Origin of the sequence: Weizmannia sp. CD-2023 (genome assembly GCF_036225245.1) — a bacterium.
Lineage (GTDB): Bacteria > Bacillota > Bacilli > Bacillales > Bacillaceae_C > Weizmannia > Weizmannia faecalis.
Map to the genome: position 1 here is coordinate 1 of NZ_JARTJQ010000081.1, position 42,367 is coordinate 42,367.

Genomic DNA, 42,367 nt, shown 5'->3' on the forward strand with positions numbered 1-42,367 from the left:
TGCGAAATGTGGGTTAAAAATTATAGAACAAAATATTCAAATGAAAAAAGAAGGAACCGGCATAAGATATGCAGCTTATTTAAAAGCTACAGACGATTTTGTCGGAATCATCACGCTCAAAAGATACAATGCAAGAAATATGCGAGCTGAAATTGATTATATTGTAGCGCCTGAGCATCAGAGAAAAGGGTTGGCTACTGAAATGCTAGGGCTGTTTCTGAATGAAATATTTAACAAGTGGAATCTGGAACGAATCTCGACATATGTTTTTTTGGAGAATACTGCATCATGTAAGCTACTGGAAAAGTTCAACTTCACAAGAGAAGGAATATTGCGCCATTGGACTTGTGTAAATGGTAAATTTTACGATTCTTACTCTTATAGTTTACTTTCTTCTGACCGGACACAAAAATAGTAAAAAAGAGTTGGGCGGTAACATGGAACTAAATTGGGGACTTCTGTCATGCATGGAACCGGGAAACGCGAAAGCCCTGAAGTATTCATTTGTTTTTTACTCCAAAACGAAAGAATTTCCGCAATTTGTCAGAGCAAATTCGCACTAGAAAATGCTTATGATTTTTTTAGGAGAGAAAAAGCAATTTCGTTTGACAAGTGATGATTTATTCAAGGTTCGATGGGAATATGAGGCATACGTCATGCTGCAACCGGGCGGTTCAGTTTTTTAGAAAGCCCGGCCGGTTTAATAACTGTATATTGTGAGGTTTTTACAATGGAAGAAATTCATTTAGAAAAGTTCGGATCTGATGATTTTGATGATTATTTAAAACTTTACTCTAACCCGGATGTAATGGCAATGATAACGGAACGGGCGTTGTCAATAGAGGAAGCAATGCAAAAATATCAAAAAGTATTAGCTCGAAACCAAAAGTTTAAACAGTTTGGGACATTTAAAGTTTATGTCGGCTTAAAAAAATTCATCGGGCTCGGAAGCCTGGTTTTAAATGAAGAAGTGCCGAGTGAGGCTGAAATTGGATATATGTTACTCCCTGAATATTGGGGAAAAGGTTACGGCGGTCAAATTGCCAGTAAATTAATCAACGCAGCCAATCATGCCGGTCTGCATAAGCTTACTGCAATCATAGATCCAAATAACACTGCTTCAAAAAAGATTCTGTTAAAAAATGGTTTCTGTACTGTAAAGATTTGTGAGATGGATGGGCTTCCGGGAGAGATATTAGAAAAGCAGCTTAGTCAATAACAGGTAGTATTAACGGCCTTTCTCCCTTTTCTTTTTTTAATGCTTCAACAGGGTCACCCGGTATAAGACGAAGCCGGTCTGAATCTCCAAGACCTTGCACGTAAACAGGCCCATTTGTGTTATTAAGAATGGGCCTAAAACTATTTTAACTCACTGATGGTGCAGGCTCTCCAGCTTTTATTGTATTGGGGTGGGGGCTTTGTCCAACCTCATTTTTGTAGATCTCGATTGTTTTCGTCTGGTCACTTCTATTTCAAATCCTTGGGCTACAAGGAGCCTGTAACATCGTAAATACTCTCATATAAAATCGAAAACAGCATGCTGACAAACCGGATACAATCCAAAATTAGATTCGTTTAGCAAGCCCAAATTATAAGGGTTTGCTGACTATCCTTTTTTTTCGTAAACCAATTTTGCCGCCGCTGTTATTGAATGCCTGTATCCTTCTGGTATAAGTTCGTTTTCTAAATGGTTTATTTTAATCCATTTGTATTCTATATGTTCCTCGCTTATCTGAATATGTGACAAATTGTCGCATACACAGAAATATGTTACAATAAACACAAATTTATTTGGAAGGACCTCATATACCCACGAATCAATAATATTTTCAACGCTGCACTTTAAATTCAGTTCTTCTTTGATTTCACGTTTCACGCATGTTTCTGGACTTTCGTTTTTCTCGAGTCTTCCTCCCGGCAACTCCCATTCATTGCGTTCGTTTTTTAGCAGTAATACGTGACCGTTATGTATGATAATGCCTTTAACGGAAACAGGCAAAACAAAACTCATGTTATACCTCCAGTGGCAGTCATCTGTTTTTTATGCTCATTTTACTGCCAGGATTTTCACGTTCTTATTGTCTTTCCTGCTGCAAAAATAACACTGTTGTGGATGTAAATCAAGATTTGGAAAAACCAATAAGGAAAAAGTAGTTACGAGCCTGATAAGCGGTTTTCATTGCCTTTAAGCCAGTTCGGCCGTCATATGGCGGTCAAAAGCGTCATCTACAAAAATCAAGCAGGCAAGTCCATTGTGTAAGCCGGTATGCACCAGACATGATCAAACGAGTTTTATTTGCTAAAGATCTTTTTGACTGGTGTTTCAGCTTACCACCATTAAGTTTTTTTCTTTCGCCTTCGTTTTCCATATCGCAATCCTTCGTTCCACAGCCAATATACAATACTTTTCATTCTTCTATTCCTTGTCGAGGGAACAAGATTTAAGTTGAAAAATTTCTTAATAATATTTAGAATATATGATAAAATGAATACAAAAAACAGGATTTAATGAATAATCCGGTCATAGTGTTTAACGAAAAAGGGGACTGTTTTGCAGAATCTTTTACCAAAGGAGTTCTTGGTTCATTTAAGCGTACCGGGAAATACATACAAATCCAGCCTGCCCTGCCAGCTCAGTGTTAGAATCTGTACTTGATTTTAGAGTAATTTGGGAAAACTTGAGGAGGGTTCATATGCTGCTATTCCATTATCATTTTTGGACACCTCATTTAGAGGAAACAGAAAAATTCTATGTAGAGAATGGTTTTCGAACTTCACTTCGGACGGGGAAATACCAAGGAGAATATCAAACTTTCAATCCTCCTTTGGAATGGGATGATTTCCGGAACAAACCTATTACTTTCAGGATAATTGAAGTCAGGAGAGGTGCAATGAACATCACTTTTGGATTTGGGAAAAAGGTTATGTTTGATCACATTGGATTTTTAGTAACAAAAAAAGAACTCGATAAAATTTGTCACAATGCCCGGAGCATGAACTGGCCAGTTAACACGAATGATAGAAGAACTTTTATAGGAACGCCCTATGGTTTTAGAATTGAGCTTCAAAGTAATGCCGACTCAATAGATGGAACACGATCCAGTGAAAAAATGGAGGGATTGGAGTTAATTTTAAAAAAAGAGGGATTCGAAAGAGATTTATCTAAATTATTAAACAGTCCAGTTCATTTTATTCGCTCAAAAATAGGAGAAACCCCTACAATAAGTAAAGCAGTGATGAGTGGTATCCTTATTTCAAATCAAAAAGATCCCAATGGTGTAAATGTGATTGGGAAGGTTGGAGAAACGAATTAACAATAGCAGTACCCTGAAATGCAGCACAAAGCATTTAAAACAAAGCTATTAAAGAATAAGTGGGGAAGAAAAAGCGGAGGCCAAACTGATTATACGCTGTACCATCCCGGATGTGCACGATGTGATGCTGGTTGAAGACATATGAATCATTCGCTTAGGAATCATTTATAAACTTACCGAATCAGATTTTATGGCCTTGAGAGGATCAAATTATGAAATTTAGAGATTTTCACGTTAATATAAAAGTAAGAATTTTCGAATTATTTGCCAGCAGGTTAGTGGGTAACATGGTACTTCCCTTTATGTCTATATACTTGGCTGATCATTTTGGAACGAAAATTACCGGCTTACTGATCCTCATCAATGTATTTACCGGTATTACAATGTCACTTTTAAGTGGGTATATTGCGGATCAGTATGGCCGAAGAAATGTAATGATCACAGCTGAGTCTTTAAGACTTTGTTCATTTTTTATAATGACAGTGAGTAATTCCCCTTGGTTTGAATCTTATGGATTAACATTTATCGCAATGTGTATGAATAGTGTTTGCTGGGGACTTGCCGGACCTGCAAATCAGGCCATGCTTATTGATGTCAGTACGCCTGATCAGCGCAAGACGATTTATTCTATTATGTACTGGGCAAATAATATCTCTATGTCTATAGGCGGGATTATCGGAGCCTTTTTCTTCAAACGGTATCTGTTTCAGCTATTTTTAATTCTTACACTTATGACAGCGATCATCCTTATCGTCATTTTCTTGTTTATAAAAGAGACCCACAAACCTAGCAAATCGATAGCAACACCAAAAATGACGCCTAGAAAACATATTTTAGAAGTCTACTACACCTACAAGAAAGTAGTCCAGGACAGACTTTTTATAAGTTTTTTAACTGCAGCTGTCCTTTTGTTATCATTAGAAAACCAATTGACCAATTACATTGGAATAAAGCTGGATAAACATATGCCTATACAAGATTTTTTATTGTGGAAGATTGATGGATCCACCATGATGGGGCTATTAAGAAGTGAAAACACGATATTAGTAGCATTAATCGCTTTGTTTTCGGCCAAATTAACACAAAAATATAAAGATAAGAATATATTAGTAGTCAATTGTTTTATATATACAATTGGATTTTCCGGGATTGCGTTTTCAAATAATATTTGGGTTTTATTTATCATGATGGCGCTTCATACTTTAGGAGAAGTACTATTGGCTCCTGTTCAAGAATCTTACATGGCAACCATTCCTCCTGAAAACGCCAGAGGTGCATATTTAGCATTTTATAATTTACAATACGACTTATGTATGATCATAGTCGGAATAACTGTCTCGTTAAGTGGATTCCTGTCACCCTTCGTTATGGCTTGGATATTAACTGTAATCGGACTTTTAGGGACCTTTATTTTCTATTTCATCACGCCTAAGTTAGATATTTTAAAAGATAAAGCTATCAAAGAAGAAATGAGGATTTAGAGATTAATCATTGTAAAACAGTATAAGTGCAAGCAAGATACGTCTGTGGTATTTTCTTTCATTATGGTAAAGATGAAAAGCAGTTTTAGCGAATTTCTCGTGGAGAAAACGATGTACCAAGAAAAATATCGAGAGGATTAAAAATGGCCCTCAAGATTGGGGGATTTCAGTTCTATTGATCCGAGGGAGAGGGATAAATGGAAATAAGATTGCCGAATCAATTGGAAATGAAACAAATTCAACGTCTTACTTCGCAGGCGATTTATGAGGGGACAATGGGCGAAACAAAGCCAAATCTTGAAAAAGCAAAGGAAATCGTTGCATCCCTTTTAAAAAAGGGATGCAGCTACTTTGTTGCGGTTGAGGATCAGCAAGTTTTGGGATGGATACTAACCGGTATAAGCAAAGATTCTTTTACGGAGAAATCAGTCGGGTTTATTTATGAATTGTTTGTAAAGGAAGAGTTTAGAGGAAAAGGGATAGCGAAAGAATTAATGCTATACGCAAAACATTCCTTAAAAGAAGAAGGACTTACGGAGATACGCTTAAATGTATATGAGGGTAATCCGGCTATAAGATTATATGAAAAATTGGGGTTTCAAGTTAGAAGTGTTTCAATGGCTTTGAAATTGGAATAGCCAGCACTATTCTAAAACGTCCATTGGCGCTTAACCGGGTAAGATTTTGAGCAATGATAGAGGGAGAAATCATGGTTTTAAGTTGTTGGTAGCTAAATTGGTTTAGTAAAATGAAAGTTGAGCTTTGTGGCACCAAAGACTATGGAACAGAAGATAGAAGGGCTTGAATGGGAAGGATTGTCCGACGATCATTTACCCCAGGAGGTGGAAATATGGCCTTACAGATGATCATTGTGTTCATCTTGAATTTCATCATATCCTTGATTGGAACCCTAGCTTATTCGGTCAGAATGGTAGGGGTAAGAACAGGGAAGATTGCAGTATCTTTTGCCGTCTTCAATATTTTAACCTTGATTTCCAGGATTGCAGTGACATTTCAAGTACCGCTGCTGACGAAATATGTTGAAGGTCATACGGAGACAAACGGCTTATTACATATTTTTAACCTTATCATCGTTATTTCCGGAGTAGCCACTGCGGTTGGCGCTTTGCTCATTCCAACTTTCCAAAGACTATTTTACCGGGGCGTTTTGTACTTCTCGGCTGACCGGTCTATTCCTAAGCTGGTTCTGCACAGTTTTTCCAAGGCAGGTCTTCATTATATGAAGGACTGCGTTGCTGTACCTGTAAAAGAAAATATTTTACAGCTCAACTTTAGAAAGCTGCCGGTGAAAATTATTATTTACAATCTGGTAACAGTTGCTTTATTAACAGTTGGTTCTTTGGCGCCGATTTATGCCGGCAGTCTTGAACCGGATTTAAGGGCAACATGCATCACTTTATCTTCCATTATTAATGGAGTTGCAACCATTTTGATGTCGATCTTCATTGATCCGCAGCTATCCATCATGACCGATGATGTGATCGATGGCAAATGCAGTGAAGAGGATTTCAGAAAGGTGGTTGTTGCGATGGTAGGTAGCAAAACAGTGGGCACATTCGCATCGCTATTCCTGCTTATTCCTTCTGCCTATGCCATCGTTTTTGTAGCCAAATTGATTTGAAAATGGTCAAAAAGGGGCTTCCCTTGAACGTCAATTACAGCGGGATACTAGAGGGTTGCTAGCATTTAAGAATGTTTCTTTTTTCTTTGGTCAGCCATATGACACAGCTTGTAAAAAGCGAACGCCGGAATACAGCCTGAGATTATGTTAAAATCATATTTGGTTTGAAAAATGATACGAATGGCTGGTGGGCGTTCATGAGAAAAACACGTGATTGTTGGGTGATGATTTGTTCGATGGCATGGGTTGCCTTTGTTCTAATTTGTTTAAGATTCACCTTTGTCGCAAATTTTGGAGACATCACGAAAGTATTTGTTGAAGAATTGGTGCTGCTTGTAAGTGTTTTCGTTTTAAATGTGTTGTTTTTAAAACAAAAAGTAACATGGCGGATAAAGTCTTCTTTTAAAGAAACTCTGCTGATTATGATACCCGTCTTCTTTTTCTTTATGATTGATATATTGGTATCTTCCGGTCATGCATTGCTAGATATATTAAAGGCCGGCGGGATTTCAGTGATTGTCGCGCTCTTCGAAGAATATTATTTCAGGGGAATTATTTTTTCTAAAATCAGTTTCTATTTAAAAGAAGGAAAAGCGGCTTATGCAGGGAGAATAAAAGCCTGCCTGTATTCCGGGTTGATTTTTGGCGGATTTCATTTTATTAACCTTTTTCATCAATCATTTTATATTACAACGTTGCAGGTCATCCAGGTTACTTGTTTAGGCCTAGTTTTATGTGCCTTATATCTTCGCTCGGGAAGTTTAATACTCCCGATCATGCTTCATGCAGCAATCGATTTTATTAGTTTTATCAGTAGCGGGCCGGAAGTGGATGCCCATCTCACATTAAGAGGATGCCTTACGGGGGCAGTGGTTTATATTGTTATTGCATTTCTACTGTTAATTGGAGGCAGAAGGCGTATAGCTGCAAGGACATAACCTGCAAATGATGAAGGCATACTCCTCGCTTTATCTGTCAGCTGGTCCCATATAGTGAATCAGCAGCCGGTTAAATAAATGAGGGACTCCCATCAGCCATTGATCGACTATTGGGACAGCTCCTGTGCAGCCAACAATCTTTAGGAATATTTCTTTTTTCCTTGATGAGTTGTTCAAGTTCATTCAGATCTTCTTCTGTTGCCATGTTACGAATAAAAGAACGGGCGGAGGAGCGCAGGGGTAAATAGCGCCTGTGCTCTCTGTTTTTGTTATTATAAGAGGCCTGGTCGAACTTTTTATTTGTCATATGATTCCCTGCGTTTAAATAATTTTACGAAATACCATACAACAACGACTGTACCGATTACGGATAAAACAGCTCCGGAAACAAGATGAAGTGTTTGATTAAATCTGTCTCCGAAATAAAGATACAATGCAACAGCTGCCCAGAAGAAAATCAACAGTATTTTTTTCATAGTGTTTGTGCGATGCTAAGATATCGTTTTAGCGAGGAAGAAGATAATCCTCTCCACCTCTTTTCGGTTTGGCGGAAGGGTTTGATACAACCGTGTAGCGTTAATCTCCGCTGGTATTTATGCATCGGTGAAGTGATCCAGCATCGCTTTTCCCACTCCCTTTCTAAGATTAATTATACGAATGTATGATAAAACCGCCATAGAAAATAACAATTTTCTTATATCTTTTAACGAAAATCTCCGGCTTTTTTCGGAGATACCGAGAAAAAGGCAAAATTTTTATAATTCAACTATGAAGTGGAGAGCACCCCGTTTCTTCTGAGTAAACTAAATTATTAAAAATTATCTACGTGGCTATTAAGATAAAAAAACGCACGAAGGAAGATGGCAAGCTGGAAAATTGGATGGCTGGTTTTCCCCCTGAAATGCGTTAAAATAAATGTATGCACTTTATCGCGCACAGAGGAGGAAAATATGGAAAAGCAACCTTTGCATAAATTTTACGAAAAAAACCGGCTTGAAAGAATCAAGGCGCTGGAACAGGCGAAGGCCATTTCAGCCGAAGATGCCGCGCTGCTTGAAAAAGGGCTTGTGCTGCCGGATGAAACGGCGGACCATATGATTGAAAACCAGATTGCCAAATATGAATTGCCATATGGTACGGCATTGAACTTTCTGATTGACGGAAAAGAGTATGTCGTCCCGATGGCGATTGAGGAGCCTTCTGTTGTGGCGGCGGCAAGTTCGGCGGCAAAAATCATCAACAAGGCAGGCGGTTTCCGAACGACAGTGAGCAATCGTATGATGATCGGGCAGGTGGCGTTAATGGACGTTCCGGATCCGATCCGTGCGAAAACGGTGGTGATGGCCCATGAGGAAGAACTTTTGCAAACGGCAAATGAAGCCAAGCCTTCGATTGTGAAGCGGGGCGGCGGGGCCCGGAAATTGGAAGTCCGTCTGATCCCGGCTGATGAAAAAGCCGGCACACCTGCTTTTTTTGTTGTCCATCTCCATATTGATACGCTGGAAGCAATGGGTGCGAATATCATCGATACCATGGCGGAGGCGATCAAACCGCATTTGGAAGAGTGGACAGGGGGACGGGCATTAATGGGCATTCTCTCCAATTATGCCACTGAATGCCTGGCAACGGCCGAATGCCGGATTCCCGTGTCATTGCTTGAAAAAAACGGCATGTCCGGTGAAGAAGTCCGCGACCGGATCATTGAAGCCGCCCAATTTGCATACGCGGATCCTTACCGGGCTGCAACGCATAACAAAGGCATTATGAACGGCGTTGATGCCGTTGTGATCGCAACCGGAAACGATTGGCGCGCAATTGAAGCGGGTGCCCATGCCTATGCAGCAAGGTCCGGCAAGTATCGTTCCCTTTCTATTTGGAGCAAGGCAGAAAACGGAGACCTGCTTGGCAGCCTCACCCTTCCGCTTCCGGTCGGGACAGTCGGCGGCCAGATCAGCATCCACCCTGCTGCCGGTTTCAGCAAGCGGTTGCTGGGTTACCAAAATGCAAAAGAACTGGAATCGATCATTGTCTCCGCTGGGCTTGGCCAGAACTTTTCCGCCATCAAAGCCCTTGTAACAGACGGGATTCAAAAAGGGCATATGGCACTGCACGCCAAATCGCTCGCTATCACAGCAGGTGCCTCTGGAAGCGAAATTGACCGGGTTGCAGAAAAACTAAAACAAAGCGGGACAATTGATCTTGCTACGGCAAAGGAAATTTTAAAAGAAATCAGAGGATGACAGGCGGGGGCACTGAACAGAAATAGGAAGAAAAAACACGCGGGTATGAAAAACGGCGCCAAGAATATCGAGGCACTGAACAAAATATAGGAAAAAAACGGTGAGACACGATTATGGTGATGTCCCACCGTTTTTTTCTTTTGGAGCTTTTCAGTGGCTTCTGGCAGGCAGGTGGGTTTTTCTAAAGCAGGATGAAACCACTGAGGCCCGGGCTTACGGCGACCTCTCCGTTTTTGGAAAGTGGCCTGCGCTTATTCTCTTTAGCAAAAACCAGAGGCACGCTTTAAGCATGCCTCTCGTTTTTACATGTTTTTATTGATGTATTGCCGCTTGTGCCCTTCGATTCCGGCAAGGCAAACGGTGGCCGGATCCTCGTTCACCGGCAAGGTAACGGCCGATCCGTCGTTTGGAAGCGATGTTGTAAAAATGGCTTCGTATTCGGCAATGCTAATTTCTTTTCGTGCCTCGAGCATTTGCTGATGGCGAGCCGGCTGCAAGGCTTTACGGTAGCCCGGCTGCAGAATCCCTGAGAAAAATTCCCCGACTGCGCCGGAACCGTAGCTGTACAGGCCGATCCTCGCACCTGCTTCTATATTTGTATTTTGTTCGAGCAGGGAAAGCAGGCTCAAATACAAAGCGCCGGTATAAATGTTCCCGACTATTTTGTTATAACTTTTGCTTGTTTCATAATGGGCAAGAAGTCTTTCGCGCCCGTCTTCATCCGTTTCATCCAGCACCGTTCTCAGCGCTTTTAAGCCCATTTTTGTATACGGCATATGGAAGCAAATGGCTTTGAAATCACTTAACGTAAAGCCGGTTTTTTCTCTGTACTGCTTCCAGACATTTTGGAAGAAACTGATGTATTTTTCATTGGAAAACTTGCCGTCCACATAAGCGGAATCCGAATAGACCGGCCGCCAAAAGTCCATGATGTCTTCCGTATGATACACGCTCGGTTCTTCGATCGCAAGAATTTTCGGATGGGCGCTTACGACCATGGCGACGGCGCCCGCCCCTTGGGTAACCTCTCCTGAAGTATTTAATCCGTATCTTGAAATATCCGACCCGAGCACGAGCACTTTGCTTTCCGGATGCAGGGCGATATGCCCTCTTGCCATTTGCAGCCCTGCCGTAGCACCGAAGCATGCTTCTTTCACTTCAACGGCCCGTACTTCCGGTTTTAAGCCGAGCAACCGGTGCACATAAATTGCAGCTGCCTTTGAGTGGTCGACGCCGGATTCCGTGCCGAAAATCACGAAATCGATCTTTTCTTTATCTTCGTCTGTTAAAATTTCGAGCGCCGCATTGGCAGCGAGCGTCACCGCATCCTGGGTCACCGGGGCGACGGCCATTTTTTCCTGGCCGATTCCGATTAAAAATTTTCCAGGGTCCTCATTCCGGGCAAGTGCCAGTTTTTCCATGTCAACATATAAATGCGGGGTATAAAACCCGATCTTGTCTATTCCGATTTGCAACTGCTATTCACACCTTTTTTACAGGAATTGTTATTGAAATTTGAGAAACTGTACTAAATAATTTAATATAAACGGTGTCGAAATACAACTTATCACGATGCACGGACACCTTCCCATTATAGTACAAGTTGCTAGGATTGTGGATGGGAAATGACAGAGAGGGAGTAAACGTATATGCATGAAGTTGCGATTATCAGCGCCGTCCGGACCCCGATCGGGAAATTCGGCGGCAGTTTAAAAGATATATCTGCTGTGGAACTGGGTGCGATTGCCGCAGAAGAAGCGATCCGGCGCGCCGGCGTTTCCGCACAGGAGGTCGATTATGCCGTTTTTGGCAATGTTCTGTCGGCGGGTCTCGGCCAAAATCCGGCCCGGCAAATGGCAGTCAGAGCCGGCATTCCGTATGAAGTGCCTGCCGTAACCGTGAATGAAGTATGCGGCTCCGGATTGAAAGCTGTGCTGCTTGCTGCCCAGATGATTCAGCTTGGTGAGGCGAAAATAACAGTTGCCGGCGGGGCGGAAAACATGTCGCGTGCGCCCTTTCTTGCAGAACAGGCACGCTGGGGCCATAAGCTTGGCAATATGGCGATGGCAGACAGCATGCTGCGCGACGGCCTGACGGATGCATTTGAAGGCATCCATATGGGTTTGACGGCGGAAAATGTGGCGGCAAAATTCGGCATTTCCCGCGAAGAACAGGACTGTTTTGCGCTTCAATCCCAGCAAAAAGCCGCGCAGGCGCAAAAGGCCGGCCGTTTCAAAGATGAAATTGTGCCGGTAAAAGTAAAACAGAGAAGAAGCGAGATGCTGTTTACCGAGGATGAGCATGTCCGCCCCGATACGACGCTTGATGAGCTCGCGAAGCTGAAACCCGCTTTTCTCGAAGACGGTACTGTCACAGCAGGGAATGCTTCGGGGATCAATGACGGCGCAGCTGCTATTGTTTTAATGGAAAAATCACTTGCGGATGAAAAAAAGATTCCTTATTTCGGGGTCATCAAAGGGTATGCAGAAGCAGGAACGGACCCTTCCATCATGGGTTATGCCCCTTATTACGCAATTCAAAAGCTGCTTGAAAAGACCGGTGCATCCCTTGAAGAAGTGGATTTAATCGAGCTGAACGAAGCTTTTGCTTCCCAAAGCCTTGCCGTTATCAGGGATTTGGGGCTTGATCCGGAAAAAGTCAATGTTAACGGTGGGGCGATTGCACTGGGGCATCCGATCGGGGCATCCGGCGCAAGAATTCTCGTCACACTTTTACATGAAATGGAAAAAAGAAATATGCGCACCGGCCTTGCCTCGCTCTGTGTCGGCGGCGGTATCGGCATTTCGATGCTGGTCGAGCGCACGTGACATTGCCGGCTTTTGCCTGGTTTTTGGAAAGATGCGGAAAACCTTTGTCAGGCGCAAAACTTTTTCGCTATTACTCTTGTATGAAATGGAAATAAGAAATGTGCGCACTGGTCTTGCCTCGCTCTGTGTCGGCGGCGGCCTCGGCATTTCGAAGCTGGTCGAGCGCACGTGACATCGCCGGGATTTTCCGGATTTTTGGAAAAATGAGGAAAAACTCTGTCAGACGCAGGGCTTTTCCGCTGTTGCTCTTGCATGAAATGGAAAAAAGAAATGTGCGCACCGGCCTTGCCTCGCTTTGTGTCGGCGGCGGCCTCGGCATTTCGAAGCTGGTTAGGCGCACGTGACATCGCCGGGATTTAGCAAGAACAAGAACAGGAAAAGCCCTGCCTGATGCAGGGCTTTTTCTCTATTTTTTGTTCCGGATAGGATTTTTCCACCTGGTCAGGATAACGTAAGGACTTCATATTTGGATGCTAATTCTGCAAATTGTGCCATGCTGCTGATTTTTCCAGCTGCAAGTTTTTCGTTTAGCCCATAAAAGTCCACACAGGTTTTACAAGCAAGAACGTCCACGCCTTTTTCCTCCAATTCTTTCAATTGAAGGGAAACGAGCGAGCCTTCTGTTAACGTAAACACACCGCGGTTTACGCAAAAAACAGTGGCAGGCAGTTCTTCCTTTTGCTTCAGGATGGTAAAGAAGGTTTCCAACAATCCTTCCCCCAATTCTTGTTCCCCTTTTCCAAGCTGATCCGACGCAAGCAAAATAACTTTGTTTTTCAATGTCTCCACCTCAATGACTTTCTTTCTATTTTAGCAAATCCTGCCAGACTTTTCCCGTGCCAGATACGGCGGCTGCCACAAGCCCGGGGCGTTCAGTGCCGCGGTTTCTTTAACCATTTTTTTGGATGCCTAGCGGTTGAGGGTATATTTGAGCAAAAGCATATGAACAAGCTGATAGAATAACGCCAGGATGCAAAAGAGGATAGGGTACGCAATAGCAGAATACACAGGTTTCCAGCCATTGTAGTAAAACGTACCCGTCATGATGAACAAAAACTCAAAAACCATCGCCACGATCGTCCATCCTGCAATATAGAGGAACCGGGTGCGGAACCTGTTTGGAAAAAAGTTGATAAAGGTAATATTGATGGCCGGATAAATCCCAAACAAATAACAAAGGGCTTTCCAGTCGACTCCTTTTGTAAAGTATCCAAAAAGATCATACTTGAGATCCAGAAATAAATTGACGATTAATTCAAGGTACATGGCAAACAGGGTGGTGCACAGCATTTCAATGCCGCTAAATTTTTTTGGCATGAGAAAAGCAAACAGATTCAGGACGATCATCAAAATGATAAGGAATACCATGCTTCAACACCCCGATTCCAGGATTGGCTTTTTCTTATCCTCTCCTATTTTGGCCGGGAGATTACAAAAAATCGCACATTCCGGAAACCCGGTTAAAGGACGCTCGCCTTATTCTTTGTTATAATTTTACAAGAATAACGTAAACAAAGGGGGATGGCTCATTTGGCGAAAAAAGTATTGGTATACAGCGAACTGCCTGGGGATTTGATTGAAAAGCTGAAGGAAATATTTGAAGTACGCTACATACCAGGGGGCAAGGATATTTCCGATCTTCTGCCTGACTTAACGGAAGCGGACGGGCTGCTCGGTTCCTGGCTCCGGGCGGGAAAAGAATTGCTGGACCACGCACCGGCCTTGAAAATCATCAGCAATATAACGGTCGGATATGACAATCTCGATATCCCGTTGCTGACAGAGCGGGGGATTATGGCAACCAATACGCCGGGTGTGCTCGATGAAACAACAGCGGATACCATCTTTGGCTTGATGCTTGCAGCGGCGCGGCGATTTACGGAACTGGACCGGCTTGTCAAAAACGGCAATTGGAAAGCGCCTGTTTCTACTGAACATTACGGTATTGATATCCACCATAAAACGCTTGGCATTATCGGTATGGGCAGAATCGGAAGCAAAATTGCGAAACGGGCCCATTTCGGTTTTGATATGGACATTTTATACCATAACCGTTCCCGCGACCCGGAAGCCGAGCAGCTGTATGATGCGGTATACTGTGAGCTTGATGAACTGCTGGAAAAATCGGATTTCATTTGCCTGATGGTGCCGCTTACCCCGGAAACGCACCGGTTAATCGGGGAACGGGAATTCAAAGTGATGAAGAAAACGGCCGTTTTTGTCAATGGTTCAAGGGGCACGACAGTAGACGAAGCGGCGCTTGTCAAAGCCCTTCAGGAAAAAGTCATTTATGCGGCCGGCCTTGATGTATATGAACAGGAACCCGTTTCGCCGGATAACCCGCTTTTAAAAATGGACAATGTCATCACCCTTCCGCACGTTGGCTCTGCTACACACGAAACACGCTATGCAATGGCAAAACTTGCGGTTGAAAATCTCACGAAGGGGCTGCTTGGAGAATGCCCGCCCAATTTGATTAACCGGGAAGTTTTCCGCGGCCGGGCGTAATCACGAACGCTTGCTGAACGATTCCGATTCGTTCGGCAAGCGCTGTTTTGTTTTGGCATGATGCAGGGAAAGCTTGAAAGACACGGGCGAAGAATCCTGATGGCAATGGAACGGTTCTGATAAACATGATTGCTGTATTTTTACAATGAGCGTTCCCCGGCCGGGTTGCTTGCCGGGGAACGCCACTGTTTTTACGGCGGGAGCATCCGCTTTTTTTATTTTCCAAGGGGTATATCAATGAGTAAGCGGGGATGTAGACAAACCATTCGTTAATGTAATATAATGAGGAACAATTGTTCTTTTTTGGCAGATTTATTTTATAAAAATATCCAATGTTGGCCTGATTCGACCAAGAGAGATCCTTATAAGGAATGGAACCGTGTGTAAAACGGTTGTCAGTGTGAAAATCCCGCAAAATTTTGGTTGAAAGGTGAATCTGGAGTGGCTCTATGTTAAGAAAGGGAGCCAAATTTGTCTTGTATCTTAACATAGAAGCGCTCTACGTTAAGGAAGCGAGCCAAAACCGCCGTGTATCTTAACATAGAAGCGCTCTACGTTAAGGAAGCAGCTGAAATTTTCCGTGTATCTTAACATAGAGAGGCTCTACGTTAAGGAAGCAAGTCAAATCTGCCGTGTATCTTAACATAGAGAGGCTCTACGTTAAGGAAGCAAGTCAAATCTGCCGTGTATCTTAACATAGAGAGGCTCTACGTTAAGGAAGCAGCCGAAATCTGTCTTGTATCTTAACATAGAGTGGCCCTACGTTAAGGAAGCGAACCAAATCCGCCGCGTATCTTAACATAGAGAGGCTCTACGTTAAGGAAGCAGCTGAAATCTGTCTTGTATCTTAACATAGAAGAGCTCTACGTTAAGGAAGCAGCTGAAATTTTCCGTGTATCTTAAACATAGAAGCGCTCTACGTTAAGGAAGCGCGCGAAAACAGCCGTGTATCTTAACATAGAGAGGCTCTACGTTAAGGAAGCAGCTGAAATCTGTCTTGTATCTTAACATAGAAGGGCTCTACGTTAAGGAAGCGAGCCAAACCTTCGCCGTATCTTAACATAGAGAGGCTCTACGTTAAGGAAGCAAGCCAAAACCGCCGCGTATCTTAACATAGAGAGGCTCTACGTTAAGAAAGGGAGCCAAATTTGTCTTGTATCTTAACATAGAAGGGCTCTACGTTAAGGAAGCAGGCGAAATCTGTCTTGTATCTTAACATAGAGTGGCTCTACGTTAAGGAAGCAGCTGAAATCCGCCGCGTATCTTAACATAGAAGCGCTCTACGTTAAGGAAACAAGCGAAATTTTGGTTAAAAGTAAACACAGACAGGTTATATATGAAGGAACAGGCCGATATTTTGCCAAAAATAAACGCGGATCGTGCTTAGTCTACGAATTCACCAAAAATTTGCCGGAAAATGAACGCAGAAGCATTTTATTCCGAAAACCCGGTGCAGTTCAAGTGCCGGATAATCGAGAATTCATTGATAAAGGAGAGATAAAATGATCCGGTTTGAACATGTATCGAAACAGTTTCCGAACGGGACCCTTGCTGTAAAGTCTCTGGATTTGGAAATAGAAAAAGGGGAATTTTTCGTTCTGATCGGCCCGAGCGGCTCCGGGAAGACGACAACATTAAAAATGATCAACCGCCTCATCGAACTGTCAAAAGGCTGGGTCCGAATTAACGGAAAGAAAATCAGCGATTATGATATTCATGAACTTCGCTGGGATATCGGATACGTGCTCCAACAAATTGCGCTTTTCCCGCATATGACCATTGCGGAAAATATTGCGGTTGTGCCGGAACTGAAAAACTGGGACAAAAAAAGAATCCGTACCCGTGTCGATGAATTGCTGGAAATGGTGGGCCTGGACCCGAAAGAATACCGGAACCGGAAACCTCATGAACTTTCCGGAGGGCAACAACAAAGAGTGGGCGTTCTACGGGCTTTGGCTGCCGATCCGGAAATCATTTTGATGGATGAACCATTCAGCGCGCTCGATCCGTTCAGCCGGGAAAAATTGCAGGATGATGTGCTTGAAATTCAACAGAGGCTGAAAAAGACAATCGTTTTTGTTACCCATGATATGCGGGAAGCATTGAAACTCGGGGACCGGATTTGTCTCATGAAAGACGGGGAAATCGTTCAGGTCGGGACGCCGCATGCATTTTTAACCAACCCCGCGAACGATTTTGTACGCGAATTTGTCGGGAACAAACAGGTGCCGGTCCGCCTGGAGGAACTCATGATCCCGGTTACAGAAGAACAACAGGCAATATTGCTCCAAACGGAAACTGTTTCTTTACAGGCTCCATTGGCAGAGGTATTCGAACAGCTGGCCTCGTTTGAACAAATTGCCGTTATGGATGGCGGAAAAATGGTCGGGGTGATCAACCGCCCGCACGCCATGAAAGTCATGTCACAATACTTAAGGGATGGAGGCCGGATGCATGAGTAGTTTCATCACCACCTTTTCAAACCGGAGAGCCCAGCTTTTGAACGCCCTTTTACAACATATAGAAATTTCATTAATTGCGCTTTTTTTCTCGTTATTGATCGCGATCCCGCTCGGCATTTATTTAACGCGGAAACAAAAAATCGCGGAAACCATTATTGGCATAACCGGCGTGCTGCAAACCATTCCATCTTTGGCTTTGCTCGGCCTGTTAATTCCGCTTTTTGGCATAGGGACCGTCCCGGCCGTGATTGCGCTCGTCGCATACGCCCTGCTTCCGCTTTTGCGCAACACCTACACTGGCATTAAAGAAATTGACCCTTCATTATTGGAAGCAGCAAGGGCGATGGGAATGAACAGAAGAAAACGGCTGATAAAAGTGGAGCTCCCTCTGGCCATGCCGGTCATCATGGCAGGGATCCGGACGGCTGCCATTTTGATTATCGGAACAGCGACGATTGCGGCGCTGATCGGAGCCGGCGGATTGGGTGACATTATCCTGCTTGGCATCGACCGGAATGATTATGCCCTTGTCATTCTCGGTGCCATTCCTGCTGCCCTGTTGGCCATTCTTTTCGATGTTTTGCTCCGGCAGCTTGAAAAAGTTTCTTTTAAGAAGATGATGGTGGCATCCGGCATTTTTATCTTGATGATCGTGTTGATCGTTGGTTCACTGGTTGCGCCAAACTTGCTTCATAAAGACGGGCAAAAAACGATTGTGATTGCCGGCAAGCTGGGGTCGGAACCGGAAATTCTGGACAATATGTACAAGTTGCTGATTGAAGAGAACACAGATTTAAAAGTGAAGTTAAAAACAGGGTTGGGCGATACAACCTTTGTTTTCAATGCGTTGCAGTCAAAGGATATCGATCTTTATCCGGAATTTTCCGGGACAGCCATCGTCAACATGCTGAAAGAGAACCCTGTCAGCACAGCCGGCAAGGAAGTGTACGCGCAAGCAAAAGCAGGCATGGCCAAAAAATACAAGATGGCATTGTTACGCCCAATGAAATTTAATGACACTTATGCGATTGCAGTTCCGCAAAGTTTTGCAAAGAAATACCATTTGAAAAAGATATCGGACCTTGTAAAAGTCGAACAGGACGTAAAAGCCGGATTTACCCCCGAATTTGCCGATATCAAAGACGGATATCCCGGTTTGTCAAAAAAATACGGGTTGCATTTTCATGTGGTGACAATGGATCCGTCTGTACGGTACCATGCCATCCAACAAGGCAAAGTGAATCTAATGAACGCCTACTCCACAGATGGCGAACTGCAAAGGTATCACCTGGTCGTTCTTGAAGATGACAAGCATTTCTTCCCGCCATACCAGGGTTCGCCTTTATTGCGGCAGGAAACGGTTGACAAATATCCGGAAATTGTGCCGGCATTGAACAAGCTGGCCGGGAAGATTACAAACACCCAAATGCAGAAAATGAATTATGAAGTCGGTGTCAAAGGTAAGAAAGCGGAAGATGTTGCAAGAGCCTTTTTAGTAAAAGAAGGGCTCCTGAAAAAGTGACCGGATTATGCCGGGGCGTGCCGCGGAAACGTTACGGTGCATCGTTGAATGCGTGAACCTCTTGTTGCAAAGGTAGTCCAAAGTTTTAATCTGTGCCGGGAATTTCGCCCCGTATCGGGTGGAAATTGCCCGGCACGAAATTTGTCTGCGATATAAAATGCACAAAATATTGCAGCCTGTTGCCTGCTGTAAAATGGAGTTATCATGCAAATGGGTGCTTGAGCTTATGGTAAAAACTTAAGTTTATTTTTGCCCTCGTCCATCGACATGTTAGGTTATTCCACGATCCTGCCACAATTTTTCAATTCCCTGCCCTAGCATCAGCATATCTAGTAGTCTGCCCCTTGCCTCTTCAATCAATGCCTGAATCGTATTTTCCCACCCCATGAAACACCGGCAGCATTTTATTTCTGGGAAAAAGAAAGCGCTATTGACAAACTTGTATATACAGGATATGATGAGAATGTAAGATGTATATACAAGATTACGAGTAAATGAAAACGGTTTTGTGAAATAAAGTGAGGTGGCAATCATGTTTAAATTATTTCAAAAGAAGCCAAAGGAAGAACGTATTTTTGCTCCGGTAAGAGGGCAGGTTGTTGCCATTGAAGAAGTGCCGGACCCAACTTTTTCCGAAAAAATGATGGGGGACGGCATTGCGATAAAACCAACCGAAGGCCTCCTCGTGGCGCCATTTGACGGGGAAGTGGTGCAAGTCTTTCCGACGAAGCATGCCATCGGGCTGCGCGGCGCATCCGGGCTGGAACTTTTAATTCATATTGGGTTGGAAACGGTGACATTAAACGGGGAAGGATTTGAAACCGCTGTAAAAGCAGGCGATAAGGTGAAAAAAGGCGATACGCTCATCACCTTTGATCTGGCATTGATTCAAGAAAAAGCGGCGGATACCATCACATCCATCGTGGTGACAAACGGCGAGGCAGTTCATCTTGACAAAAAAATAAATTTGGATGCTATGCCGAAAGAAACGGTGGTCATGGTTGCCCAGTTGTAAGATCGCCAACAAGACAGGAGGAATGACAACATGGCGAAAATCAGCAATGAATCTGTAAAACAAATTGTTGAAGCAGTAGGCGGAAAAGACAATATTGCCGTGGCAACGCACTGTGTGACACGGCTGCGGTTTGCATTAAAAGATGAAGGAAAAGTAGACAAAGAAAAACTGGGGAAAATCGATCTTGTCAAAGGTTCTTTTTCAGCAAACGGACAGTACCAGGTTGTGATCGGCCAAGGGACAGTGGACAAAGTATATGACAAAATGGTTGAACTGACGGGTATCGGGCACGCTTCAAAAGAAGATGTGAAAAACGAAGCCGCAAAGAAAATGAATCCGCTTCAACGATTTGTCAAAATGCTTTCCGATATTTTCATCCCGATTTTGCCGGCAATCGTGACAGCTGGTTTGTTAATGGGATTGAACAATCTTTTGACAGGCCAGGGCATTTTTTACGCCCATAAGTCTTTTATTCAAGTTCACGAAAGCTGGGCCGGGCTTGCGGACATGATTAACATCATTGCCAATACCGCCTTCACGTTCCTGCCGATCTTAATCGGGTGGTCGGCTGTGAAACGGTTTGGCGGCAATCCGCTTCTCGGGATTGTGCTCGGCGCGATGATGATCCATCCGGACTTATTGAATGCTTATTCATACGGTGAAGCACTGAAAAGCCACTCTATCCCGGTATGGAATCTGTTTGGCTGGCATGTCAATAAAATTGGCTATCAGGGGCAGGTGCTGCCGGTCCTCGTATCGTCCTTTATTCTGGCGAAACTTGAACTATGGCTGAAAAAACGGATCCCGGATGCCATTCAGTTGCTGCTTGTCGCCCCCATTGCTTTACTTGTAACCGGATTTGTGACATTCGTGGCAGTCGGGCCGCTGACTTTTGGCATCGGGAACTGGATTACAGGCCTTGTCGTATATGTATTTAACCATGTACCGGCAATCGGCGGCCTGCTTTACGGCGGCTGCTATGCGCTCCTTGTCATTACAGGGATGCACCAGGCTTTTCTTGCGGTCGACTTCCAGTTGATCTCGAGCGCTGGCGGCACGTATTTGTGGCCGATTCTCTGCATGTCCAATATTGCACAAGGTTCGGCTGCGCTTGCCATGATGTTTTTGGCAAAGAACAAAGTGGATAAAGGGATGGCCGGCACATCTTCCGTTTCTGCTTATCTCGGTATTACGGAACCGGCGATGTTCGGTGTCAATCTCCGCTTCAAATATCCGTTTGTTTGCGCACTGATCGGCTCAGCCATTGCAGGGATTGTACTGGCAACCGGACATGTGAAAGCCCCGGCCATCGGCGTCGGCGGGATCCCTGGATTCTTGTCCATCTTCCCGCATTCGTGGGGAACGTTTTTTACCGGTATGGCGATCGTCATTGTCGTGCCGTTCGTGCTGACCTTCTTGTTCGGTAAATTAAAAAGACAAAAAGCGTAAAGGACAGGAAAGCGGACTGTACAATGGCAGGCCGCTTTCCGGCTATATAAAATTGGATCGCTTTAACATCCAAATCATATTTCGAGCCTTCATGGCATTACGACGATAGCAATTTGGGAGTGGAAAAAATGGAACAACCTTGGTGGAAAAAAGCAGTTGTCTATCAAATTTACCCTAAAAGCTTTAAAGATACAAACGGGGATGGCATTGGCGACCTTGAAGGGATTATTGAGAAACTAGATTATTTGAAAAAGCTTGGCATCGATGTCATTTGGTTGACGCCGGTTTATCCGTCCCCGCAGCGCGATAACGGATATGACATCAGCGACTACTATGCCATTGATGAGACGTACGGTACGATGGAAATATTTGAGCAACTGCTTATAGAAGCGCATGCACGAAATATAAAAATCATGATGGACATCGTTGTCAACCATACTTCAACCGCGCACAGATGGTTTATCGAAAGCGCATCATCGAAAGACAACCCGTACAGGGATTACTACATTTGGCGGGACCCGAAAGACGGGAAAGAACCGAACAACTGGGTCTCCAAGTTCGGCGGGCCGGCATGGCAATACGATGAAAAAACCGGGCAGTACTACTTGCACCTGTTTGATGTGACACAGGCGGACTTGAACTGGGAAAACGAAAAAGTCCGGGAAGCAGTCTACACCATGATGAAGTTTTGGCTTGAAAAAGGGGTTGACGGCTTCCGCCTTGATGTCATCAATTTGATTTCCAAAAACCAGGATTTCCCCGATGATGACGGATCAGTCCCGCCGGGCGACGGGCGCAAATTTTATACGGACGGCCCGCGCATCCATGAATTTTTGCATGAAATGAACGAGAAAGTGTTTTCAAAATATAATGCGATGACTGTCGGGGAAATGTCTTCAACCACGATTGAAAACAGCATCCGCTATACGAACCCGGCTTCCCGTGAGCTGGACATGGTGTTTCAGTTTCATCATTTGAAGGTCGATTACGAAAACGGCGACAAGTGGACGGCTGCCGATTTTGATTTTCTAGCACTGAAAAAGATTCTGTCCACATGGCAGACGCGCATGCATAAAGGCGGCGGCTGGAACGCCTTATTCTGGTGCAACCACGACCAGCCGAGAATCGTATCAAGATACGGCGATGACGGCAAGTACCGGGTGGAATCGGCGAAAATGCTGGCAACGGTGATCCATATGATGCAGGGAACGCCTTATATTTACCAGGGAGAAGAAATCGGCATGACCAATGCGCATTTTGACCGGATTGAACAGTACCGGGATGTCGAGTCCCTTAATATGTACAACATTTTACAGAGCCGTGGAAAAAGCCATGCGGAAATCATGGAAATATTAATGCGGAAATCAAGGGACAATTCGCGTACGCCGATGCAATGGGACAGTACGAAAAACAGCGGGTTTACTGAAGGCACGCCATGGATTGCGGTCGCTTCCAACTACCCTGATATTAACGTAGAAAAAGCGCTGAAAGATCCGAACTCCGTTTTTTACCATTATCAAAAACTCATTCAGTTAAGAAAAACGTATGATGTCATCACAGATGGGGACTTTCAGCTATTGCTTCCGGATCATCCGCGAATCTTTGCTTATTTGCGGACAAGTGAAGACAGCAAGCTGCTGGTCGTGAATAATTTTTACGGAGAACCGGTGCAGTTTGAGCTGCCGGGGACGCTGGACGGGGCAGCTGAAATATTGATTTCCAACTATCCCGATTCTTCTCTGGATTTTCATTCTTTCACCCTGCGTCCGTATGAATCTGTTGTGTACTTTTTGACAAAATCGTAATGCCGTTTTTGCCATGGTACAATACAAGTGGTGATCCCAAATGAAAGAAAACAAGTATTACACGATTTACCATCAGCTTGCTGAAAAAATCGAAAACGGGGAGATGGAAGCAGGCAGCCTCCTGCCATCCGAGCATATTTTGGCGGAACAATTCGGGGCTTCAAGGGAGACGATCCGGAAAGCCCTCAATCTGTTATCCCAGAATGGCTATATTCAAAAAATCCGGGGAAAAGGTTCTGTTGTACTGGACGTAAAAAAGTTTGATTTTCCGGTTTCAGGCCTTGTCAGCTTCCGTGAAATTGCGGAAAGCTCAGGGAAGCCATGGCGCACGAATGTCCATGAACTTGTCCTCATCAGACCGGACGATGCCCTGGCCCGGCAGTTGAAAATATCCGGAAAAGAAGAAGTATGGCAGGTAGTCCGGTCGCGGGAAATTGACCATGAGAACATCATTTTGGATAAGGATTACATCCGGAAAAAGTTTGTCCCGTCGATTACAAGAGATATTTGTGAAATCTCGCTCTACCAGTATTTTGAAAAAACACTCGGCCTTGTGATCAGCTTTGCGAAAAAAGAAATCACAGTCGAAAAAGCAACAGAGGAAGACTACAAGTATCTTGACATGGACGAGTACAATCATGTCGTCGTTGTCCGGAACCATGTTTATTTGGATGATGCAAGCCTTTTGCAATATACCGAATCGCGCCACAGGCTGGACAAATTCCGGTTTGTCGATTTCGCGAGGCGGGAGCACCGGTAAGCGGATTTGTTTAAAGCCAAGTGCAAAATACCCTGGCAATGTTCGCCAGGGTATTTTTGTGCATGGAGGAATCCTCCCGTGTTTTTCCTGATTATACAAACAGATTGATGATCAGGACAATAAAGAATGCTGCAAACGACAACAAGGTTTCCAATACGGTCCAGGTTTTAAACGTCTGTTTGACAGACAGCCCGAGATATTCTTTAACAAGCCAAAAACCGGCATCGTTGACATGGGAGAACATGAGTGATCCTGCACCGGTTGCAATAACCAACAGCGGAAGATTGATCCCTGTCATGTGGACAACAATCGGATCGACGATGCCTGCTGCCGTGGTCAGTGCGACCGTTGCAGAACCGGTTGCGATCCGGATCAGGCCGGCTACAACAAAGGCCATGACAAGCGGGGAAAGCTGCCATTGCGTGGCAACCTGGGCAATCGCATCACCGACACCAGAGGAAATCAGCACTTGTTTAAATGCCCCGCCTGCACCGATGATCATCATGATCGAGGCAAGAGGAGCGAGGGACTCCCCGGTCAGTTTATTGATCAAATTCCGCCCGATGCCCTGTCTGGTTCCAAGCAAATAATAGGCGACAAACACTGAAATCAATAATGCAATCAACGGGTTTCCGATAAAATTTAAAAAATGGGCCAATTGGGCAGGCATCCGGACGAACGGTACAATAACCGTTCCGATCATTAAGATAATTGGCAGTAAAATCGTAAAAAAGGAAACCCCGACAGACGGATAAGATGTTGCCGAAACATTTGCCGCCACTACTTTCGGTTCTGTTTCCGGTTTTACCCGTTTACTAATGTAATGAGCAAATAACGGGCCGCCAATGATACCGGCCGGCAAAGCGACAATCAATGAATAAAGCAAAACCTGCCCCACATCGGCATGAAAAATACCGATCGCTGCCATTGCTCCCGGATGGGGCGGGACGATGCCGTGTGAAATGGATAAAGCAGAAATCATCGGGATCGCAATCAGCAAAAGATTTTTCTTCGTTGTTTTTTGGATCGCAATCACAAGCGGCAGTAAAATGACAAGGCCGACTTCAAAAAATACCGGAATACTGATAATCAAGCCGGCAAAGAAAGTGGCCCATGGAAGATTCCGGTCACCGAATGCCCGGGTGAAATAATTTGAAATCTGTATACCGGCGCCTGATTCGGACATCATTTTCCCTAGAATGGTGCCCAGTGCAAGAATCCCCAGCAATGAACTGAGAATACCCCCGACACCTTGTTCATAATCTGTCACAATTTTTGTGATTGGCAGTCCGGCTGCAAGGCCAAGAGCCAAACTTGCAACCGACAGACTGATGAATGCATGCCATTTTAACCATGTGACCCCGACAATGACGAGTGCAATGGCAAGGATGGTAATCGTGATGAGATAAGCACTGCTCATGAAAATCACTGCTTTCTTTAATAATTTTAAGAGTACGATTGCTGATGAAGCGAATGGCCTCTTATCCGTTGATGCAAAACAGGAGGCCTTTCCCCCGGCCGCAACACCGCTGATGTATAAATAGGGCTTGTTTTTTGGAACCGGCTAAAAAGCATTCCCGGTTCAAACGGCGAAAATACCCGGCTAGAGCCGGCATTCATCTGCGGCTTTAAAACGCGGCTGGCGTCAGGCAATGTATGCTTCAAATCGCGGCTCATGCTTGCCTCGCATTCGTTTTAACGGATATTCAAGCCGCGGCCAATACCTGTATAAATATCGCAGTACTGTTGCCTGCTGTAAAAATAGGCATCATGCATGGGTGCTCGGGTTTGATATAAAAACTCAAATTCAGCTTATATCGTTCATTTTTCCGCGTCTGTTCCAAATTGCGATTGTTGAAAAGCAGCAATATCGTTCCATTCATCGTTCAGTTTGCGCGAAAGGCGGATGAAGATCGGGAATAGCTGCTCATAAACCGCCACGTTTTCCGGGATCGGCTGATGGCTGTGTACAGAACCAACCATTGTGGAAACGACATCCAGGCTGTCCGCTTCTCCTACCGCATACAAGCCAAGTACAGCCGCCCCCAGGCAGGAACTTTCAAAACTTTCCGGGACATTGACCGGCTGATTGAAAATATCTGCCATCATCTGGCGCCAAAGCGGTGAACGGGCAAATCCCCCGGTTGCCTGGATCCGTGCCGGTTCTCCGGTTCTTTCCTTCATGGCCAGCATGACACTGTAAAGGTTGTAAATAATGCCCTCCAACACGGCCCGGATCATATGTTGTTTTTCATGATGCAGAGTGAGGCCGAAGAAGGCGCCCCGGGCATTCGGGTTCCACAACGGTGCGCGTTCACCGCTGAAATACGGCTGAAAAATTAACCCGTCCGCACCCGGCTTCACACGCGATGCCATTCTTGTCAGCACATCATAAGGGCTGATGCCAAGCCGCTTTGCCGTTTCAACCTCGGAAGCTGCAAATTCATCCCTTGCCCATCTCAATATGCCGCCTCCGTTATTGACAGGCCCGCCTACCACCCATTTATCTTCCGTCAATTCATAGCAGAAAAGCCTGCCTTTTGGATCAGCAGCAGGATGGTCCAGTACGGTCCGGATCGCGCCGCTTGTGCCGATGGTGACTGCAACAACGCCCGGATCAATCGCGTCCACGCCGAGATTTGAAAGCACACCGTCGCTTGCGCCGAGCACAAATGGCGTATCTTTGCCCAACCCCATTTGGTCTGCATATTGGGGATCAAGCCCGCTCATGATCTGTGTGGTCGGAACAGGTTTGGATAACCGGTCCGCTGTTAATCCGGCCAGTTTTAATGCTTCTTCATCCCAGGACAAGGTGTCCATTCTCATCAGACCGGTGCAGGAGGCAATGGAATAATCGACAACGTATTGATGGAACAAACGGTAAAAAACATATTCTTTAATTGAAATAAATTTTGCTGCTTTTTGAAAGATTTCAGGCCTTTCATGCCGCAGCCACATCAGTTTTGGCAATGGGGACATCGGATGGATCGGCGTCCCCGTCCGCATATAGATTTCATGGCCACCCAATTCTTCTTTCAGTTTGCGGCACCAGCCGATGCTCCGGTTATCCGCCCAGGTGATGCAGCGCATAAGCGGTTTGCCTTCCCGATCTACAGGAATGACACTGTGCATGGCGCAGCTGAAGCTGACAAACCGGATTGTTTCGGGGCTTTGGCCGCTCTTCGCTGTAACAGCCTGAATGGTATGAAGGACAGCTTGGAAAATCTGCTCCGGATCCTGTTCTGCAGTAAATGCATCCGGCGTATACAACGGATAACCTTGATTGGCATTTGCGATGATGGTTCCATCGGTTTTGTAAAGTACAGCTTTGGTGCTGGTTGTGCCGATATCAACCCCTATCATACAGGCGTCATGCATCGTAAAAGCCTCCTTTTTAGTATGTTAAAGCGAACGTAGCAAATTCATTGAATACTTGTCGACAACTTGAATGTAATAAAAAGCGATGCCGCCGGGCCAGATTGCCGAAAAGGAATGGAAACATAAAACCCTGCGCCATGCGGGCTGCGCCTACTCCGTTTTTCCCTCTGCCGGAAAAGATTTATCGAGTGTTCTTTTTGAGTCTTTAAAATAAGCAGAAACAGATTGTTCCACGTTTTCTTCATTTCCGGTTAAAAGGCTGTTTACGATTTTCCGGTGTTTTTCAATGACCCATGCCAGATGGTCAGGGCCGTGGGCAAAAACATCTTCCGTTGTCACGAGGAGTACGGCCATGATCAAGGACTTCATGCCATTCCAAAGATTCAAGATCCGTTTATGGCCGGCATGGCGGATGATCCGATCATGGAAAGAAAAATCGTAATAGGCGAAATCGCTGTGATTCTCGTATTTTGCTGCAATCTTCATTTTATCGATCGTCTCGTTCAGGAATTGGATCAACTGTTCCTGAGGAGCAGCAGACACTCTTTGCTGCGCAAAAATCTCAATCATTTCACGTACGTCGTACAGTTCATGAATATCTGTCAGCCCCATTCCCAGTACGCGGGCGCCCATTCTTTCCAATTGAATAAGACCGTCGTTGGCAAGGGCTTTCAATGCATCACGGACCGGCGAACGGCTCGTTCCGTATTTCCGGGCAATCTGGTTTTCGGAAATGATGTCACCAGGCTTGATTTCATTTGTAAGGATCAGCAGGCGCAATTCATTTGCGATCTGCTCGCCAAGAGAAGCATTTTTCATCCATTGTTCAGGGAACTGTAGCATATTCAAAACTCCCGTTCGTGTAAATTTGATCCGAAAAGCCTGTCTCCGTTTCAGTGCGGCTTACTGGCCGGACCGGGTTACTGCATGTCCGCCAAATTCATTCCGGAGTGCGGCAACGACTTTGCCGGTAAAAGTATCTTTTTCAAGGGAACGGTACCGGTTCATCAAGGATAAGGCAATGACCGGTATGGATGCTTGCAAATCAAGTGCGGTTTCAACCGTCCATTTGCCTTCCCCGGATGATGCCATGACACCACTGATTTCATCGAGATGGGCGTCTTTTGAAAATGCATCTTCCAATAGTTCAACAAGCCAGCTGCGAATGACGGATCCGTGGTTCCACACTTTTGCAACAGCCTGGTTGTCGTAGTCATACGGGCTTTTCTCGAGAATTTCAAATCCTTCAGCCAATGCTTCCATCATGCCGTATTCAATACCGTTATGCACCATTTTGAGGAAATGGCCGCTTCCCGGTTTTCCGGTGTATAAATACCCGTCTTTTTCTGAAATTTTTTCAAAAAGGGGCTCCAACTGATCAAATACCGGCTTGTCTCCCCCGATCATCAGGCAGGCGCCATTCCGGGCTCCGTTGATCCCGCCGGACGTGCCGACATCAAGAAAATGAATGCCTTTGTTTTGAAGCAAAGTATAATGCCTGCATGAATCGGTATAATGAGAGTTGCCGCCGTCAATTACAATATCGCCGGCGCTGAGCAAGTTGCTGAGCTTGTGAATGGTTTCGTTTGTCGGTTCCCCGGACGGCACCATCACCCAAATTTTTCTAGGGGCTTCAAGATTTTGGATCAGCGCTTCCAATGAAGGAAAGCATTTTGCCCGTGAATCAAGGGATGACAACAGTGCGGTTGCATCTCTGGACGTGTCATACGCCTTTACATCCACTTGATGATCCAGCATATTGAGTGATAAATTCAACCCCATTTTTCCAAGTCCAACGATCCCGATTTCCATAAGAGATCCTCCTCTCGTAAGATTGTAAGATTAGTATACTTGTCGACAAGTTGAATCGTGAGCGCTTTCTTTTTTGTGAAAAAGTAAAATGTTTTCGTTTTCAAATCCATCATAGTTTATCGAACAGGGGTTGTCAAGGAAGAGAATGTATTCCTATTTTTTCCACTTATCTGCATACAAGCGTTCCATCGATCCGGAATGGGAAGTTTCAGGTGGTATAAAACTGGATCGGATCTCCCCAGACGCTCCAAGAGCTTTACCTCCGTTAAGTGTGGAGCCTCAAAACGGCTAGAGGTCTAAAGAAAGGCTCTTAAGCTGTTTCGAGGCTTTTTACTCTTTGATTCTTTCTTAATTGTACTCATATTGAGTAGAAGCTTATTATGCCAACAACCCAAAGGAACAATAGTATTCCAATAATTGTAAACAACATAATTTTTGTACTTTTTTTCATGACCCGGCCCCCTTTTTATTAACACTTTTTACCAATCCGCGTAATGCCTGTCCATCTTTTTCCATCACATTTTTACCAATTCTTCATCTATCATTATTAATCAAACAATAAGGAAATTCCTTTAAAAAATGGCCATTTTGTTGCGGGAAAGTAAAATATTTTCGATTTCAACTTTTTCATAGTCTGAGAGATATGCCCGCCGGTCCGCATGGAAATTTTCAGTTGGTATCTAAACTTGATGCAGATCAAATGCAGATTTTCACAATTGATATAGAATAAAGGGAGGGGGAATTCAACAGATCGGAGTGAAAAAAGATGAAAACGATCATTGTGTATTCAACCATGACAGGTACAACCGAATTTATGGCAGAACAAATTGCGGCAGCCCTGACAGAAGCGGGTTATGCCGTTGATATAGCAGAATCAACCAATACAAGCGCGCATGAACTTACCGGTTATGATCTGATTCTGATCGGCGCAAATACATGGGACGAGGGCGATCTTTGGGATGAGATGATCGATTTTTATGAGGAACTTCCGGAAGTCGATTTAACCGGCAAAAAAGGTGCGGTGTTTGGCGCCGGCGACTCTTTTTACGAGCATTTCGCCACCGCGGTGGATACGATGGAGGAAGCATTGAAAAAGCAGGGGTGCGAGCTGCTTTTGGACGGGTTAAAAGTGGATGTCGTCCCGGATGAGGAAATCGAAACTGCCTGCAAAGATTTTGCCCGGAAACTTGATTTACGCTGCCGCGAGTTAGGACTGGTGCAGCAATGAACACCGTCATCCTGCACAAGCTTTCCCTTTTGCCAGAAGAGCCGGGATGCTATTTGATGAAAAGCCGGGAAGGGGAAATCATTTATGTTGGAAAGGCAAAAAAGCTGAAAAACCGGGTACGCTCTTACTTTACCGGTTCCCATGATGAAAAAACAACCCAGCTTGTCGGAGAGATTTTTGATCTGGAATGGATCGTCACAGCGACCAACACGGAGGCTTTGGTGCTGGAAATGAATCTGATTAAGCAGTACCGGCCGAAATACAATATTATGCTAAAAGATGATAAAAGCTACCCCTTTATCAAAATTACGGATGAACGGCACCCTCAGCTCATTTTAACGCGCGAAGCAGGCCGTGATAAAGGGAAATATTTCGGCCCGTTTCCGAATGCCCGGGCGGCAGCGGAGACAAAAAAAGTACTGGACAGGCTTTATCCGCTCAGGCGTTGTCCGGAATCAAGCACCCGCCCCTGCCTGTATTACCAGCTTGGACTGTGCATTGGCACCTGTGCAAGGGAAGTGGGTGAAGAAGAATACAAGGAACAAATCCGCAAAATTGTCCATTTTTTCCACGGCGGTTACCGAGCAGTTTTAAAAGACATGAAAAAAGAAATGATGCAGGCAGCAAAAAAGCTTGATTTTGAAAAAGCGGAACAACTGAAGGAACAAATCATGCAAATTGAAGTGACCATGGAAGATCAAAATATCGTGCTGAACGACCCTGTAAGCCGGGATATATTCGGCTTTGCTGTTCAAGACGGGTTCATGTGTGTCCACGTTTTTTATATGCGGGACGGCAGGATTATAGAGCGGGAGGTTATTTTCAGACCAATTGGAAGTAAGGAACCGAAAAGGGCATTTCTTGACTTTTTACAGCATTTTTATGGCGAGAGTGGCAATACGTTGCCAAAGGAAATGCTCATTCCGGCAGCAGTTGGGAAGGAAGCGGCCGAAATATGCGTTTCCGCCCGTATCGTGCAGCCGAAACGCGGGCAGAAAAAAGAAATGGTGCAGCTGGCAACTAAAAATGCGCGTATTGCGCTGGAAGAAAAGGTTTCGTTAATGGAGCTTGAAACGGTGTAGACTGCCGCATATTTCACGGCAATATCGGCAAAAGAATGCGTACTGCAGTGCCTTTGCCAGGTTCGCTTTTTACATTGATAGAGCCCCCGTGAAGTTCCACGAGCTGTTTCGTAATCGCCATACCGAGGCCGGGATCACTTGTCTGTAAAGCGTTTTCCGGGTAAAATGGCATGAGAAGCTAAGCCATCATCATATGACAATAAGAGCTTGGGCAAAACTAAATTTTTTTTAGGGGGCTCATCACATGGAGTGCCATCATCATATCCATGGTTCCCATCCCGGGCATGGTTGTAAAAGCCATGCGGGATGCATACGGCTCGTGCCTATTTTCAACCATCTGGAAGAAGAACAGATGGCGAAGATCGGGGCGTCTGTTGAAACGCTGGCATTACAAAAGGGGGAAATACTTTTCCGGGCAGGGGAAAGAGATGATACGCTGTATATTATCCATACCGGAAAAGTAAGGATTTACCGGTTGGCAGATTCGGGAAAGGAGCAGCTTGTCCGCATATTAAATCCGGGTGATTTTACCGGCGAGCTGGCTGTTTTTCAACCGGGGGAAATTCATGAAAATTACGCAGAGGCCCTGCAGGATTCGACCATCTGCAGGATGAAACAGAAGGACCTTCAAGCCTATTTGCTGGCATATCCCCAAATCGCTTTAAAAATCTTAACGGAAATCACAAAGCGTTTGGAAGAATCGGAAAAACAAACGGCCCGGGTAGCGGTCGAAAATGTGGAATCCAGAATCATCTCCTTTTTAGCCAGTTGTGTGGAACAAAGCGGGACGAATGATACAGTGATTGCCTTGCCAATGTCTAAAAAAGATTTGGCTTCTTATCTTGGAACAACCCCCGAAACCATCAGCCGAAAGTTTACAAATCTGGAAAAACAGGGATTAATAGAACAGTTGCCAAATAAGAAAGTCAAAATTCCTGACTTGGACGAGCTGTTATTGTATGCAGATGAGGCAACGTCAGCCGGCGGCCACCACTGAAAAAGTGCTGAAAAAATAAACAAGCGGCGGGAAACCACTAATAATGGTGACCCGCCGCTTTTTGTGTGTCCAAAATTTTGCCTGCGCATTTTTTCAATGGACCCGGCCTGCGGTGTATTTTTAAAAAAATCTTGACAAGGGTCAATGATGAAAGCAAGTGGCTCTTTTAAAATAATCGTATAACAGGTGAGGGGGAGTTCCAATGTTAGAACAAATCCATCAACATAAGCATCATCTGGCATGGATCGCCGGCGTTTTGATCGTTCTTGGTTTATGGATGAACTGGATGGGCTTTTACGCCTGGAGGGACGGTTTTTTGATGGCGGCAACCGTTGCTGCTGTCCTTCCCATCGCCATCAAAGCCTGGCAAGCGGCGAGGATGAAAACGTTCAGTATTGAGTTGCTCGTTACGGTGGCGGTTGCAGGTGCCTTCCTGATCCACGAATATATGGAATCCGCAGCCGTCACTCTTCTGTTTTTGTTCGGCGATTATTTAGAAGCCAGGACATTAAAGAAAACCCGTTCGTCTTTAAAGCAATTGGCAGATATGGCCCCGCAGGAAGCGATCTTGCTTCAAGAAGACGGAACCCGAAAAAAAACGGCCGCAGATCGCGTCCGGGTAGGGAACAAGCTGGTTGTCCTCCCGGGCGGCAAAATTCCGGTTGACGGGACCATTGCAAAGGGCCGGGCATTCGTGAACGAATCAGCGGTTACCGGGGAACCGGCACCCGTCATGAAAAAAGAAAACGATCCTGTTTTTAGCGGCTCGATTTTAGATAACGGCTATATCGAAATGATCGCTGAAAAGGTCGGGAATGACACAACCTTTGCAAAGATGATTGAACTGGTGGAAGAAGCACAGGATGCAAAATCGAAAACCGAACGTTTCCTCGACCGGTTTGCAAACTATTACACACCGGCGATTGTCATCCTTGCACTCGCCGTGTTTGTTTTTACCCGTGATTTTCACAAAGCGATTACCTTCCTGGTCATTGCCTGCCCAGGTGCGCTCGTGATTGGCGCTCCCGTGTCAAACGTAGCGGGAATTGGAAACGGCGCGAAACACGGTGCGCTGATCAAAGGCGGGGATGTGATGGAAAAACTGTCAAAAGTGGATACGCTCGTATTTGATAAAACCGGCACGCTGACAAAAGGGAAGCCGGAAGTCACGGATTTGCACCTGCTTGGCACAAGGCGCGAAGAGGAAGTGCTCGGGCTTGTGGCCAAGGCGGAAACCGTTTCTGAACACCCGCTCGGCCAAACGATTGTGAAAGAAGCAGAAGCAAGGGGCATCCCGTTTAACCGGTATCACTTGCAGGAAGGTGAAGCGATAAAAGGGAAAGGCATGACGGCAACCATTGATGGCATAGCCATTACTGTGGGGAACCGCAAATTGATGGAAGCACAAGGCATCACCATTTCTCCATCAGCGGGCAGTTACGCAACCGATCGTGAAAAAATGGGGAATACTGCTATTTTTATTGCGGTCAATGGAAAGTTGGAAGCCATTCTGTCCATCGCCGACCAAATCCGTGAAGATGCCCGGGCTGCCTTGGAGGACATGCGCGCTGCCGGGATCAAAAGGATCGTCATGTTAACAGGCGATAACCGCCATACCGCCCGAGCCGTCGCCAACCAATTGGGTATTGATGCCTTTCATGCAGAGCTGCTTCCGGATGAAAAAGTGGACTATGTGAAGAAACTGAAAGAGGAAGGAGCTGTTGTGGCGATGGCAGGAGACGGCATGAATGATGCCCCTGCGATTGCAACGGCAGATATCGGGCTTGCCATGGGGAAAGGCGGAACGGATATCTCTATCGAAACGGCTGATATCGTTTTGATGGCAGACAAGCTTTCCCAATATGTCCATGCCTTTGCCCTTTCGAAAAAAACGATGCGGAATATGAAACAGAATATAGCAGTGGCATTGGCGGTCGTCGTATTTTTGCTTGTTGGGGTTCTCCGGGGGCAGGTAGACCTTGCAGCCGGCATGTTTGTCCATGAAGGCAGCGTTTTAGCTGTTATTCTCAATGCGATGCGGTTGATCGGGTTTGCACCAAAAGGCGGACGGCAGAAGTTCAAGATCAGCAAAATGGGCGAACTTGATGGAGATCAATTACGGAAACCGGTGCGGCATGTAAAATAAAAACAAAAGGAGGGAAACGGAATGAAAAAAGCCGTGATGCAATTAGAAACGTTAACCTGTCCGTCTTGTATGAAAAAAATAGAAGGCGCGCTGGACAAAGTGGAAGGCGTGGAAAATGTGAAAGTACTTTTCAACGCCAGCAAGGCAAAAGTAGATTTCGACGAGGCAAAGGTTTCAACAGATGAGTTGAAAGAAATCGTTGAAAAAACAGGCTATCAAGTTCAAGCAGTGAAGACGAATTAAAAAAGGATAAGGTTGAGGCCAGTTGTTGGTCCCAACCTTTTCTTTTTTTGCAACCTGAAAGACGTATACGAATCAGCCCAGAAAGGTCGCGGTTGTTGGATCAACTTTTTCATTTTTGCAACTGCTGCTTGAAAGGGGCGGGAATAACGGGCTAATCGGGATTGCCTCTATAACGTAGACAGGTTCTATGTGAAGGAAGGCCTCCGTTTTTTTCAAGCTTCCTTAACAGGAAGATCTTCGTTATTTCGTGCTTCCTTAACGTAGCTGGGCTCTATGTGAAGGAAGGCCGTCGTTTTTGCATGCTTTCTTAACGTAGCCGGGTTCTATGTGAAGGAAGGCCGTCGTTTTTGCATGCTTTCTTAACGTAGCCGGTTCTACGTGAAGGAAGGCCGTCAATTTTGCAAGCTTCCTTAACATAGCCGGGTTCTATGTGAAGGAAGGCCGTCAATTTTGCAAGCTTTCTTAACGTAGCCGGGCTCTATGTGAAGGAAGGCCGTCATTTTTTCAAGCTTTCTTAACGTAGCCGCACTCTATGTAAAGGAAGGCCGTCAATTTTCCGTGTTTCCTTAACGTAGCCGCCCTCTATGTAAAGGAAGACCTCCGTTTTTTCAAGCTTCCTTAACATAGCCGCGCCCTATGTGAAGGAAGATCTTCATTTTTCCGTTCTTCCTTAACGTAGATGGGCTCTATGTTAAGAAAGCCCTTCATTTTTCCACGCTTTCTTAACATAGCCGGGCTCTATGTGAAGAAAGACCTTCGTTTTTCCATGCTCCCTTAACGTAGCCGGGTTCTATGTGAAGGCAGCAGCCCACATTTTCACCAGTGCTTTACGAAGAGCGCCCCTATGAGAAGGAAACGCTTAAAATTTTTGCCATTGTGCTTCTGGTTTTTTGCAATGTCATGTGTGGGGGAGAAATTTAATGGGTAAAGTCAAACCGATGTATTGTACCTGCTCCCTCAATCGTCTAAAATGGATAACGGACTGTGAAAATCCATTCCTTAAGGAAAAAGGCGAAGAAGGCTGCTCCGTATTCGGCATCTTTTTACGGACAAACTTGAAACATATTCAACGTAACTGAGGATTGATATCTTTTGTCGAATATGGTAGGATAACAACATATAGAAATTCTAAAACAAAAAAATACTAAATATAGTATGCGAGTATTGGTGGCTTTGAGATGCCTGAAAAGGGAATCCGGTGGGAAACCGGAGCTGCCCCCGCAACTGTCAGTGTGGACGAAAGAGCAAACCACTGTACCGGCTGCTTTTTTTGGCGGCGGTATGGGAAGGGCTTCATTAGAATGAAACACAAGCCAGGAGACCTGCCAATACTTGAAGTTTCTATTCTTCGGGGTGCGGGAACGGGAAACGGTAAAACAGATGATCACGGATGCTGTTTTTCTGCCGTTTTTGCCGTTCATCCCCCTGAAATGAACGGTTTTTTTGCGTTCAAAAAAGGGAGGAGAAAACGTGATATCTATTCAACTGGAATCAAAAGAAATGATTTTGCAGCTCATTGATCAAATGTCTGCAGGCCTGGAGATTGAAACCGGCGCTTATAAGGAAAAGATTTTAAAGTTATGGGACCAGGATGCCTCTTTGGTGGAAAAAACAGATCTACTTATTAAACATGCCCTTGAAAATATCGATGAAGCAGGTGCGGCCTGGACATTCTTTGCAGCGAGAATTTACTTACATAAGCTTTATGCCGAAGCCGCCAAAAACCGGCATTATGATCCAACCCTCAAGTACGGGTCTTTCTATGATTTGATCAGGCAGCTGGTAGAAAAAGGCATTTATTCTCCAAAACTGCTTGACAAATATACAAAGCAGGAAATAGAAACGCTCGGCCGCCTAATCGACCCGGAGAAGGATTTGCTTTTTACGTATCCCGGCCTCTATACGCTCGTAACCCGTTATCTGGCAAGTGATTTTGAAAAGCATGTCTATGAACTGCCGCAAGAGCGCTGGATGGTGATTGCGATGTACCTGATGCAGGATGAACAGCAGGAAACCCGGATGGAACATGTGAAGGAAGCGTACTGGGCACTCAGCAATCTGTACATGACGGTCGCAACCCCGACGCTCGCGAATGCGGGCAAAACGCATGGCCAGCTCTCGAGTTGTTTCATTGATACAGTGGCGGACAGCCTGCAATCAATCTATGACAGTAACACCGACATCGCCCAGCTTTCGAAAAACGGCGGCGGGATCGGTGTGTATATGGGAAAAATCCGTGGACGGGGAAGCGCGATTAAAGGTTTCCCGGGCATGTCGAGTGGTGTGGTGCCGTGGATCAAACAACTGAACAACACGGCAGTGAGCGTTGACCAGCTCGGGACAAGAAAAGGCGCCATTACCGTCTACCTCGATGTGTGGCACCGCGACATTGAAGATTTTCTCGATTTGAAGTTAAATAACGGCGATGACCGGCTCCGTGCCCGCGATATTTATACAGGCGTGTGCATCCCAGATTATTTTATGGAACAGGTGGAAAAGCGCGGGGACTGGTATGTTTTTGATCCGCATGAAGTAAAAGAAGTCATGGGGTTTGCTCTTGAAGATTTTTACGATGAAGAGAAGGGAAAAGGGAGCTGGCGTGAAAAATATGAGGCGTGCATCCATGCCGATCTCCGTTCGAAAAGGAAAGTTCCGGCGATCGAGATTATGAAGCGCATCATGAGATCGCAACTTGAAACAGGAGCGCCGTTTATGTTTTACCGCGATGAAGTGAACCGGCAAAACCCGAACAGCCACAAAGGGATCATTTACTGCTCCAATTTATGCACGGAAATTGCCCAGAACCAGTCCCCGACTGAGCTGATTGAAGAATGGATCAAAGAAGAAAATGTGATCGTAAAGAAATACCGTTCCGGGGATTATGTCGTCTGTAACTTGAGTTCCATCAATCTTGGGAAAGCTGTCCCGGACGGGGTGCTCGAACGGCTTATCCGCATCCAGGTCCGCATGCTCGATCATGTGATTGATGTCAATACGTTGCCCATTAAACAAGTGCAAATCACGAACAAAAAGTACCGTGCGGTCGGGCTTGGCACATTTGGCTGGCATCATTTGCTGGCACTTGAGGGAATTGAATGGGAAACGGAAGCAGCCGTCGAATATGCGGATAAACTGTACGAAAACATTGCCTACTATGCGATTAAAAGCAGCATGGAATTAGCCAGGGAAAAAGGCAGCTATCCGGCATTTCCAGGCAGCAAGTGGAGCACCGGCGCTTATTTTACCGGTAAAGGCTACACAAGTGAACGCTGGTTGGCGCTTGCTGAAGAAGTGAAAAAATACGGCTTGCGGAACGGATATTTAATGGCGGTTGCACCGAATGCGACCACTTCGATTATTGCCGGCTCGACAGCAAGCATTGACCCGGTTTTCCAGCCTTATTATATGGAAGAAAAAAAGGATTACAGATTTCCGGTTACAGCGCCTGATTTAGACCACCGGACGTACAACATTTACCGCCGTTCGGCTTATAAACTTGACCAAAGATGGTCCGTCCGGCAGAATGCGGCAAGGCAAAAACATATTGACCAGAGCATCTCTTTCAATTTTTATGTGCCGTACAATATCCGCGCGCAAGTGTTGCTTGATCTCCATCTGCAAGCTTGGAAGTCCGGCTTGAAAACGACCTATTATGTGCGCTCGACCTCCAATGAAGTGGAAGAATGCGAGTGGTGCCAAAGTTGAAAGTGCTGATTGCGTACTTATCCTATAGTGGCAATACAAAAGAAACGGCGGAACTGCTGGCATCCTGGTGCAGGGCGCGCGGGATGGCGGTGGACATGCACGAAATCGGCATTTCCCCGCCGTTTTCGCCGCGCGACTATGATTTGATCCTGGTCGGAACTTTCACATGGGAACGGGGCGCCACGCCTGAAGAAGTGAAGGATTTTGTTCTGGAAATTGGCTGGAAACCTCCCAATGTCGCTGTGTTTGGAACGGGGGAAACGCAATTTGGCGGTGATGATTTATTCTGCCTGGCCGCCCGCAAACTTGCAAAATTTTATAATAGCCCATGGGAACCGTTAAAAATTGAACAGTCTCCGAGGGGAAGCCAGGAAAAAGAAGTGGAAAAATGGATAGAAGGAGTGCTGGAAGATGTCAAACGCTTTGCTGGAAAAAGCGAAAACGTTGGATCCGGTTCACCCGAATAAAGCGACTGCCTTATTCGGAGGAAAGTCAAGCGGAATTTTAAACTGGAATGATCTTGCTTATCCGCACTGGTATAAGACGTATAAACGATTGTTGGGGAATTACTGGCAGTCGGATGAAGTGAATATGTCAACAGATGTGAAACAATTCCCGCTGTTATCGGAAAAAGAGCAGGAAACGTTTTTGAAAATCATCAGCCTGCTGGCAACGCTCGATTCTTCACAAACGAGGACGATTTTGCTTGCTTCACTGTATGCGACCGATCCGTCCATCCAATCGATTTTGGCGGTGATTGCCCAGCAGGAAGCTGTCCACAATGAGAGTTATTCTTATATTTTATCGTCCGTCGTGTCCCTTGATAAACAAAATGAAGCGTTTGAAATCGGGCGGAAAGATCCGGTGCTGCTAAAGCGAAACAAAAAACTGATGGAGCAATACAATGCGTTTGCCCAGCAGCCGGATGTGGAAGATATTGTGAAAACGCTCGTGTATTCGACACTGCTGGAAGGGTTGTTCTTTTATTCCGGTTTTGCTTTCTTTTATAATCTGGCGCGGCAGAACAAAATGGTCGGCACATCGACGATGATCAGTTATATTAACCGCGATGAGCTGGAACACGGGCGCTTTATTTCGGAACTGATCCGCGCGGTGCTTTCCGAACATCCGGAATTGAACACGCCGGCCTTTTCCGATTGGGTATATGCCCGGTTCCGCGAGTCCGTTGACTTGGAAACCGAGTGGTCGGAATACGTGCTCCAGGACGTGGAAGGGATCGATCTTGAGGAAATGGCAGGTTTTATTAAATACCGTGCCAATAAAATGCTGCGCATGATCGGATTAAGCGAGCTGTACCCGGAACATGTTGAAAATCCGATGAAATGGATTCGCGCCTATGCTGATAATTTCGATGCAACCAAAACGGATTTCTTTGAACAAAAGTCCCGTTCTTATACAAAAGTGAGCGATTTGAACGGATTTGATGAGCTGTAATCTGTCTAGAACACAGTTTGCAGCACGGTGAAAAAATATTTTCGGAAAGAAAACGGCAAAAAAAGATCTGATGGATGGCACTAGCAAAAAAGCGGGAGTGATTCCCGCTTTTTGCATGCCAACTAGGGCTTGCTGAATAAGCAAAATTTCTAGATTTGGCAAGGATGCTGACGGATTTGGCAAAAATTTAAATGCAAGGGGTTTACAACCAATTTAGGGAAAAACTTGCATTCAAAAGCCAATACAAACGAGATATTTTTAGACAGCGTTTACGGACAAATAGGGTGCAAACTCAGAATTGGATTCGTTCAGCAAGCCCCAATTACGTGGTGAAATGCTTTTCCTTTTTCAAACGCATGAGCGCTTTTTTATTTTTCCACAGCAGGATGATGAAGTTGCCCAGCCAGATCCATAAGAGAAAACGAGGATATTTTTGAAAAATGAGAAAGAGGGATAGCAGCAGGAATCCGGTTGTCGTTTGCAGGCTGTCTTCACTGCTGGTTGTTTTTTTGCCTTTTTTCACCACCTTTGCTAGGACATAAAAGCATGCAAGAATAACGGCATAAGTGAGGGATATGCGAAATTTGGTCAATGCGCTCCATACGCCGAAGCTTACGGCAAGGCCTTTTCCACCGTTTCCCTTTAAAAAAGGGGAAAAGGCATGCCCGGCAATCGGTGCCAGGGCAATGGGAATCAACGCCTTGTGCGATGGGACCGCCCCCGATTTTATGATCAGCCAAACTGGAAGAAAACCTTTGCCGAAGTCACCCGCAATGCCAAGCAGCCCAAATTTGTAACCGGCTTTTTTCCAAAGGTTTGCTGCACCAGGGTTTCCGTCCCCGGTTTTGCGAATATTGACGTTTAATAACAAGCCGATCCAGTAAGAAAACATCAGCGAACCGGAAAGAAAACAAAGTGCTGATAATAAAAAAGTCATTTGTTTTGCCCCCTTCCCACATCAATGTATCTGCCTTTCCAAAGCACTTTTTTACGAAAATGGGACTGATAAAGGGAATACAGGATGACAACCAGGAAAAAAATCATCGATAAAAAGTGAAATAAAGGATGCAGGATGCCAAAGTTTCCCGTATGCCGGTTAAAATAATAGATTTGGGCGGCATACAGCAAATACCCCGCAACAAAGTAAGGGATGCCGGAGAAGCAGCCGAGCTCGGATATGAGCAGACCGAGAATCCAGAAAACTACAGCCGCAATTGTAAAAGGATGAATGGCTGATGTGCTTAACACCGCCCCTTTTGCAAATCCTTGCAGCTCATGGCTGAAACCGCCGGGATACATGTGGAAGAAGACGAGCCCGCTTCCGGTAAAATTGGTGACCGGAATGCCAGCCTGTTGAAAACGGGCGCCTAAGTTCAGGTCGTCCAGCATTTCAGCGCGGATATTCCCGTGCCCGCCAATTTTGTCATAATCTTCTCTTGATACACAAATACAGGCACCATAAAGCCCTTTTTGTCGGTTTAGGCGCTCAAACGGCGAGGTGAATGAGAAAATCCCGAGCAGGTTCAGAACCATTGCCAGTTTCTCATAAAATTTTTCAGTAAGATGGTATGGAACGACAGAGATGGCGCCTCCCTGCTGTTTTTGTGCTGTAACAAGAGAGCTGATGGCGTGTTCAGCAAGGCGGATGTCGGCATCGAGAAAGATAAGCAGATCCCCGGTGGATTTCACGTAACCGTTCCAGACGGCCCACGTTTTTCCGGTCCATCCATCCGGAAGATCAGGCGCAGAAACGACGGTGACACCGAATTTTTCTGCTGTTTCTTTTGTTTTGTCTTCGGAATGGTCGTCCACCACAATGATTTCACCGGGTTTGGTTGTTTGCTTGTTTAAAGAATCCAACAGGGCAGGCAGGGTGTTTTCTTCATTTCTTGCCGGAATAATAACGGATATCTTTTCCCGCCCGGCTGTGCCGTGTGCTTGCGGTAAAGGGCGCTTACGGAAAAGGACGAATCCCGTCAGCAGGCCGCATAAAATAAACCAGAATAAAATGGCAGACATGTTCACCACTTCCTGTTCTGCTGTATAGAGTGAACGTAGGGTAAATTTGTATGGCAAAGCAGTTAAGATGAATTTTGTATCTCTATTTTACATCAGGGCTTCCCGGAAGGAAAAAGTTAGCATGCAGATAGAATGATGGTTTTGCGTCTGCCCCTCCTGTTCTGAGGGCATGGCAGATGAAATTTGAAAAAATAGTGTGCCCACCACTTGAAAAACGAACGTTTGTCCTTTATAATAAAACTGAAAAATAAGAAAAGGAGTGCTGCCTTTGGAACTTGTAATGGAAAAACATGCCGGTTATCACGTGCATGATCGTTTTTTTAAGGAGCTGATCCAAA

At 45.2% G+C, this 42,367-nt stretch carries 39 protein-coding genes, 1 pseudogene and 1 riboswitch; of the genes and pseudogenes, 27 read left to right on the forward strand and 13 right to left on the reverse strand.

All coding sequences use genetic code 11. From position 1 onward, the window contains the following. Both P9687_RS11915 and P9687_RS11920 read left to right on the forward strand, forming a co-directional pair. Window positions 1–415: GNAT family N-acetyltransferase (locus P9687_RS11915; protein WP_328228668.1), on the forward strand; the 415-nt coding region annotated here is incomplete at its 5' end. A 315-nt stretch (window positions 416–730) separates the two neighbouring features. Continuing rightward, window positions 731–1,219 (forward strand): GNAT family N-acetyltransferase, encoded by a 489-nt coding sequence (locus P9687_RS11920; RefSeq protein ID WP_026683794.1) that lies wholly within the window; start codon window positions 731–733, stop codon window positions 1,217–1,219. A gap of 387 nt (window positions 1,220–1,606) precedes the next feature. Here the strand turns inward: P9687_RS11920 and P9687_RS11925 are convergent, their stop codons facing one another. Together P9687_RS11925 and P9687_RS11930 are read right to left on the reverse strand one after the other, a co-directional pair. Continuing rightward, on the reverse strand, window positions 1,607–2,011 hold the full coding sequence (locus P9687_RS11925; protein ID WP_014096427.1) for an NUDIX hydrolase: 405 nt from the start codon (window positions 2,009–2,011) through the stop codon (window positions 1,607–1,609). A 211-nt stretch (window positions 2,012–2,222) separates the two neighbouring features. Beyond that, window positions 2,223–2,369: a hypothetical protein gene (locus tag P9687_RS11930; protein WP_014096426.1), complete on the reverse strand. Its 147-nt coding sequence runs from the start codon at window positions 2,367–2,369 to the stop codon at window positions 2,223–2,225. Between the two features lie 324 nt (window positions 2,370–2,693). Between P9687_RS11930 and P9687_RS11935 the strand changes: the two genes are divergently transcribed. The 5 genes from P9687_RS11935 (at window position 2,694) to P9687_RS11955 (ending at window position 7,375) form a co-directional block, all read left to right on the forward strand. After that, window positions 2,694–3,314: a hypothetical protein gene (locus P9687_RS11935; protein ID WP_017550280.1), complete on the forward strand. Its 621-nt coding sequence runs from the start codon at window positions 2,694–2,696 to the stop codon at window positions 3,312–3,314. A 212-nt stretch (window positions 3,315–3,526) separates the two neighbouring features. Further along, window positions 3,527–4,795, forward strand: coding sequence for an MDR family MFS transporter (locus tag P9687_RS11940; protein WP_014096424.1), 1,269 nt, complete (start codon window positions 3,527–3,529; stop codon window positions 4,793–4,795). Window positions 4,796–4,992: 197 nt separating this feature from the next. Further along, a complete protein-coding gene (locus P9687_RS11945; RefSeq protein ID WP_014096423.1) occupies window positions 4,993–5,433 on the forward strand; it encodes a GNAT family N-acetyltransferase in 441 nt (146 codons plus the stop codon). Window positions 5,434–5,645: 212 nt separating this feature from the next. Then, entirely contained in the window at window positions 5,646–6,437 is a 792-nt protein-coding gene (locus tag P9687_RS11950; protein WP_026683791.1) for a lipid II flippase Amj family protein, read from the forward strand. A gap of 197 nt (window positions 6,438–6,634) precedes the next feature. Next, window positions 6,635–7,375 (forward strand): CPBP family intramembrane glutamic endopeptidase, encoded by a 741-nt coding sequence (locus tag P9687_RS11955; protein WP_035190989.1) that lies wholly within the window; start codon window positions 6,635–6,637, stop codon window positions 7,373–7,375. A 70-nt stretch (window positions 7,376–7,445) separates the two neighbouring features. On the opposite strand, the gene P9687_RS11960 is transcribed toward P9687_RS11955, so the two are convergent. After that, window positions 7,446–7,682, reverse strand: coding sequence for a hypothetical protein (locus P9687_RS11960; RefSeq protein ID WP_014096420.1), 237 nt, complete (start codon window positions 7,680–7,682; stop codon window positions 7,446–7,448). A gap of 643 nt (window positions 7,683–8,325) precedes the next feature. Here P9687_RS11960 and P9687_RS11965 point away from each other — a divergent pair. Beyond that, window positions 8,326–9,615, forward strand: coding sequence for a hydroxymethylglutaryl-CoA reductase, degradative (locus P9687_RS11965; protein ID WP_046721533.1), 1,290 nt, complete (start codon window positions 8,326–8,328; stop codon window positions 9,613–9,615). 302 nt (window positions 9,616–9,917) lie between these two features. Here the strand turns inward: P9687_RS11965 and P9687_RS11970 are convergent, their stop codons facing one another. Next, the gene (locus tag P9687_RS11970) at window positions 9,918–11,090 is read right to left on the reverse strand and encodes a hydroxymethylglutaryl-CoA synthase (RefSeq protein WP_026683787.1); all 1,173 of its coding nucleotides are present in this window, start codon (window positions 11,088–11,090) and stop codon (window positions 9,918–9,920) included. 174 nt (window positions 11,091–11,264) lie between these two features. On the opposite strand from P9687_RS11970, the gene P9687_RS11975 reads away from it, so the two are divergent. Further along, window positions 11,265–12,443, forward strand: a complete 1,179-nt coding sequence (locus tag P9687_RS11975; RefSeq protein WP_035190996.1) for an acetyl-CoA C-acetyltransferase — start codon at window positions 11,265–11,267, stop codon at window positions 12,441–12,443. 203 nt (window positions 12,444–12,646) lie between these two features. Beyond that, window positions 12,647–12,787 (forward strand): hypothetical protein, encoded by a 141-nt coding sequence (locus P9687_RS11980; RefSeq protein ID WP_202962628.1) that lies wholly within the window; start codon window positions 12,647–12,649, stop codon window positions 12,785–12,787. 97 nt (window positions 12,788–12,884) lie between these two features. Here the strand turns inward: P9687_RS11980 and P9687_RS11985 are convergent, their stop codons facing one another. Next, entirely contained in the window at window positions 12,885–13,223 is a 339-nt protein-coding gene (locus P9687_RS11985) for a DsrE family protein (RefSeq protein ID WP_035191002.1), read from the reverse strand. A 129-nt stretch (window positions 13,224–13,352) separates the two neighbouring features. Beyond that, window positions 13,353–13,811, reverse strand: coding sequence for a CBO0543 family protein (locus P9687_RS11990; RefSeq protein ID WP_035191004.1), 459 nt, complete (start codon window positions 13,809–13,811; stop codon window positions 13,353–13,355). A 162-nt stretch (window positions 13,812–13,973) separates the two neighbouring features. Between P9687_RS11990 and P9687_RS11995 the strand changes: the two genes are divergently transcribed. From P9687_RS11995 to treR, 7 genes are all read left to right on the forward strand, one after another. Next, window positions 13,974–14,951 (forward strand): 2-hydroxyacid dehydrogenase, encoded by a 978-nt coding sequence (locus tag P9687_RS11995; RefSeq protein WP_035191008.1) that lies wholly within the window; start codon window positions 13,974–13,976, stop codon window positions 14,949–14,951. Window positions 14,952–16,453: 1,502 nt separating this feature from the next. Continuing rightward, a complete protein-coding gene (gene opuFA, locus P9687_RS12000; RefSeq protein ID WP_035191272.1) occupies window positions 16,454–17,413 on the forward strand; it encodes an osmoprotectant update ABC transporter ATP-binding subunit OpuFA in 960 nt (319 codons plus the stop codon). Next, window positions 17,406–18,935, forward strand: coding sequence for an osmoprotectant update ABC transporter permease/substrate-binding subunit OpuFB (gene opuFB / locus P9687_RS12005; RefSeq protein WP_035191275.1), 1,530 nt, complete (start codon window positions 17,406–17,408; stop codon window positions 18,933–18,935). The genes opuFA and opuFB overlap by 8 nt, the downstream gene beginning before the upstream one ends. 532 nt (window positions 18,936–19,467) lie before the next feature. Beyond that, window positions 19,468–19,950: a PTS sugar transporter subunit IIA gene (locus tag P9687_RS12010; RefSeq protein WP_014096407.1), complete on the forward strand. Its 483-nt coding sequence runs from the start codon at window positions 19,468–19,470 to the stop codon at window positions 19,948–19,950. A gap of 30 nt (window positions 19,951–19,980) precedes the next feature. Beyond that, entirely contained in the window at window positions 19,981–21,399 is a 1,419-nt protein-coding gene (treP, locus tag P9687_RS12015) for a PTS system trehalose-specific EIIBC component (RefSeq protein ID WP_014096406.1), read from the forward strand. Between the two features lie 128 nt (window positions 21,400–21,527). Next, complete coding sequence (gene treC / locus P9687_RS12020; protein ID WP_328228669.1) at window positions 21,528–23,204, forward strand: alpha,alpha-phosphotrehalase; 1,677 nt, start codon at window positions 21,528–21,530, stop codon at window positions 23,202–23,204. Between the two features lie 40 nt (window positions 23,205–23,244). Beyond that, window positions 23,245–23,964, forward strand: a complete 720-nt coding sequence (gene treR, locus P9687_RS12025) for a trehalose operon repressor (protein ID WP_061565655.1) — start codon at window positions 23,245–23,247, stop codon at window positions 23,962–23,964. A gap of 91 nt (window positions 23,965–24,055) precedes the next feature. Here treR and P9687_RS12030 read toward each other — a convergent pair whose 3' ends face one another. The 4 genes from P9687_RS12030 to gnd form a co-directional block, all read right to left on the reverse strand. Next, window positions 24,056–25,384 (reverse strand): GntT/GntP/DsdX family permease, encoded by a 1,329-nt coding sequence (locus tag P9687_RS12030; RefSeq protein WP_046721526.1) that lies wholly within the window; start codon window positions 25,382–25,384, stop codon window positions 24,056–24,058. Window positions 25,385–25,785: 401 nt separating this feature from the next. Continuing rightward, window positions 25,786–27,342 (reverse strand): gluconokinase, encoded by a 1,557-nt coding sequence (gene gntK / locus P9687_RS12035; RefSeq protein ID WP_260832256.1) that lies wholly within the window; start codon window positions 27,340–27,342, stop codon window positions 25,786–25,788. Window positions 27,343–27,492: 150 nt separating this feature from the next. After that, window positions 27,493–28,185, reverse strand: a complete 693-nt coding sequence (locus P9687_RS12040; protein WP_017550602.1) for a GntR family transcriptional regulator — start codon at window positions 28,183–28,185, stop codon at window positions 27,493–27,495. Between the two features lie 60 nt (window positions 28,186–28,245). Further along, entirely contained in the window at window positions 28,246–29,154 is a 909-nt protein-coding gene (gene gnd / locus P9687_RS12045; RefSeq protein ID WP_061565653.1) for a phosphogluconate dehydrogenase (NAD(+)-dependent, decarboxylating), read from the reverse strand. Between the two features lie 766 nt (window positions 29,155–29,920). Here gnd and P9687_RS12050 point away from each other — a divergent pair. Beyond that, window positions 29,921–30,382 carry a flavodoxin gene (locus P9687_RS12050; protein WP_014096398.1) on the forward strand — a complete coding sequence of 154 codons (462 nt, stop codon included), beginning with the start codon at window positions 29,921–29,923 and terminating at the stop codon, window positions 30,380–30,382. Continuing rightward, window positions 30,379–31,464, forward strand: a complete 1,086-nt coding sequence (gene uvrC / locus P9687_RS12055; protein WP_052042116.1) for an excinuclease ABC subunit UvrC — start codon at window positions 30,379–30,381, stop codon at window positions 31,462–31,464. Before P9687_RS12050 ends, uvrC begins: the two co-directional genes overlap by 4 nt. Before the next feature lie 13 nt (window positions 31,465–31,477). On the opposite strand, the gene P9687_RS12060 is transcribed toward uvrC, so the two are convergent. Next, window positions 31,478–31,636, reverse strand: coding sequence for an ATP-binding protein (locus tag P9687_RS12060; protein WP_017550597.1), 159 nt, complete (start codon window positions 31,634–31,636; stop codon window positions 31,478–31,480). Window positions 31,637–31,708: 72 nt separating this feature from the next. Here P9687_RS12060 and P9687_RS12065 point away from each other — a divergent pair, with 72 nt between their 5' ends. From P9687_RS12065 to P9687_RS12095, 7 genes are all read left to right on the forward strand, one after another. Beyond that, entirely contained in the window at window positions 31,709–32,461 is a 753-nt protein-coding gene (locus tag P9687_RS12065; protein WP_035182739.1) for a Crp/Fnr family transcriptional regulator, read from the forward strand. A 202-nt stretch (window positions 32,462–32,663) separates the two neighbouring features. After that, on the forward strand, window positions 32,664–34,607 hold the full coding sequence (locus P9687_RS12070; protein WP_328228670.1) for a heavy metal translocating P-type ATPase: 1,944 nt from the start codon (window positions 32,664–32,666) through the stop codon (window positions 34,605–34,607). 21 nt (window positions 34,608–34,628) lie between these two features. Then, on the forward strand, window positions 34,629–34,850 hold the full coding sequence (locus tag P9687_RS12075; protein WP_017553182.1) for a heavy-metal-associated domain-containing protein: 222 nt from the start codon (window positions 34,629–34,631) through the stop codon (window positions 34,848–34,850). A gap of 1,148 nt (window positions 34,851–35,998) precedes the next feature. Continuing rightward, window positions 35,999–36,194: riboswitch (cobalamin riboswitch) on the forward strand. Beyond that, a complete protein-coding gene (locus P9687_RS12080) occupies window positions 36,152–36,370 on the forward strand; it encodes a hypothetical protein (RefSeq protein WP_158657222.1) in 219 nt (72 codons plus the stop codon). It overlaps the preceding riboswitch by 43 nt. Further along, window positions 36,321–38,555 carry a ribonucleoside-diphosphate reductase subunit alpha gene (locus P9687_RS12085; protein WP_014096391.1) on the forward strand — a complete coding sequence of 745 codons (2,235 nt, stop codon included), beginning with the start codon at window positions 36,321–36,323 and terminating at the stop codon, window positions 38,553–38,555. Before P9687_RS12080 ends, P9687_RS12085 begins: the two co-directional genes overlap by 50 nt. Next, window positions 38,540–39,022 (forward strand): flavodoxin, encoded by a 483-nt coding sequence (locus tag P9687_RS12090; protein ID WP_014096390.1) that lies wholly within the window; start codon window positions 38,540–38,542, stop codon window positions 39,020–39,022. The genes P9687_RS12085 and P9687_RS12090 overlap by 16 nt, the downstream gene beginning before the upstream one ends. Next, on the forward strand, window positions 38,967–40,010 hold the full coding sequence (locus P9687_RS12095) for a ribonucleotide-diphosphate reductase subunit beta (RefSeq protein WP_014096389.1): 1,044 nt from the start codon (window positions 38,967–38,969) through the stop codon (window positions 40,008–40,010). The genes P9687_RS12090 and P9687_RS12095 overlap by 56 nt, the downstream gene beginning before the upstream one ends. A 322-nt stretch (window positions 40,011–40,332) precedes the next feature. Here the strand turns inward: P9687_RS12095 and P9687_RS12100 are convergent, their stop codons facing one another. Both P9687_RS12100 and P9687_RS12105 read right to left on the reverse strand, forming a co-directional pair. Then, window positions 40,333–40,947, reverse strand: coding sequence for a glycerol-3-phosphate acyltransferase (locus P9687_RS12100; RefSeq protein ID WP_014096388.1), 615 nt, complete (start codon window positions 40,945–40,947; stop codon window positions 40,333–40,335). Continuing rightward, window positions 40,944–42,029, reverse strand: a complete 1,086-nt coding sequence (locus P9687_RS12105) for a glycosyltransferase (RefSeq protein WP_014096387.1) — start codon at window positions 42,027–42,029, stop codon at window positions 40,944–40,946. The genes P9687_RS12100 and P9687_RS12105 overlap by 4 nt, the downstream gene beginning before the upstream one ends. 268 nt (window positions 42,030–42,297) lie before the next feature. Between P9687_RS12105 and P9687_RS17350 the strand changes: the two are divergent. Then, window positions 42,298–42,367, forward strand: a pseudogene (locus P9687_RS17350) (Rpn family recombination-promoting nuclease/putative transposase); the annotation flags it as partial.

Bases quoted from the DNA above. Each gene is read 5' to 3' on its own strand.
- P9687_RS11920 (WP_026683794.1), top strand. From the start codon at position 731: ATGGAAGAAATTCATTTAGAAAAGTTCGGATCTGATGATTTTGATGAT.
- P9687_RS11925 (WP_014096427.1), bottom strand. From the start codon at position 2,011: ATGAGTTTTGTTTTGCCTGTTTCCGTTAAAGGCATTATCATACATAAC.
- P9687_RS11930 (WP_014096426.1), bottom strand. From the start codon at position 2,369: ATGGAAAACGAAGGCGAAAGAAAAAAACTTAATGGTGGTAAGCTGAAA.
- P9687_RS11935 (WP_017550280.1), top strand. From the start codon at position 2,694: ATGCTGCTATTCCATTATCATTTTTGGACACCTCATTTAGAGGAAACA.
- P9687_RS11940 (WP_014096424.1), top strand. From the start codon at position 3,527: ATGAAATTTAGAGATTTTCACGTTAATATAAAAGTAAGAATTTTCGAA.
- P9687_RS11945 (WP_014096423.1), top strand. From the start codon at position 4,993: ATGGAAATAAGATTGCCGAATCAATTGGAAATGAAACAAATTCAACGT.
- P9687_RS11950 (WP_026683791.1), top strand. From the start codon at position 5,646: ATGGCCTTACAGATGATCATTGTGTTCATCTTGAATTTCATCATATCC.
- P9687_RS11955 (WP_035190989.1), top strand. From the start codon at position 6,635: ATGAGAAAAACACGTGATTGTTGGGTGATGATTTGTTCGATGGCATGG.
- P9687_RS11960 (WP_014096420.1), bottom strand. From the start codon at position 7,682: ATGACAAATAAAAAGTTCGACCAGGCCTCTTATAATAACAAAAACAGA.
- P9687_RS11965 (WP_046721533.1), top strand. From the start codon at position 8,326: ATGGAAAAGCAACCTTTGCATAAATTTTACGAAAAAAACCGGCTTGAA.
- P9687_RS11975 (WP_035190996.1), top strand. From the start codon at position 11,265: ATGCATGAAGTTGCGATTATCAGCGCCGTCCGGACCCCGATCGGGAAA.
- P9687_RS11980 (WP_202962628.1), top strand. From the start codon at position 12,647: ATGAGGAAAAACTCTGTCAGACGCAGGGCTTTTCCGCTGTTGCTCTTG.
- P9687_RS11990 (WP_035191004.1), bottom strand. From the start codon at position 13,811: ATGGTATTCCTTATCATTTTGATGATCGTCCTGAATCTGTTTGCTTTT.
- opuFA (WP_035191272.1), top strand. From the start codon at position 16,454: ATGATCCGGTTTGAACATGTATCGAAACAGTTTCCGAACGGGACCCTT.
- opuFB (WP_035191275.1), top strand. From the start codon at position 17,406: ATGAGTAGTTTCATCACCACCTTTTCAAACCGGAGAGCCCAGCTTTTG.
- P9687_RS12010 (WP_014096407.1), top strand. From the start codon at position 19,468: ATGTTTAAATTATTTCAAAAGAAGCCAAAGGAAGAACGTATTTTTGCT.
- treP (WP_014096406.1), top strand. From the start codon at position 19,981: ATGGCGAAAATCAGCAATGAATCTGTAAAACAAATTGTTGAAGCAGTA.
- treC (WP_328228669.1), top strand. From the start codon at position 21,528: ATGGAACAACCTTGGTGGAAAAAAGCAGTTGTCTATCAAATTTACCCT.
- treR (WP_061565655.1), top strand. From the start codon at position 23,245: ATGAAAGAAAACAAGTATTACACGATTTACCATCAGCTTGCTGAAAAA.
- P9687_RS12030 (WP_046721526.1), bottom strand. From the start codon at position 25,384: ATGAGCAGTGCTTATCTCATCACGATTACCATCCTTGCCATTGCACTC.
- gntK (WP_260832256.1), bottom strand. From the start codon at position 27,342: ATGCATGACGCCTGTATGATAGGGGTTGATATCGGCACAACCAGCACC.
- P9687_RS12040 (WP_017550602.1), bottom strand. From the start codon at position 28,185: ATGCTACAGTTCCCTGAACAATGGATGAAAAATGCTTCTCTTGGCGAG.
- gnd (WP_061565653.1), bottom strand. From the start codon at position 29,154: ATGGAAATCGGGATCGTTGGACTTGGAAAAATGGGGTTGAATTTATCA.
- P9687_RS12050 (WP_014096398.1), top strand. From the start codon at position 29,921: ATGAAAACGATCATTGTGTATTCAACCATGACAGGTACAACCGAATTT.
- uvrC (WP_052042116.1), top strand. From the start codon at position 30,379: ATGAACACCGTCATCCTGCACAAGCTTTCCCTTTTGCCAGAAGAGCCG.
- P9687_RS12060 (WP_017550597.1), bottom strand. From the start codon at position 31,636: ATGCCATTTTACCCGGAAAACGCTTTACAGACAAGTGATCCCGGCCTC.
- P9687_RS12065 (WP_035182739.1), top strand. From the start codon at position 31,709: ATGGAGTGCCATCATCATATCCATGGTTCCCATCCCGGGCATGGTTGT.
- P9687_RS12070 (WP_328228670.1), top strand. From the start codon at position 32,664: ATGTTAGAACAAATCCATCAACATAAGCATCATCTGGCATGGATCGCC.
- P9687_RS12075 (WP_017553182.1), top strand. From the start codon at position 34,629: ATGAAAAAAGCCGTGATGCAATTAGAAACGTTAACCTGTCCGTCTTGT.
- P9687_RS12080 (WP_158657222.1), top strand. From the start codon at position 36,152: ATGAAACACAAGCCAGGAGACCTGCCAATACTTGAAGTTTCTATTCTT.
- P9687_RS12095 (WP_014096389.1), top strand. From the start codon at position 38,967: ATGTCAAACGCTTTGCTGGAAAAAGCGAAAACGTTGGATCCGGTTCAC.
- P9687_RS12100 (WP_014096388.1), bottom strand. From the start codon at position 40,947: ATGACTTTTTTATTATCAGCACTTTGTTTTCTTTCCGGTTCGCTGATG.
- P9687_RS12105 (WP_014096387.1), bottom strand. From the start codon at position 42,029: ATGTCTGCCATTTTATTCTGGTTTATTTTATGCGGCCTGCTGACGGGA.